Origin of the sequence: Kitasatospora albolonga (genome assembly GCF_039535905.1) — a bacterium.
Classification (GTDB): Bacteria; Actinomycetota; Actinomycetes; order Streptomycetales; family Streptomycetaceae; genus Kitasatospora; species Kitasatospora albolonga.
In genome coordinates, this window is the sequence record NZ_BAAAYB010000119.1 from 1 (window position 1) to 47,448 (window position 47,448).

The 47,448-nt window shown below is 73.9% G+C and carries 45 protein-coding genes and 14 pseudogenes; 43 read left to right on the plus strand and 16 right to left on the minus strand.

Annotated elements, in window-relative coordinates; genetic code table 11:
- The first annotated feature begins 309 nt into the window (after positions 1 to 309).
- Positions 310 to 450, plus strand: a complete 141-nt coding sequence (locus tag ABD946_RS28845) for a hypothetical protein (protein WP_345288433.1) — start codon at positions 310 to 312, stop codon at positions 448 to 450.
- A 444-nt stretch (positions 451 to 894) separates the two neighbouring features.
- On the opposite strand, the pseudogene ABD946_RS28850 reads toward ABD946_RS28845, so the two are convergent.
- The 4 genes and pseudogenes from ABD946_RS28850 to ABD946_RS28865 form a co-directional block, all read right to left on the minus strand.
- A pseudogene (locus tag ABD946_RS28850) lies at positions 895 to 1,279 on the minus strand (BlaI/MecI/CopY family transcriptional regulator).
- 25 nt (positions 1,280 to 1,304) lie between these two features.
- The gene (locus ABD946_RS28855; protein WP_345288496.1) at positions 1,305 to 1,967 is read right to left on the minus strand and encodes a phosphatase PAP2 family protein; all 663 of its coding nucleotides are present in this window, start codon (positions 1,965 to 1,967) and stop codon (positions 1,305 to 1,307) included.
- Positions 1,968 to 2,042: 75 nt separating this feature from the next.
- The gene (locus ABD946_RS28860; RefSeq protein WP_345288435.1) at positions 2,043 to 2,426 is read right to left on the minus strand and encodes a phosphatase PAP2 family protein; all 384 of its coding nucleotides are present in this window, start codon (positions 2,424 to 2,426) and stop codon (positions 2,043 to 2,045) included.
- Positions 2,427 to 2,651: 225 nt separating this feature from the next.
- Positions 2,652 to 2,903 (minus strand): hypothetical protein, encoded by a 252-nt coding sequence (locus ABD946_RS28865; protein ID WP_345279674.1) that lies wholly within the window; start codon positions 2,901 to 2,903, stop codon positions 2,652 to 2,654.
- Between the two features lie 214 nt (positions 2,904 to 3,117).
- Between ABD946_RS28865 and ABD946_RS28870 the strand changes: the two genes are divergently transcribed.
- The 3 genes and pseudogenes from ABD946_RS28870 (at position 3,118) to ABD946_RS28880 (ending at position 4,446) form a co-directional block, all read left to right on the plus strand.
- Positions 3,118 to 3,510, plus strand: a complete 393-nt coding sequence (locus ABD946_RS28870) for a BlaI/MecI/CopY family transcriptional regulator (RefSeq protein ID WP_345279676.1) — start codon at positions 3,118 to 3,120, stop codon at positions 3,508 to 3,510.
- A 266-nt stretch (positions 3,511 to 3,776) separates the two neighbouring features.
- Positions 3,777 to 3,980 (plus strand): annotated as a pseudogene (locus tag ABD946_RS28875) (M56 family metallopeptidase); the annotation flags it as partial.
- Between the two features lie 127 nt (positions 3,981 to 4,107).
- Positions 4,108 to 4,446, plus strand: a complete 339-nt coding sequence (locus ABD946_RS28880; RefSeq protein ID WP_345288436.1) for a hypothetical protein — start codon at positions 4,108 to 4,110, stop codon at positions 4,444 to 4,446.
- A 95-nt stretch (positions 4,447 to 4,541) separates the two neighbouring features.
- On the opposite strand, the gene ABD946_RS28885 is transcribed toward ABD946_RS28880, so the two are convergent.
- Entirely contained in the window at positions 4,542 to 5,480 is a 939-nt protein-coding gene (locus tag ABD946_RS28885) for a MerR family transcriptional regulator (RefSeq protein ID WP_345279680.1), read from the minus strand.
- A gap of 221 nt (positions 5,481 to 5,701) precedes the next feature.
- Between ABD946_RS28885 and efeO the strand changes: the two are divergent.
- The 5 genes and pseudogenes from efeO (at position 5,702) to ABD946_RS28910 (ending at position 9,159) form a co-directional block, all read left to right on the plus strand.
- Positions 5,702 to 6,885, plus strand: a pseudogene (gene efeO, locus ABD946_RS28890) (iron uptake system protein EfeO).
- A gap of 32 nt (positions 6,886 to 6,917) precedes the next feature.
- Complete coding sequence (efeU, locus tag ABD946_RS28895) at positions 6,918 to 7,712, plus strand: iron uptake transporter permease EfeU (protein ID WP_345288438.1); 795 nt, start codon at positions 6,918 to 6,920, stop codon at positions 7,710 to 7,712.
- A 139-nt stretch (positions 7,713 to 7,851) separates the two neighbouring features.
- Positions 7,852 to 8,262 (plus strand): hypothetical protein, encoded by a 411-nt coding sequence (locus tag ABD946_RS28900; protein WP_345288440.1) that lies wholly within the window; start codon positions 7,852 to 7,854, stop codon positions 8,260 to 8,262.
- A gap of 2 nt (positions 8,263 to 8,264) precedes the next feature.
- A complete protein-coding gene (locus tag ABD946_RS28905) occupies positions 8,265 to 8,684 on the plus strand; it encodes a CopD family protein (RefSeq protein WP_345288442.1) in 420 nt (139 codons plus the stop codon).
- 121 nt (positions 8,685 to 8,805) lie between these two features.
- Positions 8,806 to 9,159 carry a hypothetical protein gene (locus ABD946_RS28910; protein ID WP_345288444.1) on the plus strand — a complete coding sequence of 118 codons (354 nt, stop codon included), beginning with the start codon at positions 8,806 to 8,808 and terminating at the stop codon, positions 9,157 to 9,159.
- 831 nt (positions 9,160 to 9,990) lie between these two features.
- Here the strand turns inward: ABD946_RS28910 and ABD946_RS28915 are convergent.
- A complete protein-coding gene (locus tag ABD946_RS28915; RefSeq protein ID WP_345288445.1) occupies positions 9,991 to 10,296 on the minus strand; it encodes a carboxymuconolactone decarboxylase family protein in 306 nt (101 codons plus the stop codon).
- A 44-nt stretch (positions 10,297 to 10,340) separates the two neighbouring features.
- On the opposite strand from ABD946_RS28915, the gene ABD946_RS28920 reads away from it, so the two are divergent.
- The 7 genes and pseudogenes from ABD946_RS28920 (at position 10,341) to ABD946_RS28955 (ending at position 14,052) form a co-directional block, all read left to right on the plus strand.
- Complete coding sequence (locus ABD946_RS28920; protein ID WP_345288447.1) at positions 10,341 to 10,946, plus strand: winged helix-turn-helix transcriptional regulator; 606 nt, start codon at positions 10,341 to 10,343, stop codon at positions 10,944 to 10,946.
- A 347-nt stretch (positions 10,947 to 11,293) separates the two neighbouring features.
- Positions 11,294 to 11,419: pseudogene (locus tag ABD946_RS43020) on the plus strand (hypothetical protein); the annotation flags it as partial.
- Between the two features lie 109 nt (positions 11,420 to 11,528).
- Entirely contained in the window at positions 11,529 to 11,669 is a 141-nt protein-coding gene (locus tag ABD946_RS28930; RefSeq protein WP_345288450.1) for an AMIN-like domain-containing (lipo)protein, read from the plus strand.
- Positions 11,670 to 11,998: 329 nt separating this feature from the next.
- Positions 11,999 to 12,304: pseudogene (locus tag ABD946_RS28935) on the plus strand (SMI1/KNR4 family protein); the annotation flags it as partial.
- Positions 12,305 to 12,401: 97 nt separating this feature from the next.
- Complete coding sequence (locus ABD946_RS28940; protein ID WP_345288501.1) at positions 12,402 to 13,037, plus strand: hypothetical protein; 636 nt, start codon at positions 12,402 to 12,404, stop codon at positions 13,035 to 13,037.
- 189 nt (positions 13,038 to 13,226) lie between these two features.
- Positions 13,227 to 13,403, plus strand: a pseudogene (locus ABD946_RS43025) (alcohol dehydrogenase catalytic domain-containing protein); the annotation flags it as partial.
- A gap of 256 nt (positions 13,404 to 13,659) precedes the next feature.
- Complete coding sequence (locus tag ABD946_RS28955) at positions 13,660 to 14,052, plus strand: zinc-binding dehydrogenase (protein WP_345288454.1); 393 nt, start codon at positions 13,660 to 13,662, stop codon at positions 14,050 to 14,052.
- Here the strand turns inward: ABD946_RS28955 and ABD946_RS28960 are convergent.
- The 4 genes and pseudogenes from ABD946_RS28960 to ABD946_RS43035 all read right to left on the minus strand — a co-directional run bounded on the left by ABD946_RS28960 (position 13,961) and on the right by ABD946_RS43035 (position 17,218).
- Positions 13,961 to 15,004 carry a LysR family transcriptional regulator gene (locus ABD946_RS28960; protein ID WP_345288456.1) on the minus strand — a complete coding sequence of 348 codons (1,044 nt, stop codon included), beginning with the start codon at positions 15,002 to 15,004 and terminating at the stop codon, positions 13,961 to 13,963. The genes ABD946_RS28955 and ABD946_RS28960 overlap by 92 nt on opposite strands.
- Positions 15,005 to 15,058: 54 nt before the next feature.
- Positions 15,059 to 15,731, minus strand: a pseudogene (locus ABD946_RS43030) (DUF998 domain-containing protein).
- Between the two features lie 113 nt (positions 15,732 to 15,844).
- Entirely contained in the window at positions 15,845 to 16,648 is an 804-nt protein-coding gene (locus ABD946_RS28970; protein WP_345288457.1) for an alpha/beta fold hydrolase, read from the minus strand.
- Positions 16,649 to 16,927: 279 nt separating this feature from the next.
- The gene (locus tag ABD946_RS43035; RefSeq protein ID WP_425558727.1) at positions 16,928 to 17,218 is read right to left on the minus strand and encodes an alpha/beta hydrolase-fold protein; all 291 of its coding nucleotides are present in this window, start codon (positions 17,216 to 17,218) and stop codon (positions 16,928 to 16,930) included.
- 80 nt (positions 17,219 to 17,298) lie between these two features.
- Here ABD946_RS43035 and ABD946_RS28975 point away from each other — a divergent pair, with 80 nt between their 5' ends.
- Positions 17,299 to 17,562, plus strand: coding sequence for a hypothetical protein (locus ABD946_RS28975; RefSeq protein WP_345288459.1), 264 nt, complete (start codon positions 17,299 to 17,301; stop codon positions 17,560 to 17,562).
- Here ABD946_RS28975 and ABD946_RS28980 read toward each other — a convergent pair.
- The gene (locus ABD946_RS28980) at positions 17,523 to 17,753 is read right to left on the minus strand and encodes a dihydrofolate reductase family protein (RefSeq protein ID WP_345288497.1); all 231 of its coding nucleotides are present in this window, start codon (positions 17,751 to 17,753) and stop codon (positions 17,523 to 17,525) included. The two genes, ABD946_RS28975 and ABD946_RS28980, sit on opposite strands and share 40 nt — an antisense overlap.
- A 106-nt stretch (positions 17,754 to 17,859) precedes the next feature.
- Positions 17,860 to 18,099: pseudogene (locus tag ABD946_RS28985) on the minus strand (dihydrofolate reductase family protein); the annotation flags it as partial.
- 799 nt (positions 18,100 to 18,898) lie between these two features.
- Between ABD946_RS28985 and ABD946_RS28990 the strand changes: the two are divergent.
- The 3 genes from ABD946_RS28990 to ABD946_RS29000 all read left to right on the plus strand — a co-directional run bounded on the left by ABD946_RS28990 (position 18,899) and on the right by ABD946_RS29000 (position 22,252).
- Positions 18,899 to 19,105, plus strand: coding sequence for a hypothetical protein (locus ABD946_RS28990; RefSeq protein WP_345288461.1), 207 nt, complete (start codon positions 18,899 to 18,901; stop codon positions 19,103 to 19,105).
- A gap of 1,710 nt (positions 19,106 to 20,815) precedes the next feature.
- A complete protein-coding gene (locus ABD946_RS28995; RefSeq protein WP_345288463.1) occupies positions 20,816 to 21,592 on the plus strand; it encodes a hypothetical protein in 777 nt (258 codons plus the stop codon).
- 54 nt (positions 21,593 to 21,646) lie between these two features.
- Complete coding sequence (locus ABD946_RS29000) at positions 21,647 to 22,252, plus strand: hypothetical protein (RefSeq protein ID WP_345288465.1); 606 nt, start codon at positions 21,647 to 21,649, stop codon at positions 22,250 to 22,252.
- Between the two features lie 2,441 nt (positions 22,253 to 24,693).
- Here the strand turns inward: ABD946_RS29000 and ABD946_RS29005 are convergent.
- Positions 24,694 to 25,827 (minus strand): annotated as a pseudogene (locus tag ABD946_RS29005) (PucR-like N-terminal domain-containing protein); the annotation flags it as partial.
- 88 nt (positions 25,828 to 25,915) lie between these two features.
- Here ABD946_RS29005 and ABD946_RS29010 point away from each other — a divergent pair.
- The 5 genes and pseudogenes from ABD946_RS29010 to ABD946_RS29030 all read left to right on the plus strand — a co-directional run bounded on the left by ABD946_RS29010 (position 25,916) and on the right by ABD946_RS29030 (position 29,724).
- Positions 25,916 to 26,977: pseudogene (locus ABD946_RS29010) on the plus strand (ferredoxin reductase).
- 71 nt (positions 26,978 to 27,048) lie between these two features.
- Entirely contained in the window at positions 27,049 to 27,387 is a 339-nt protein-coding gene (locus tag ABD946_RS29015; protein WP_345288503.1) for a hypothetical protein, read from the plus strand.
- Positions 27,278 to 28,105 carry a fatty acid desaturase family protein gene (locus tag ABD946_RS29020; protein ID WP_345288499.1) on the plus strand — a complete coding sequence of 276 codons (828 nt, stop codon included), beginning with the start codon at positions 27,278 to 27,280 and terminating at the stop codon, positions 28,103 to 28,105. The genes ABD946_RS29015 and ABD946_RS29020 overlap by 110 nt, the downstream gene beginning before the upstream one ends.
- Before the next feature lie 160 nt (positions 28,106 to 28,265).
- Complete coding sequence (locus tag ABD946_RS29025; protein WP_345288467.1) at positions 28,266 to 28,829, plus strand: papain-like cysteine protease family protein; 564 nt, start codon at positions 28,266 to 28,268, stop codon at positions 28,827 to 28,829.
- Positions 28,830 to 28,839: 10 nt separating this feature from the next.
- Positions 28,840 to 29,724, plus strand: a complete 885-nt coding sequence (locus ABD946_RS29030; RefSeq protein ID WP_345288469.1) for a hypothetical protein — start codon at positions 28,840 to 28,842, stop codon at positions 29,722 to 29,724.
- Between the two features lie 279 nt (positions 29,725 to 30,003).
- Here the strand turns inward: ABD946_RS29030 and ABD946_RS43040 are convergent.
- Positions 30,004 to 30,396 (minus strand): annotated as a pseudogene (locus ABD946_RS43040) (pyridoxamine 5'-phosphate oxidase family protein); the annotation flags it as partial.
- Positions 30,397 to 30,516: 120 nt separating this feature from the next.
- On the opposite strand from ABD946_RS43040, the pseudogene ABD946_RS29035 reads away from it, so the two are divergent.
- From ABD946_RS29035 to ABD946_RS29055, 5 genes and pseudogenes are all read left to right on the plus strand, one after another.
- Positions 30,517 to 31,795 (plus strand): annotated as a pseudogene (locus tag ABD946_RS29035) (amidohydrolase).
- 199 nt (positions 31,796 to 31,994) lie between these two features.
- Positions 31,995 to 32,666 (plus strand): GAP family protein, encoded by a 672-nt coding sequence (locus ABD946_RS29040; protein ID WP_345288470.1) that lies wholly within the window; start codon positions 31,995 to 31,997, stop codon positions 32,664 to 32,666.
- Positions 32,667 to 32,796: 130 nt separating this feature from the next.
- Positions 32,797 to 33,528 (plus strand): (Fe-S)-binding protein, encoded by a 732-nt coding sequence (locus tag ABD946_RS29045; RefSeq protein WP_345288472.1) that lies wholly within the window; start codon positions 32,797 to 32,799, stop codon positions 33,526 to 33,528.
- Positions 33,525 to 34,976, plus strand: a complete 1,452-nt coding sequence (locus tag ABD946_RS29050; RefSeq protein WP_345288474.1) for a LutB/LldF family L-lactate oxidation iron-sulfur protein — start codon at positions 33,525 to 33,527, stop codon at positions 34,974 to 34,976. Before ABD946_RS29045 ends, ABD946_RS29050 begins: the two co-directional genes overlap by 4 nt.
- Positions 34,973 to 35,641, plus strand: coding sequence for a LutC/YkgG family protein (locus tag ABD946_RS29055; RefSeq protein ID WP_345288476.1), 669 nt, complete (start codon positions 34,973 to 34,975; stop codon positions 35,639 to 35,641). The genes ABD946_RS29050 and ABD946_RS29055 overlap by 4 nt, the downstream gene beginning before the upstream one ends.
- 95 nt (positions 35,642 to 35,736) lie before the next feature.
- Here the strand turns inward: ABD946_RS29055 and ABD946_RS29060 are convergent, their stop codons facing one another.
- Entirely contained in the window at positions 35,737 to 35,940 is a 204-nt protein-coding gene (locus ABD946_RS29060; RefSeq protein WP_045694210.1) for a cold-shock protein, read from the minus strand.
- Positions 35,941 to 36,369: 429 nt separating this feature from the next.
- On the opposite strand from ABD946_RS29060, the gene ABD946_RS29065 reads away from it, so the two are divergent.
- The 7 genes from ABD946_RS29065 (at position 36,370) to ABD946_RS29095 (ending at position 42,440) form a co-directional block, all read left to right on the plus strand.
- Positions 36,370 to 37,014, plus strand: a complete 645-nt coding sequence (locus ABD946_RS29065; RefSeq protein ID WP_345288478.1) for a class I SAM-dependent methyltransferase — start codon at positions 36,370 to 36,372, stop codon at positions 37,012 to 37,014.
- A 191-nt stretch (positions 37,015 to 37,205) separates the two neighbouring features.
- A complete protein-coding gene (locus tag ABD946_RS29070) occupies positions 37,206 to 37,412 on the plus strand; it encodes a hypothetical protein (RefSeq protein ID WP_345288480.1) in 207 nt (68 codons plus the stop codon).
- 89 nt (positions 37,413 to 37,501) lie between these two features.
- Positions 37,502 to 38,236: a hypothetical protein gene (locus ABD946_RS29075; RefSeq protein WP_345288482.1), complete on the plus strand. Its 735-nt coding sequence runs from the start codon at positions 37,502 to 37,504 to the stop codon at positions 38,234 to 38,236.
- Positions 38,233 to 39,192, plus strand: coding sequence for a DUF6895 family protein (locus tag ABD946_RS29080; protein WP_345288483.1), 960 nt, complete (start codon positions 38,233 to 38,235; stop codon positions 39,190 to 39,192). Before ABD946_RS29075 ends, ABD946_RS29080 begins: the two co-directional genes overlap by 4 nt.
- The gene (locus ABD946_RS29085; protein ID WP_345288486.1) at positions 39,189 to 40,289 is read left to right on the plus strand and encodes a serine hydrolase domain-containing protein; all 1,101 of its coding nucleotides are present in this window, start codon (positions 39,189 to 39,191) and stop codon (positions 40,287 to 40,289) included. The genes ABD946_RS29080 and ABD946_RS29085 overlap by 4 nt, the downstream gene beginning before the upstream one ends.
- A 126-nt stretch (positions 40,290 to 40,415) precedes the next feature.
- Positions 40,416 to 41,354 (plus strand): hypothetical protein, encoded by a 939-nt coding sequence (locus ABD946_RS29090; RefSeq protein ID WP_345288488.1) that lies wholly within the window; start codon positions 40,416 to 40,418, stop codon positions 41,352 to 41,354.
- Between the two features lie 162 nt (positions 41,355 to 41,516).
- Positions 41,517 to 42,440 carry a cation diffusion facilitator family transporter gene (locus ABD946_RS29095; RefSeq protein WP_345288490.1) on the plus strand — a complete coding sequence of 308 codons (924 nt, stop codon included), beginning with the start codon at positions 41,517 to 41,519 and terminating at the stop codon, positions 42,438 to 42,440.
- 284 nt (positions 42,441 to 42,724) lie between these two features.
- Here ABD946_RS29095 and ABD946_RS29100 read toward each other — a convergent pair whose 3' ends face one another.
- Positions 42,725 to 43,105: a peptidase inhibitor family I36 protein gene (locus ABD946_RS29100; protein ID WP_345288491.1), complete on the minus strand. Its 381-nt coding sequence runs from the start codon at positions 43,103 to 43,105 to the stop codon at positions 42,725 to 42,727.
- Between the two features lie 352 nt (positions 43,106 to 43,457).
- On the opposite strand from ABD946_RS29100, the gene ABD946_RS29105 reads away from it, so the two are divergent.
- The 6 genes and pseudogenes from ABD946_RS29105 to ABD946_RS29130 form a co-directional block, all read left to right on the plus strand.
- A complete protein-coding gene (locus tag ABD946_RS29105) occupies positions 43,458 to 44,042 on the plus strand; it encodes a DM13 domain-containing protein (protein ID WP_345288493.1) in 585 nt (194 codons plus the stop codon).
- A 53-nt stretch (positions 44,043 to 44,095) separates the two neighbouring features.
- Positions 44,096 to 44,407: a hypothetical protein gene (locus tag ABD946_RS29110; protein WP_345288495.1), complete on the plus strand. Its 312-nt coding sequence runs from the start codon at positions 44,096 to 44,098 to the stop codon at positions 44,405 to 44,407.
- Positions 44,408 to 44,556: 149 nt separating this feature from the next.
- Entirely contained in the window at positions 44,557 to 44,868 is a 312-nt protein-coding gene (locus ABD946_RS29115; RefSeq protein ID WP_345288500.1) for a WhiB family transcriptional regulator, read from the plus strand.
- A gap of 212 nt (positions 44,869 to 45,080) precedes the next feature.
- Positions 45,081 to 45,534, plus strand: a pseudogene (locus ABD946_RS29120) (TrmH family RNA methyltransferase); the annotation flags it as partial.
- A gap of 58 nt (positions 45,535 to 45,592) precedes the next feature.
- Positions 45,593 to 46,678, plus strand: a complete 1,086-nt coding sequence (locus ABD946_RS29125) for a sensor histidine kinase (protein ID WP_345279496.1) — start codon at positions 45,593 to 45,595, stop codon at positions 46,676 to 46,678.
- 226 nt (positions 46,679 to 46,904) lie between these two features.
- Positions 46,905 to 47,448: pseudogene (locus tag ABD946_RS29130) on the plus strand (tRNA ligase subunit PheS family protein); the annotation flags it as partial.

Consider the following 47,448-nt stretch of genomic DNA (forward strand, 5'->3'; position numbering starts at 1 on the left):
ACGGGGGCCGAGGTGCTCTGGGCGGTCTCGATGTCCTCGTGGAGGTCGTGGGTGGCCTCGGCGGTGGACGTGGCGGTGGCCAGCAGGCAGAGCAGCAGTGCGGCCCCGGCGCGGCGGGCCAGGCCCGGGGACGGGGCGGGGGGCTGGAGGAGGGCCTGCATGCGGAGGGGGACGGGCCGGCGGTGGCGGCGAAGGCGGGGCGGGGCGGACGGCGGACGGGACGGGGCGAGGCGGCTGTCCCGATGCCCGGGCGGGTGAGGCGGCGGTCTCCCACGGTGGCGGCGGCGACCTCGTCGGCCAGCGTTCGGCGTGGAGGGCCAGCGGTGCGCGCAGCCCTCGTACGGCCGGGTGGAGCAGAACGGCGAGGTCGGTGACCAGGGTCAGCAGGTGGTGCCGGCCGGCGAGGTGGGCGCGTTCGTGGGCGAGCAGGACGGCTGCTCGTCGTGGTGAGGGCACGGAGCATGCCGGAGGTGACGACCACGAGGCCGGGGCGGCCGGGGAGGGCGAAGGCGTCCGCACTCGTCGCAGCAGGACGACCAGGTCGCCGGCCCGGCGGGCCGCGCGGAGTTCGGCGGGATCGGGCGGGCGCGCGACGGCGGACGGCTCGCACGGTGGCGCCCGGCCGCGGGCAGGCGGGAAGGGCGGCCAGCCGAGGGCGAGGGTGACGGGCCCGTCAGGGAGCAGGGGCGGGAGAGGTGGCCGAGGGCGGCGAGGAGGGGGAGTGCAGCAGCGCGCTGAGGGCGAGCAGGCGAGCGCGGCGGTGGACAGGGCGCCGGCGAGTGCGCCGTGACGGTCAGCAGGAGTGCGGCGGTGCGCGGTGCGAGGAGCGCGGCCAGGCGCCGCGCGAGCGGGGTGATGAGCCACGGGGCGAGCAGCGGAGCCCAGACCGCCAGGTCATCGCGGTCCTGCGGGTCGGAGGAGGCGGTGAGGAGGGCGCGGGACGAGGTCCTCGTCGTCGGGGCTGAGCTGGGAGATGAAGCGGGCCAGGGTGCCGGTGCGGTCCGTCCCCTTGTCGAGTTCGGAGTGCATGCGCCGGGCGGAGAGGGCGGCCGGATCCTCGACGGCAGGGGCGGTAGGTGAACGCGCGGCCCTGGCGGGTGCGGTGGACGGTGCCCTTGTCGTGCAGGCGGGCGAGGATCGTGGCGACGGTGGTGCGGGCGAGTCCGGCGGGGAGGGCGTGTTGGAGCTCGGTCGGGGTGAGCGGGCGCTCGGCGGCCCACAGGGCGGCCAGGACGGCGGCTTCCAGCTCGCCGGCCGGGCGTCGCGTCGCGTCGTTCACCGGGCTCCTCGCTTCCTCCGTATGACTACATCACCGTAGACCGCTGTCGGAGTCTAGTGCCGGGCGGCGGTGCGGCCTCCGGGGCTACGGCCGGGGCCGGGGGTGCGATGGAGGCGCCCGGGCGGAGGGAGGGCAGGAGCAGCGCCAGCCAGAACGCGGCGAGCAGCCAGCCGCCGAGGACGTCGGCGGGCCAGTGGACGCCGAGGTGGATGCGGGTGAGCCCCACCCCGGCGGCGGTGCCGATCACGGCTGCGGCCAGGGGGACACCGCGCCCGGCGCGCACGGTGGTCAGCAGGGCCCAGGCGAGCAGCCCGGCGGCGACGGCGGAGGTGAAGGCGTGCCCGGAGGGGTAGGCGTAGCCGCTCGGGTGGGCCGCGACCCAGTCCGCCACCGGCGGCCGGGGCCGCGCGAAGAGCCACATCAGGCCGTGGCGGACCAGCTGCCCGCCGGCCAGCACGAGCACCGGCGCGAGCGCGGTGACCAGTCGGGCCCGGGTGTCGGCCGTGTCAGGCCGGTGGCGGGAGAGGAGCAGGCCGGCCGCCGCGGCGGCCAGGTAGGGCGGGACGCCGGTGCCGAGGAAGGTGACGGCCACCGCCAGGTGCACCGACCACCCGGGACGGTGACCGACCGCCCACCGGTGCAGCTCGGCCTCCCCGGGCAGCGGGGCGAACCCCCGTGCGGCGAGCACGGTGGTCAAGGCTGCGAACAGCGTCCAGCGCGAGCAGCGCGGGAGCCCACCGGCGCAGCCGCGCCGCCCGGGCGGTCATGCGCTGACCAGGGTGCGCAGTCGGCCGGAGCGCAGCGTGGTGACGAGCGGTGCGCCGAGGCGGGCGGCACCGGCCAGCAGCAGGCCGAGGGCGGTGCCGATCAGGGCTCCGGCCAGGACGTCGTGCGGGTAGTGCACGCCGACGAAGACCCGGGAGACCCCCATCGCCACGGCGGCCAGGCCCGCGAGGGCGCCGAGCCGGCGGTCGCAGCGCCACAGCACCGCGGCGGCGGCGAAGGCGATCACCGTGTGGTTGCTGGGCAGGGACCAGTCCCCGGCCGCCGGGCACGCTTCGAGGGTCGCCCTGGCGGGGAGCACATGGCAGGGCCTGGGCTCGCGCAGCACCGACTTCAGCGCGGTGTCCAGCGCGAAGGCCGCCACCCACGATCACCGGCGCGGCGAGCGCGACGGCCATCACCGGCGCGGCGGCCCGGCGGGCCCGCCACCAGCCGATGAGCATCAGCACGGCGAAGACCACGAGTCCGTACGCCGACCAGGCGGCCACCGTCTCGCCGACCGCGTACGGCGCGCGGTGCGCGAGCGCGGTGACGTCCAGGTACAGCGACCCGTCGACCCGCGAGCCGTCCAGCGCGAGCAGGGTGCCGGTCACCGGGCACCGGCCTTCGAGGCCTGAGCGGCCTGCGCGGTCTTGCGCGAGCGCAGCAGTTCCAGGGCCAGCGGTGCCAGGGAGACGACGACGACGGCGGCGACGATCGGCAGGAGGTGGCGGTCGACATTGGGAACGGAGGAGCCGGCGAACAGCACCACGGCGATGCCCAGGGCGCCGAACGCGGCCAGCGGTGAGCTCGCGTCCAGGACGTTCACGGCCAGGAAGTGGGCAGGGTCGGGCATGGGCATGCGCCTCTCCTCGGGGGCGGCGCTGCCGTCCACGGTTGTCTACATCAATGTAGACACAAACCTCGTGCGCAGGCCAACTCCCTCCCGCGGTCGGCGAGCCGCCCGACGGGGACTGTTGGGCGGCCACCCCCGGTGCCCGTAAGGTTTGGAAAGGCACACCTAAGTGATCGGCCCGGGACCACCCGGGCGGCCGGGGGAGCAGGATGGGAGCGACATGGAGCACGACAGTCCGGAGGCCAGGCGCCCGCACGGCGAGCTCGTCGCCGACGTGATGGCCGTCCTGTGGGCCGCCGACGCCCCGATGACGCCCCAGCAGGTCAACGCCGCACTCGACCGCGACCTGGCCCGCACCACCGTGGGCACCATCCTCATCCGCCTCCACGAGAAGGGCACCCTGACCCGGGTGCGCTCCGGCCGCGGCTACGCCTACGCGGCGGCCGATGACGCCGCCGGCCTCGTCGCCGGCCGGATGCGCCGCGAGCTCGACGCCGGAGCCGACCGCGACCTCGTCCTGCAGCGCTTCGTCTCCTCCCTCTCCGGCGACGACGAGGACGTGCTGCGCCGCCTGCTCCGGCAGGCCGAGAACCCCGTGCGGGAGGGCTCGTGACGCTGGTCCTGCTCCTGGTCGTCGCGGCACTGGCATTCCCCTGGATCGTCGTCGCCGCGGCGCGCCGCCTCGCCGCCGCCCTGCCCCCGAAGGAGGCCTGCGCGGCGATCGTCTCGGCGGCCGTGCTGGCCGCCGGCGGCACCGGCGCGGCCCTGTTCGGCCTCGCCCACGTCCCCTTCCTCGCCGGTCTGGAACGGCTCACCCTCGCCCAGGTCACCACCGAGTGGCCCGCCGCCCTGCCGGTCGCCGTGCTCGCCGCGGCCGTCATGGCCGCCCAGCTCGTCCTGGTCGTCCGCCGCTGGTTCGAGCACCGCTCCCTGCTGGCCCGCGCCTGGGCCGACGCCGCGGACGCCGAAGCGGACGGCGGGCTGCTCGTGGTGCCGGGGGAGGGCCCCGACGCCTTCGCCCTGCCCGGCCGGCGCCGCCGCCCCGGGGCGATCGTCGTCACCCGCGCCATGCTCCGGGCGCTCGGCGAGGAGGAGCGCGAGGTCCTCGTCGCCCACGAGCGGGCCCACCTCGCCGGCCGCCACCCACCTGCTCTCCGTCACCGTCTACCTGGCCGCCGCCGTCCACCCCGCCCTGCGCTCACTGCGCCCGGTGCTGGACTTCCACCTGGAGCGGTGGGCGGACGAGGCGGCGGCCCGCGAGGTCGGCGACCGCCGCCTGGCCGCCGCCGTGATCGCCCGCGCGGCCCTGGCCGGAAGTGCGGCCAAGTCCCGGCGCGGCCCGCTGCTCGCGGTGAGCAGCGGGCCGGTGCCGCAGCGGGTCGAGGCCCTTCTCGGTCCGGTGCCGGTGCGGCCCGAGGCCGCCTCCGCCCGGGCCTCCGCCCTCGGCCTCGTCCTGGCGGTGGTCACGTGTGCCGTCGCGGCCGTCGCCGTCGCCTACGGCCTCCACGAGTACGTCGAACTCGCCGCCGAGGTGATCCGGGCTCGCTGACCGCCGATGGGGACGCAGGTGTGGTGAGCCTGGGCTCACTTCGCGCACCGGCCGTCGAGGGAACCGCCGGCACACGGCCCCGGGCAGCCGAACCGTCACTGCCGTGTCCGGGCGCGCAGGGCCTGGACGGACCAGTCGAGCACCGGTGCCAGACTCTCCGGGGCCGACCAGCCGTTGACCACCGCGAGGAGCCGGAGGTACCGCTCCCGGCGGGGGTCGTTCACGCTCTCCAGCCGAGTCACCAGCCGCCGGCGGAGCTCGACGTCGTCCGGGCGGCCGAGGAGGTGCGCGTAGTGCGCCGTGAACGCCGCCACGATCGGATCGGCCCGGGGCGAGGCCGGGTCGATGCCGGCCGTCAGGGCCGGGCCGACCTGGTCGCGGACGGCTGCGGCGATGTCGCGGCGCGGGATCGTCGTGCCGCCGAGGGCCTGCTCGGCTGCCTGCTCCTCGGCCATCAATCGCACGGCGGCGCGGAAGTCCGGGTCCAGGGACAGTTCGGCCAACTCCACCCAGGCCTGGACCTGTTCCTCCTCCGGGTTGTCGGGCAGTTCGGGGGTCATCGAGCGCATGGCTCCCGCGAACGCGGGGGCGGCGTCGAGACCGCCGAAGACGGCGTCGAGGAAGTCGCCGATCAGACGTCGGCGTCCGTCCTCGGAGAGCTGGGCCAGTCGGTGCATGTGTTCCGTCTCCTCGGGTGTGGACCCGCGCTCGGCCACCGCCGTCAGCACCGCGCGTCGCAGGCTGAGGACGCGGATCTGCACGGCCAGTGCTTCGGCGTGCGCCGCGGCGACTGCGGGGAGCGCGAGCTCGCGGTCCACGACCTTGCGGATCGTGGGGAGGTCCAGTCCCAGCTCGCGCAGGGTCCGTACGAGGTCCAGGCGTGCGACGGCGTCGATGGTGTAGCGGCGGTAGCCGGCCGGGCTGCGGTCGGTCGGCGCCACGATTCCGCGATCGGAGTAGAACCGGATGGTCTTGACCGTGAGACCGGTCCGCCGAGCGAGCTCGCCGATCGAGTAGAGCGTGTCGCCGTCCATGCCCCCACCTTCGTGTCTCCCCCTGATGGAGACTCAAGCCCCTTCGCCTGCCGGTAGCCAACCACTCCTCGTCCGTGGGTACGCCCGGGTGGATCGTGTGGTGACTACGTCGATGTAGACGGATGGCCGATTCCTGAACTAAGGTACGCCTAACCTAATGTCGCCCTCGCGGGCGGCGACCTGCTCGTTTCTCGATGCCCATCCACCCGTGGAGTCTCTTGATGTCCGTCCGCCGTTCGCACCTCGCCGCGCTGCTCACCGTCGCCGTGGCCGGAGTCGCGCTGACCGCGTGCACCGAGCAGAAGAAGGACGTCTCCTCGGACGGCGCGGTGCAGGTGAACGCCACCGACTCCGCCTGCGAGCTGTCGAAGACCACCTTCCCGGCCGGTCCGGTCAACTTCTCGGTCACCAACAAGGGTTCGAAGACCACCGAGGTCTACGTCTACGCGGCGGGGCGACAAGATCGTCACCGAGCGGGAGAACATCGGCCCGGGCACCAGGCCACCATCACCGCCGAGATCAAGGCCGGCGAGTACGAGGTGGCCTGCAAGCCGGGCATGGTCGGTGACGGCATCCGCCAGAAGATCACCGTCACCGGTGACGCGGCCCAGGCCAAGAGCGACCCGCGCCTGACCGCGGCGGTCACCGCCTACCGCACGTACGTGCAGGAGCAGGCCGACGCCACCATGCCGCTGGTGCGGAAGTTCGCCGACGCCGTGAAGGCGGGCGACCTGGAGGCCGCCAAGGCCGCCTACGCCCCCTCCCGGGTGGGCTGGGAGCGCACCGAGCCGGTGGCCGAGAGCTTCGGCGACATCGACCCGAAGACGGACGTCCGCGAGGACGGCCTGGAGCCGGGCCAGGAGTGGACGGGCTGGCACAAGCTGGAGAAGTCGCTCTGGGCCGACGGCAGATCACCGACGAGGACAAGAAGCTGGCCGACCAGCTGGTGGCGGACTTGACGGAGTGGCAGAAGGTGGTCGGCACCGCCGAGATCACCGCCACCTCGATGGCCAACGGCGCCAAGGAGCTGCTGGACGAGGTCGCCACCGGCAAGGTCACCGGTGAGGAGGAGGCGTTCAGCCACACCGACCTGGTGGACTTCAACGCCAACGTCGAGGGTGCGCTGAAGGCGTACGAGCTGCTCAAGCCGGTCGTCGCGGAGAAGGACGCGGAGCTGGCCAAGACCCTGGACCAGGAGTTCGCCGCGCTTGAACACCCTGCTCGCCAAGTACAACCAGGGCGGTACCTGGACCTCCTACGACAAGGTCGGCCGACACCGAGCGCAGGCCTTCTCGGACGCCGTCAACGCCCTGGCCGAGCCGCTCTCCAAGCTCGCCGCCGCGACCGTCGTCAACTGAGCCCCCGTCAACTCCTCAAGGAGAACGCCGTGTTCGCAACTACCTGATAGGACTGCGCGAGGGCCTGGAAGCCGGCCTCGTGGTCTGCATCCTGATCGCCTACCTGGTCAAGACCGGGCGCCGGGACCGCCTCGCGCCGGTGTGGGCGGGGATCGCCGCCGCCGTGCTGATCAGCATGGCCTTCGGCGCGGCGCTCCAGTTCGGCTCCAGCCAGCTGACCTTCGAGGCTCAGGAGACGGTCGGCGGCACGCTGTCGATCGTCGCCGTCGGCCTGGTCACCTGGATGGTGTTCTGGATGCGCCGCACCGCCCGGCACCTCAAGGCGGAGCTGCACGGCAAGCTGGACGCGGCCATCGCGATGGGCACCTTCGCCCTGGTCACCACCGCCTTCCTGGCGGTGGGCCGCGAGGGCCTGGAGACGGCCCTGTTCATCTGGTCCGCCGTCGCCGCCACCGATGACGGCGTGCGCCCGCTCGTCGGCGCCACGCTCGGCCTGCTCACCTCGGTCCTGCTCGGCTGGCTGTTCTACCGCGGCGCGCTGAGGATCAACCTGGCCAAGTTCTTCACCTGGACCGGCGCCATGCTGGTGGTCGTCGCGGCCGGCGTGCTCGCGTACGGCGTCCACGACCTCCAGGAGGCCGGGCTGCTTCCCGGGCTGCACAGCGTGGCGTTCGACATCAGCTCCACCGTCCCCAAGGACAGCTGGTACGGGACCTTGCTCAAGGGCGTGTTCAACTTCCAGCCCGACCCGACGGTGCTCCAACTGGTCGTCTGGGCCGGCTACCTGCTGCCCACGCTCGCCTGGTTCGTCCGTCCGGCGAGCTCCCCCGCGCCCCGTCCCGCTGCGGCGCCGACGCAGGACCAACCCGCGTAACCCCGGCTCGGAGAGCCCCACTCACCCACTCTCCGAGCCCGTCACCAGCAGGCCGCACCGCCCCGGCATCTCCCCGCTCCTCACCCGGCCGGTGCGGCCTGTCGCGTTCCTCCACACCTCACCACCCAAGGAGGGCCCCGTGGCCCCGTTGTCGCTTCCGCATGCCCACGCGCCGCTGGCCGGCGCCGTACCGTCCACCCCCCTCGGCCCCTTCGCCGACAGCGCGGTGAACTGGGCGGTGTGGGTGACCCTGATGGCGGCGGTCGGCCTGCTGGCCCTCGCGCTGCTCGCCGCCGTCCCCGCCGCCGTCCGCAACGCCGCCGACTCCGCGCCCGCCGTCACCGGACGCCTGGCCCTGGCTGCGGTGGTCGTCGGGGTGCTGGCCGTGCCCGCCGTGCTGACCGAGCTGGCGCACGCCCGCCTCGCCGAGCCACGGCTACGACTACGCGAAGGCGTTGGAGCTCGCTCTTCGACGGCAGCAACAAGGGCCGCCTGTCCGGCATCGAGGTCACCTCCTCCCTGCTCGGCGCCCTGCTGGCCGCCCCGCTGACGGTGCGTTCGATCGCGGCCGGCCGGGCGCGCGGCCCGCTGCTGTCCGCGGCCCTGCTCTGCGCCGCGGTCGCGCTCGGCGCCACCAAGTTCCCCTCGCAGGCACCGGCAGACCGGGGCGGGGGCACCTTCGACGCCGTGGTCTGGCAGCTGCACCTCCAGGGCGGCGGCGTCTGGATCGGGGGCCTGCTCGGGCTGCTGCTGCTCGCACTCCCCGCGGTCGTCAACGGCGCCGGGCGCCGTGCCTTCTGGTCGGCCGTCATCCGGCGCTTCTCGGTCGCCGCGATGGCCTGCGTCGCCGCCATCACCCTGTCCGGGCTGTTCCTCTACTGGGCGCACGTGGACGGGCTCTCCCAGCTGCTGAGCACCATGTACGGCCGGGTGCTCGGCGTCAAGATCCTCATCTTCGGCGGATGCTGCTGATCGGCGCCTTCAACCAGTTCTGGCTGCACCCCCGCATCGAAGCCTGCGCGAGGAGGGCGACCAGCGGGCCGCCTGATCACCGTGCTGCTGCGCCGCTTCCCGGCCGTGATCGCCGTCGAGGTTGCTGCTCGGCCTGGCCCTGCTGTTCGTCGCGCCGTTCCTCCACGGCTCCGCCCGGAACCAGGCCCACCAGGCCGACGTGGCCAGGCCGGTCCGCGACCGACATCCCGGCGAAAGAAGCTGCCCGAAGCTCCCGGCCAAGAAGGTCAGCACCTCGACCTGGGTCTGGGGCACGGCCGAGACGGCCGCCGTGGTCGTGGTGATGATCGGCGGGTACCGCTCTTTCTCCGGCCGGCTGGCCGCGCGCCCGTCGCGAGAACGGCGCCGTGCCCGCCACGAGTTGACGGGCGAGGACGATCGCCGTCAGGGCCCGGGGCCGCGCACGTCGAGGCCGTTTTCGGTGAGGCACCCTTGACAGTCGGGTGGTCCAGACCAGCAGGATGTGACCCGGCCGGAGTGCCTCAGGCCGCCGAAGTCCCCACCTCCGAAGGGAGCGCGCGGCCCGATGGCCGGACCCGTTCGCGCACCGCTCCGAGCCCTGCTCGCCGGAAGCCGTCACCGCCGCCGCCCTCGCCGGCGCGGCGCTCACCGGCTCCGGCACCGTCCATGCGGCAGGCTCCCACTGCCCGCCCCCACCTCCTCCCGTCGCCCCTCCGCGTCGGGTGTCCCAGGTGCCCGCCGTCCAGGTGCGGCTCAGCCCGGGCCTCGGGCACGGTGACCGCCGGTTCGTCGACCACACCGCGACCGTGAGCACGGCCATCATCAACAACGGCTCGAACACCTCCCGTCGCGATGGCGGTCACCGGCGTTCCCGCAGGGGTCACCGCCTCGTGTCAACCCCGTCCTCGGTCAGCGGGAGCGCCGGCGCCACCCTGTCGGTGTCGACCGCGTCCACGGCCGTCCCCCGGCACCTACCCGCTGACGGTCAAGGGCACGCTGACCGGCACCTCGGCCACGTCCTCCGCGACGTACACGCTCACCGTGACCGGCACCGCCCCGGCGTGCTCCACCGCCCCCTGGGGCCGGCACGCAGGTCTACACCGGTGGCGACACCGTCTCCTGGAAGGGCCACCGGTGGAGCGCCAAGTGGTGGACGCTGGGCGAGGAGCCCGGCACCACCGGTCCAGTGGGGCGTCTGGCAGGACCTCGGTACCTGCTGATCCGCACGGATCGCCGGGCCGCGCCCCGCGACCGGGGCCCGGCTCCGCGACGCGTGCGGACTCCCTCCGCTCAGGCCGGCACCGGATCACTTCGCGGCGATCGGCCTGGTGCCGGGCTCCAGGGGCAGCCGGAGCGCCCGGACGGCGAAGGAGACGGCGTGGTACCAACCGCAGACCAGGACCAGCTCGAGCGCGGCGTCCTCGTCGGCGACGGCGACCAGCCTCGCCCACGCCTCGTCGGAGAGGTCGAAGGTCGTGTGGAGCTCGTCGACGGCTTCGAGCACCGCACGGTCCGCCGCGTCCAGCAGTCGTCCGCCGGCGTTCCGGGTGGCGAGGGAGGCGAGCTGCGCGGCGTCGAGCCCCGCCTTCTCGGCGAAGCCCGCGACGTGCACGGCCCACTCGTAGTCGGCTCCCGCAGAGCGCGGTCGTCCGGTCGATGACCAGCTCGCGCCGGCGGAGCGTCCAGGGCGGAGCGCCGGGAGAAGTAGTAGCTTCCCCAGCCCGCGATGGAGCGGGCGAGCTCGGGCCGGCGCGCCCACACCCGGAACAGCTGGATGGGGGAGGGCCCGAGGAGGCCGAGGGCTGCGGCGGCCTCCTCGTCGTACGGCGGCGAGAGCGGTTCGATGCGCGGGCGCTTCGATTTCAGAGGCATGGCGGCACGCTAACATTGGCGCTTCGGAAAGAGAAGCGAACGAGGGAAGCAGATGGCACCGACACCCCTCCCGGGCCGACCGGTCCGCGGCTCGCAGACGGGCCCGCCCGATCATGGCGCTGCTCGACCTCCTGGGTCGGCGCTGGGTGCTGCGGGTCCTGTGGGAGCTGCGGGACGACTCGACGCCGACGTTTCCGGCAGCTCCAGCAGCGCTGCGACGGCATCTCCTCGAGCGTCCTGGCGGTCCGGCTCCGTGAGCTCGGACAGGCCGACCTCGTCGAGCACGCCGGTGAGGGCTACCTGCTCACCGGTCAGGGGCGGTCCCTGCTCGAACGCCTCGCCCGGCTCGACGCCTGGGCCGCCGACTGGCGGCCCAGGGCCGAGGGCTGACGGCCCGTCAATCCTCCTGTAAGCCCGAGTCGGTGGCCCCGCGAACAAATCGTCGTACGTGTGCAACCTCAAGGCCGGACGGAGCGTATGTACAGGCGAACGAACGATCGACGTACCTGACGGGGAGACAGATGATGCGACGTTGGACGGCTGTACCGATGGCACTCGTGCTGGCCGGGATCGGAGCGGCGGTGATCCCGGTGACGGCCTCCGCGGCGGCACCGGCCGCAGCCGTCGCCGCGTGCGAGACCGGCTGGGGCAGCCTCGCCAAGGCGGGCGGGGCCGATGCCGAGGACTACCGGTACATGACCGGCGTCAGGACCGGTACGCACCCCTGCTTCGACCGCATGGTCGTCGACGTGCCCGGATCGTCGCCCGCCAAGCCGGTCAAGTACCGGATCGAGTACCAGGATTCACCGATCCGCACGAGCACCGGCGACGAGCCGATCCCCGTCGCGGGCGGCAAGGTGCTGAACATCGTCGTCTGGGCGAACACCTACGACGCCGACTGGAACCGGACCTACCCCATGCGCACCGGGGAGAAGCTGCCCGGGCTCGACTTTCACGGGCTACCCCACGTTCGTGGAGGCGCGGGGCGGAGGGTCGCACGCGGGCGAGACGCAGTTCGGCCTCGGGGTCCGGGACCGGCTGCCGTACCGGGTCTTCCAGCTCGACAACCGCCTGGTGATCGACGTGGCCCACACCTGGGGCACCACGAGCTGACCCGCCGGGCGCGGACCCACGCCCCCGTACCGACGGCGGACCGGTACGGGGAGCGTCCTGCGCCCCTCCCCGGCAGCCCGCGTCCGCGTACGGCGGGTAGGCCGTGTGGGGAGCCCGGAATCCGCCGTCCGGGGCGGGTGCCGATCAAGCTGTCGGCGCCCCTGTCTAGAGTGCGTTCCATGACAGCAGATCTGGTCCGGGAGTCGTGGAGCCGAATCGACGCGTGGCTGCGCGAGCACGCGCCTCGCACCTTCGCGTCCCTCCGGCCTCCCGCGGGGGACGAGGAACTCGCGGCGGCGCAGGAGGAGTTGGGCCTCACCTTCCCTCCGGACCTGGTCGCCTCACTGCTCCGGCACGACGGTGCGCAGGAGGGGCCGGAGGCCTTCCGCTTCCCCACGGACGACCGCCTGCTGGGAGTGAGCGGGATCCTCGAGAAGACCCGCTTCCTCCGGGACATCGCCGCCGACCTCACCGAGGACCTCACCGAGGACCTCGACGAGGACCTCGAAGAGGACGAGGCCGGAGGCTACTGGCACCGTGGCTACGTCCAGTTCGGCACCTACGAGGCCACGGCGGACGGCCTCACCGTCGACTGCCGCACCGGGCAGGACACCTTCGGTGCGATCGGGCGGTTCTTCGACGAGACCGGTACCGCTTTCGGCAGGGCCGGTTCGCTCGGCGAGTACCTGGCGGAGCTGGCCGACCGGCTGGAGCGCGGCCGGGACGCCGGTTGTGGTCACGTTCAACGGCCGGCTGCTCTGGGAGTCGGCGATGCCGGCCCACCCCGAGTGGGGCAGTGCCGACGATCCGCTGCCCGCAGCGGACGAGCGGCTTCCGGAGCTGGACCTCTCCTGCAGCCCCGCCGACCTCCTGCACGCCGTCCACCTGGACGGCCTGGAGGAACTCGGCTCGCTGCTCGCGGTCGTGCCGGCGGAGCGGGTGGCGGAGGCCGCCCGCAAGCAGCTGCGCCGACTGGCGGTCGAGACGGGCCTGGCCAAGTACCCGGAGGTCGGTGCGGCCCTGGACGCGTGGGACCGGGGTGAAGTCCCGCCCCGGCCGGAGCAGTTCGACCCGCTGGTCCTGCGCCTGCGCGCGGTGGTCGCGCAGGCGGGCGCGCACCGGGACGACACCCGCCGGTGGGCCGCCGAGAAGATGGTGCACGGGATCTGGGGCTCGCCCTACCGGTCGGTGTACGAGAGCGCGACCACCCGGAGCCGACTCACGGTCGACTGGCGTGCGGACCTCCACGCCGACCTGGGCGGACAGCCGCTGCCGCCGATGCCCGACGACCGGTTCTGGGGAACTCTGAGCAACCCCGCCGTCGACTCCAGCTGGTACGCCGCCCGCCACGCCGAGGCCCGGGACTGACCCCGGGACCGACCCACGCCCAGGCGGGGTGGAGGGCACGGCCGGTGACGGCTCCTCAGGTGGTCCTGCGGTAGGTGCCGGGCGGGGTGCCGTGGACGCGCACGCATCCACGCGTTCGGCGACGCCTCGGTGATCCGCCTCGACCACGTCGCGCGACCGCGCCCCGGCTTCGGCGAGGTGCTGCTGCGGGTGGCGGCCGGATCCTTCAACCCCACCGAGGCGGCGCTGCGCGCCGGACTGCTGCAGGCGTTCCTACCGGTGGAGCTCCCGTACGCGCTCGGCTGGGACGTCGCCGGCACCGTGGTCGAGACCGGCCCGGGCACGGAGGGGATCGCCGTGGGCGACCGGGTCGTCGGACGGCTGGACGGCGGCGGTGCGGCGGCCGAGTACGTCCGGGCACCCGCCGCCCTGCTGACCGCAGCGCCGAGGTCCGTCCCGCTCGCCGACGCCGCCGCGCTCCCCGTCGCGGGCCTGACGGCGTGGCAGGCGGTGTTCGAGCACGGGAAGGTGACCACCGGTCAGCGGGTACTGGTCAACGGTGCGGGCGGCGGGGTCGGCGGATTCGTCACCCAGCTCGCCAAGTACGCCGGCGCCGAGGTCACCGCCACGGCCGGTCCTCGCAGTGCCGCGGCGGTCCGGCGGCAGGGGGGCCGACCGCCTCGTCGACCACACCGCCGGACCGCTGGGCGACGCGCTCGACGGCCCGGTGGACGTCCTGTTCAACCTGGTGCCGCTGAGCCCGCCGGACGCCGCGGCCTTGGTGCCGCTGGTGCGGCGGGGCGGGCGGATCGTGTCGGTCGCGACCCCGGTCGAGCCGTCGCACGACGCCGGTGTGAGCGCGGTCCACCTGGTGGCCCGCAACGACGTCGCGGACCTGGCGGCGCTCGTGGGTCTCGTCGACGCGGGCGCGGTCCGCCTCGACATCAGCTCCGCCCGCCCGCTGTCCGAGCTCGCAGAGGTCCACCGGCTCGGCGAGGCGGGCCTGATCCGCGGCAAGGTCCTGATCGTCCCGTGAGCGTGCCCGGCGGCCTCACGGGGACTGCCAGGGTGTCGGCGCTGCCCGCCCCCTCCGGGTGGAGCGAGTGGGCGGCCTGCTGGGCGGAGCGGGCGAAGGAGCGCAGCAGCGGGGTGTTGTTGGTGGTGAGCCAGGCCGGTGCCCACTCGATCGGCGGCGCGTCGGCGAAGGGGACGCAGACGACGTCGGGCCGGCTGTAGAACCGGGTGACCTGCGCCCCGACGATGGCGGCGCCGAGGCCGGCGCCGATGAGTTGGAGGGCCTCCTGGAAGGTCTCGATCCGGGGGCCGTCGGCTATCGCCTCGCCGCCCGGGGTGCGGGACGGGCGGCGGTCGGCGAGCCAGGACCCGGGCCGGGAGCCCGCGATCCGCAGCAGCGGGATCCGGGCCAGGTCCTCCATGGTGACGTGGGTCTGACGGGCGATCGGATGGTCGGCGGGCACGGCGAGCATCCGTGGTTCGGAGAGCAGCACGGGGCCGACGACCAGGTCCGGGTCGGTGAGCGGGAGGCTGAGCAGGAGCACGTCCAGGTCTCCCGCGCGCAGCCGGCCGAGGGCTTCGGCGATCTGCGCCTCGCGGACCTCGACCCGGCAGCCGGGGCGGTGCCGGGGGAACAGGTCCGCGGCCCGGTGCGCCACCTGCCCGGCCGCCGCCCCGACGTAACCGACCGTCAGCTGCTCCCCGGTCCGGCGGACGGTCGCGGTGGCGCGGTCGAGGCCGGCCTGGATCTGTTCGTAGCCGGGCCGCAGGTCCTGCTCCAGGGTGTGGCCGAGCTCGGTCAGGCGCACCACGCGGTTGGTCCGTTCGAACAGTGGAGCGCCGATCCGCCGCTCTAGTGCCTTGACGGTCTGGCTGATCCGGCCCGTCGTCACGTTGAGGCGGGCCGCGGTGCGGCCGAAGTGCAGTTCCTCGGCGAGGGTGAGGAACGCCTCGAGTTCCAGACGTTCGATCATGTCGTGTGGTCCACCCTGCCCGTGACGCTCCGTCGGCCGCTGTCGAAGTGATCATTATGACCTCCGGGTGGTGGCCCGCAGTCGGCAGCCGACGGCGGTGAGCCAGAGCAGGCCCAGCGCGGCCCCGGCGGTGAACGCCGCCACGGTGGCGGCCGAGGCGGCGAACCCGGCGATCACCGCCACCGGGACGAGGCGGGTGGTGACCGCCCAGGCCCGCTCGCCCCGGGCCGCGAACGCGCGGGCCAGCACCGGGAACGCGGCGCAGAGCGCGAGGTAGCCGACCGTGCCCGCGACCATGTGGACGGCGCCGTGACCACTGAGCGTGCCGGTGCCGGTCTCCGTGGTGCCGGGCGGGAAGCCGGCGCCGGGGTCGGCGGTGAAGACCCCCGGCGATCAGGAAGGAGAGACCGAACACGGCGATCAGCCGGGGTGCCCAGACGCCACCGGGGCCGCCGCGCAGGGCGTGCCGCAGCCCGGCGGCGCCCGCAAGGACGAGCAGGCCGGTGAGCAGGAAGAAGCCCACCTGGATCCAGCCGAGCGCGCCGAGGCTGAGCTGGCTGAGGGCGTTGCGGGTGAAGTCGAAGCCCTCCCGGGTCAGGCCCTGGGCCAGGCTGGCGGCGAGGAAGACCGGCCCGGCGGCGATGGTGCCCACCAGGAGGAGCGGGGCCGGTGGGCGGGGCGGCACGGTGGGGGTGGTCGACGTCGGAGGGGTCAGTGTCTGGGGCACGGTGGTGGTTCCCGTTCTGTCGGTGCGTGAGCTGGTGGTCGGTCAGGGAGGCGCCGCACGGGCACCCGTCACGGTGCCCGTGCGAGGGGAGGAGCAGGTGGGAGGGGCAGGCGTCAGGCGAAGAACGCGAGCAGTGCGGGGGCCAGGACCTCGGCGGCGACCTCGTGGGTCTGGCCTTCCAGGGTGGTGCGCCGGGCGCCGGGGACGGCCGCCTCGACGGCGCGGGCCGCGGCGCGCAGCAACTCCGGACTGGCGCCGCCGTCGACGACCAGGACCGGTGCGGTGATCCGCGCGAGGGCCTCGGCCGGTACCCGGGCGCCCGTGCCCAGGGCTTCGGCGTCGTGGGCCAGGGTCGGCGCCACGGCTTCGAACAGCGGCCACACCGGGGCGTTGCGCATGCCGTCGGCCACCTCCGGCGGCATCCCCGCGAAGGTCATGAACCGCACCGCGGCGTCCCCCCGCCGGCCGTCGGCCAGGGCGGCCGTCAGATCGCCCCGGTACGCGTCGAACCGCTCGCTCTGCAGGTCGTCGGTGCTGAACGGCGGCTCGTAGACGGCGAGTCGGGCGATGCCGACGCCCTGGGTGGCCGCCCGCAGGGCCAGCGCGGCACCGGAGGACAGGGCGACGACGTGGGCCGAGCCACCGGCGGCGGCGATCACCGCGGCGAGGTCCTCGATCTCCCGCTCGACGGCGAACGGCTGGGTGTCGCCGCTCCCCGCGCGGCCGCGGCGGTCGTAGGTGTGGACGGTGTGGTGGGCGGCGAGCTGGTCCGCGATGGCGGAGCCCGGCCCGAAGGCGCGGTGACACAGGGCTCCGTCGACGATGACGACCGCCGGTCCGGTGCCGGTGGTGGAGCAGGCGATGAGGGTGCCGTCGGAGGAGATGACGGAGGTGGAGGTGGAGGTGGTGGTCGTCAAGGGGATCTCCTCGGGAGATGGAGGGAGGATGTCGGCCGGCTTGTGCGGAGGCGAAATCAGCCAGCAACCGGGCCAGCAGGTCCGGGTGTTCGAGGTGGAGGTCGTGGCCGGCGCCGGGGACGCTGACGGCGGTGGTGGCGGGGCGGCGGCGGAGCATGCCGGTGATCTCGGCCGGCGGGAGGATGCCGTGCTGGCCGAGCACCAGCAGGGCGGGGCGGTCGATCGCGGTCCACTCGTCCCAGTACGAGCGGTGGGCGAGCTCGGAGAGCGAGGCGACCATCACGTCCCGGTCGAAGCGTGGCCACCAGCTGCCGTCCCGCGGTTCCAGGCCGTCCGCCCACACGGCGCCCACCGCCCCGCCGCCGAAGAACCGGGCGGCCGCCTCGGGGGAGGGGAACGGCACCGGCCAGGAGTCCAGCACGGCCGCGATCTCCTGCTGCGCCACCGGGCGCGGCCCCCGGGCCCGGCCTCGACCAGGACCAGGCCGCCGAACAGCCCCGGGTGTGCGGCGGCGGCGAGCAGCGCGGTGTGGCCACCGAGCGACTGTCCGACCAGCAGGGGCTGCCGCAGCCGAGTTGGCCGACCGCCGCCACCACGTCGGCGACGTACGCGGCCCGCGACACCTCGGCCGGTCGGCGGGTGGAGCGGCCGTGCCGCGTTGGTCGAACGCGACCACCCGCCCCGCGCGGCTCAGGGTGGCGGCCACCCGGTCCCACTCGCCCGCGTGGGCCGGCCAGGCCGTGCAGCAGCAGGACGTCACGGCCGGGCGGCCCGGTCCAGTCCCGGCAGGCCAGACGGACGTCCGCCGCCGCACGACGGTGCGCGGCGTCCACGCGGTGGCCCGGGACGCCGCCGGCACCCCCGCCGCGGCCCGTCAACGGCCGGCCGCCGCGGCGCCGCGGGCGGGCCGGTGACGCAGCAGGACCACCTGCCCGTCGAGGGTACGCGGGACTCGACGAGCTCCAGCCCGAAGCGCTTGCGCGGCCCCGGGGAAGACCGGCTTGCCGCCGCCGAGCACGACGGGGTGGACGAAGACCTGGTACTCGTCGATCAGCCCGTGCTCGGTGAGGTGGGCGGCCAGTGCCGAGCCGCCGAAGAGCAGCAGGGTGCGCGCCGTCGCCCTTGAGCGCGCTGAGCTCCTCGAGGACGTCGGTGCCGATCACCCGGGCGTTCCAGTCGGCCCGCTCCAGCGTGGTGGAGACGACCACCTTCCGGGCCGCGCGCCAGATCGGGGCGAAGGCGAGGTCGTGCTCGTCGGTCGAGTACTCCTCGGCCTTCGGCCAGTAGCCGGCCATCAGCTCCCAGACGGCCCGGCCGTACAGGAACACGGTCTGGCGGAGGCGGTGAGGCCGGGAGTGGGCCGACATCTCCGGCCCCATGACCGGCCAGTCGAACTCCCCGCCGGGGCCCTCGATGTAACCGTCCCGCGACTGGTGGACGAAGTACGTGATGGGCGGGGTGTGCCGGTGTTCGTCTGCTCATGAGCCTCTCCAGAAGTATCGGTGGGTGTGGGTGTCCGGCCCGTCCCCACGATCCCGTCGCGACCGGAAGATGATCAACGGCCGATTCGTCGGGAAGCAGTGTTTAGCGGGACTCAACCACGAAGGCGGGACTCGCTGCACAAACGCTCCAGGTGCGGTGCGCGGCGGCGAATCGATGCACGGTGAGAGCGTGACCCGCGGTGCGGTAGGTAGGACCGAGACATGGACGCGTATACCCGAGCGGCCCCCTGCGCTGTCTGGTCAGCGGAGCCACCGCATACAGTCGGGGCCGGCTGGCGCCCGAGCTCCTCGCCCGCGGGCACAACCGTCCGCTGTCTGGTCCGCGACCCGGGCCGCCTGCGCGACCAGCCCTGGCGCCGGTGGAGACGCCACCGGCGACGTCACCGGGCCCGAGAGCCTCGACGGGGCCTTCGACGGCGTCGACGTCGCCTACTACCTGATCCACTCGCTCGGCACCGGGCCCACCTTCGAGGCACCGACCGGGAGGCCGCCCGCGCGTTCGGGGCCGCCGCCGCGGCGGCCGGGGTGCGCCGCATCGTCTACCTCGGCGGCCTCGTCCCCGCACACTGCCCCCGACGGCCTCTCTCGCCACACCTGCGCTCGCGCGCCGAGTCGGCCGCATCCTGCGCGAACAGCGGCGTCCCACCGCCGAGCTGCGCGCCGCCGTGATCATCGGCTCGGGGAGGCGCCTCCTTCGAGATGCTGCGCCACCTCATCCGACGCCTGCCCGCGATGGTGACCCCGCGCTGTGTCTCCACACCGGATCCAGCCCATCGCCGTCCGCGACGTCCTGCACTACCTGTCGGCGCTCGCCCACCTGCCGGCCGGGCTCGACCCGCAGCTCGACATCGCGGCGCTCGACGTCCATCACGCCATACGTAGAGATGATGCGGTCAGTTACGCCCGCATCACCGACTGTGTCACCGCCGCTCTCATCGTCCCGTCCCCGTCCTGACGCCCGCCGTCTGTCCATGCCACTGGGTCGGCTCACTGTGACCGCCGGTGCCGAACTCATACGCCCGTGACACGCCTGGTCGGAATCGCTGCGCACGAGGTGTCTGCGGTGCGACGCACGACATCGCCCGCTGGGTGCGGCTGGCAGGGCGCTGACCGGCTTCGACCTGGGCGTCCGTCGAGCTGGCCCCTTAAGTGGTGGAACAAGCGCCCGTGGTACGCGTCCGAGTCAAGGATCGCCGACGTCGTGTCCACCACGCTGGTCGTCCGTCCTCGCTGCCGCGGTCGCAGCGTGACCCGTTGTGCCGAGCGTCGAAGCCCCGACTGGCCGGAGGCAGCTGTACCAGACCGTCCGTGTGAGCTCACCGTGTCGCGTGCACCGCCCGCGCGCCGTCTGGCATGGTGATGCGAGTGGGGCGATCGGCGGTGACAGACGCTGTGGTACTGCGCTCCTTCCCGCTCGCCGCTGGGCCCCTGCGCGGCTGCTCGACCGTGCCTTGTGCGCGTGGCCGAGTGGCGTCCGGCCTGCGCTGCGCGGACGCCGCGCGACCGGCTGAGGCTGCGTATGTCGGGGACTCCCTCGACTTCTGGTGCGCGTGGAGGAGATCGATGACCTCGGGCCAACGCTGACTGCGCCGCTGCGCGTGCGGACGATGCGGGCTGCCAGTGCCTGGCCTGGCTGGATTGCTCTCCGTGACGCCGCGGCGACCACGGGCGCACTATATACCGCCAGCGGGCCCTGTCCACCCGCACGGGGACCGTGGTCGCCGGGCACGTCGCCTACTGGTGGTCGGGTCGCGCCGTGTCCACACCTTCTGTGTTCGCCGGCATGCCCGCAAGCGATCACCGTGAACGCGCGGCCAAGGGACGGTTACCGCCGCCTCCCGATGCGCCCGTCTGACCGCCGCTCAGGACCCCGCGACGCCGACGGCGGCAACGGCTCCGACGCGCGGCGCCACCGTCGACAGAAACTCGCGCGGACAGCCCGCCCGGCCCGGCGGGAGGCCTGCGCCACCGGCGCGTATCGGCCGTGAGCGTACGGCCGTGCGCCGAGGTCCTCCCCGACCGGGCCTCGGTCGCGCTCCGACGTCAGCTGTGCCGTGTCCCTGTCACTTCGGAGCTCGTCCGGTACGGTCGTGCCGCGCGCGCGCGGTCGTGAGTGGCGCCGGGACGCAGGTGCGAGGGGTGGGGTCGATGGCAGCCCGGGGCAGTGGCGGCCCGCGGCATCGGACGGTGTCTCGCCGCCTCGCGCCGACCTGCTGGCGGCGCTCGACCGCTGCGTTATCCGCGCCGCCCGCGCCACCGCAAGGCCGGGTCAGTCCTGCGCGATGCTGGAGCAAGCCACGCGGCATCTGCCCGCAGACAGCCTCTCGGCTACCTCTTGCGCTGTGGTGCGACAGCGCGATGCGGTCGTACGTCCTCGCCGCGGTGGTGCTCGCCCTCGCGTGGCACCCGGGACAGCGCCCGCTGGGGGCCGCGGCCTGGGAGCGGTGTCAACTCCCGACCCGCGCCCGCGCCACCGCCGCGCCACCGCCCGCCGTGCCTCCCGCGCCGCGCGAACTGCCGCGCAGCACACCGTCGTTCGTCGGGCGCGAGGCCGAACTCGCGCGCATCGCCCGCCGTCTGACCCCGGCTCCCGGCCGACCCCGCCGACCCCGCCGACCCGCCGACCCCGCCGGGACCGGCGGACTCGCCGACGGCCCGGCCGTTGGTGGGTGGTGCACGGGCCGGGCGGGGCCGGGAAGTCCGCCCTGGTCGTCAAGGCCGCGCACGCCGCGGCGGCCGCTTCCCGGACGGCCAGCTGTACGCGGACCTGCGCGGCGCCAGCCCCGGCATCGATCCGCTGACGGTCGCCGAGGTGCTCGGCCGCTTCCTGCGTTCGCTGGGCGTCGTCCCGCCGCCGACCTGCCCGGCGGCACCGCCGAGGCCGCCGCCCGCTGCGCACCCTGCTGGCCGGGCGACGGGTCCTGCTGTGCTGGACAACGTCGGCACGGCGGACCAGGTCGAGGCCCTGCTGCCCGCCGACGGCGGCTGCGCCGCCTGGTCACAGCCGGGCCCGGCTCGGTCTTGGGACGCCGTCCGGATCCCGCTCGGCGGCTGCCCGCCGGACGAGGCGCTGGAACTGCTCCGCCCGCACCGTCGGGCCCGGCCCGGTCACGCCGACCCGGGCGCCGCCGCCCGGGTGGTCGAGCACTGCGGGCTGTGCCCCTGGCATCCGGATCGCCGGAGCCCGCCTCGCCGCCCGCCCCCGACTGGACGCCCGCGCTGCTCGCCGACCGCCTTCGCCGACCAGCGCCGCCGACTGGACGAGCTCCGCTACGGCGACCTCGCCGTCCGGCAGCAGCCTCCAGGTCGGACTGGACGCGCTCGCCGAGAAGCAGGACCGCACCGCCCTGCTGCTCGCCGCCGAGGCGGACTGCCCCGGCTGACGGTCCCGGCGGTGCCGCCCTGCTCGGGGTCGCCGAACCGGAGGGGACGCGGGCGGTGACCGGCTGGTGGAGGCGGCCCTGCTGGGAGGTCGCCGACGCGGGCGGCCCCCCGAATGCACGACCTGGTCCGGCTGCACGCCGCCGAACAGGCCGCCGCCCTGCCGGCCGCGCTGGTCGAAGGGGCCCTGCTGCGGCTGGCCCGGGCACTACCTCGGCGGCGCCGACGCGGCCGCCCAACTGCTGCGCGCCGACCCGGCGACCCGGCTCGCCGGGACTGGCTCGACCCGGGTGGACCGGCCGCGCCGCCTTCGCGGACGTCCCGGCGCGGCCCCGCCTGCTGGCGCGAACGCCCCACCCTGCTCGCCCTCGCCGGCGCCTGGCAGCCGCGCCGGGGCCCGTCGCGCGCTACCCCCTGTCCTGCTGCGCACCCTTCAGGCGTACCTGCCGCGCGGGGCCACTGGTCCGACTACGGCGCGCTCGCCGAACTCGCCGGACATCGCCACCCGGATCGCCGACCCGCGGGCGAGGCGCTGGCGCTGATCGCCCTCAACGGGATCGACCAGCGGGCCGGCGGCTTCGCCGACGCCGCCGCCAAGCTCGACCGCGCGCTTCCGCGGCCCGCACCGCGGCCGGAGCGGGTCGGTGAGGCCTCCGTGCTCTCCCACTACGGCCACCTGCACCAGCAGGCCGGAGAGCACCGGCGCGCCCTGGAGCGCTAGCCATCAAGTGCTCGACCGCTACCAGGAGTTGGGCATGCCGATTCAGCAGGCCTGACCCTGCACAACTCGGCGAGATCCACCTCGACAACGGCGACCCGGCGCGGGCGGTGGCCCGGCTGGGAGGAGTGCCTGGTCCTCCAGCGCGAGGCCGAGGACCTGCTCGGCGAGGCCCGACGCTGACCCTGCTCGGCCTCGCCCACGGCGAACTCGGCTCTCTCCCCGTGGCGTTGGGCCACCTGGAACCGGGCTGGCCCTGGCCGAGCGCACCGGCCACCGCGACGCCCGGTGGCTCGCCCTGACCGTCCGGGCCGAACTGCGCAACCCGTACCGGTCACCCACGCCAGGGCGCGGACGACGCTCGCGCCGCCCCGCGACCTGCACGCCCCGTCGGGTGCCGGTACCGGCACGCCCTCGCCCTCACCGCCACTGGCCCGCGCGAACACCGGGGCGGTGAGGGCTCCCCCGAGGAGTCCGAGCGGGCCCGGGCGCTGCTCGCGGGCTGCGCCCGCCGCCGCTCCGGGGCCTGGAGCGGCTGCTCACGGCAGCGGTACTGGGAGCCGTTGTTGACCTTCAGGGTAGACCGAAGCGATCCACCCCTGCTCCTGGGTGCCCGAACGCCGCCCGTACCACCAGATGTTCGAGCCGACCTGGGAGGTGGAGACGTAGCTGCCGAGCCCAGCACCACAGGTTAGAGCGAGGTGCTCAGGGCCCAACTGCCCTTGACGGTACAGGTGTTGTGGTCCGGCCCGGTGCGGTAGTGACCCCGCTGGCGATCACCGTGCCGTGGCGTCGCTACACACACACACATTGTTGTAGGTGCGCCCACTCACCGGTAGTGCTGTCGATACGACGTGGGATTGGCCGCCGACGGCGTGTTGCGGTGAGTTATGTCGCGCGAGAGCTGGCGACGCGTACCGTGTGGCGCTGCCGAAGGTGCGACGTGATGGCGCGTAAGGAAGGGCGGTCAGCGCTGGCGTGTCGTGACAGTCTTCAAGGAGGTCCGTGAAAACGCCGTCCGTGAAGTGATACACATACACAGTGCGCAGCAATATCGCGGGACGCTGGCTACCACGCTCACCCGTCGGAGAGACAGGATCGCTGGTGTAGGATAACACATACACGCAGAAGTACGAGTACGTGTCGAGAGGCTGCGAGGTGCGCACAGGGTTAGCATACACTGAAGAGTGCAATCACGCGTGCATCAGGGTAATGACACCTTCAGCAAGGTACCGCGCGGTGAGCGCTGATGAAGGATAGGGGACATATGCCGAGCGGATCAGGCCCCTCCCTGGTGCGGCGCACGTGGGCAGTGGGACAATGCTTAGAGGAGTGCAGGGAGTTTGGCGTGACGTGATGTTCCAGAGAGACTCGATCGTGCGCGTGACTCTGGTGTCTGCGTGTCGTGTTGGTGAATACGGCACTGGTCGATGAGCACTTGCCGATCGAGTCGACCGGTAGGGCCCGCCGTCGGCGGAGTCCGCGATGCGCGACCGGAGTTCGGCAGCAGCCGTGACCAACGTGCCTCACCACCTCGACGTGTCCACGTCGATCCGTCGGAGACGCCTCGGCGCGGACCCGATCATCATCCCCGACGGGAACGGCCACGACTGGGATCCCTGATAGGTGATCGTCCCCACCCTGTCGACACCGGCCCTCTCTCGGCGACCTCGCGGCGCACCGCGTCCTCGAGTTCTCCCCGATCTCGACGAACCGGCCAGCGTGCTGCTAAGCGGTCCGGCCCGGAGCCCGCGTGCCGGCCGAGCAGGCAGCGCCGAGGCGTGCCGGCAGTTTCCCCAGCACGATCACGGCCGTTCGCTGCGCGGGAAGAGCAGCTTTCCCAGTCCTGACGAGGTCCGCAGGTGGCCACTGTTGCCGCGGGACGCCGGACGCGCGCACGCACGCTGCCGCAGACACCGCTGGTTCCGGTTCCAGTGCAGATCCCACGGCATACGCGAGCAGGCCCGCCTCCTCCGGCGTGATGGTGGGAACCAGGCCCGCACATCCGGTCCAGCACCGTGTCCGCGGTGGCCATTTCGACGGCGGCGACGCGGTCTCGACGTGGGACAGTCGGCCGCGAACACCGCGGCCTCCCCGCACGGCCGAGGAACACCGGTCGTCGGCGGCGTCGGGATGCCCCGGCCTCGGCCAACGGCAGCCGGACGGGCCTGTCGTCGCGGACCAGACAGTGGTCCGCGCCAGAAGGGATCACCTGGGTACCTGGGGCTCGTCCACTAGCCGGCGAACCCCTGCCGATTCGTACGCCGGCCGCCAACCCGGTCAAGCTCCAAGCCGCTGTAGTACAAGGTTCCCCTCTAGCCCGTCCTGTCCTGCGCGGATTCCACGATAGTGGCGCTCCACCACCGCTGGTCGGAGGCTGAGCCTGTGTTGCGCCGCCTCCCGTGCCGGCCTGCCCGTCTCCGCACCGCAGGGCCCCCGTCAGTGGCCGGGAGGCCGACCGCCAGGGTCAGTTCGAGACGCGGTGGGGGAGGCGAGGTCCGGAAACAGCTCCCGCGCTCTGGCGCCAGCCGGTACCGTCCGCACCGTCTAGTGGACGAAGAGCGCCGCCGCACCTCCTCCGCCGGCCCTGGTCGCAGCAGCCGGCCCGCAGCGTCTCCCTCCAGCCGCCGCGCGGTGGCGCCGCAGTGCCCGCAGCGGGGCGAGTGTGCCCGGGCCCGCAGGTCCGCGAAGGCGTCGGCGTCGCGGTCAGGACGAGCTCGGGCAGTGGTCCTCGGTGTCGCGGATGCCGGGGAGAGGGCTCGCGCGCGCTAGGGTCCCGGGCGATAGGAGGCGGAGCCCGGACCCACGGCCGGCCGGGGCCGACCACGGCGGTGCGGTCGGTGAGCTGGCGCAGGAGGTGGGGCCGGTCGGCGTCGGGGACGAGCAGCACGCCGGTCTCGTCGGGCAGGTCGTCGAGGACCAGGGTGTTCGGGTCGAGCGTGCGGTAGGCGGGCCGCGCCTGGGCGGCGGGCAGCAGGACGGCGGTCAGCGAGACCGGCGGCTGCCAGCGGGCCCGCAGGACGGAGGCGGGCAGGACGTCCGGGCCGGCCTCGGCGAGCAGGTCGCGGGCCAGCTGTTCGAGGTGGCGCTCGTGGGCCCGGCCGCGGCGGCGAGTTCGTCGGCGTGGCCCGCGGGCGCTCGCGGCGGAGAGCTCGTCGATGTAGGCGAAGGTCAGCTCGGCGAACTTGGCGACCTCGGCGGCGGGCAGGCCCGCAGGCACCGCGCCCGCGGCCAGGCACCGCCAGGCCACCCGGGCGCCGACGCGGTAGGCGCTGAGCAGGGCGTCCATCGAGCGGCCGTCGCGCACCTCGCCGCGCCCCAGCTCGTAGGCCGCGTCGCCGGCGTCGCCCCCGGTGGTGTGCCCGCTCGCGAGGTCGAGGTAGTGCCCGAGCGCGGTGCGGACGGCGCGGCGGATGGTCCCGCCCATGCGGCCGGAGAGGGCGTTGGCGTAGGAGGGGACTTCGTCGATGATCGCCCGGACGACCTCCTCGGCGGTGGTGGTCAGCTCGGCCCGGAGGGCGGCGACCGTCGTCTCGTCCAGCACCGGTTTCGGCGGCCCTGCGGACTGCGTTGCTCATGGTTCTTGTTCCCTACGAACAATTCGGCCGATCAGATTCACGTCCTACGGTCAGGACTCTACGTCTTCGGACGAAGCAAGCTGGGGCCATGACGAGTACAGCCCTCCGCAGCAGGGCGTGGAAGCTGCTGGAGATGGTCCACGACGCCGCTGCTGCCGTCGGACTACCTCGATCTGGTCAGCCCGCTGCGGGCCGGCGCCGAGCTGCGCGGGCGGATCGAGGCGGTGCACCCCCGAGACCGAGGACGCCGCGACCGTCGTGATCCGGCCGGGCCGCGACTGGCGCGGCCACACCGCCGGCCAGTACGTGCGGATCGGGGTCGACGTCGACGGGGTGCGCCTGTGGCGCGCCTACTCCCTCACCTCGCCGACGGACCGTCAGGACGGCCGGATCACCGTCACCGTGAAGGCGGTGGCGGACGGCCGGGTCAGCGGGCACCTGGTCCACCGGACGGCGCCGGGCACCCTGGTCCGGCTGGAGCAGCCGGCCGGTGACTTCGTGCTGCCGCCGGCCAGGCCCGCCAAGGTGCTCTTCCTGACGGCCGGCAGCGGCATCACGCCCGTGATGGGCATGCTGCGCGAGCACGCCGCCCTGGACGACGTCGTCATGGTCCACAGCGCGCCGCGGCCGCAGGACGTGATCTTCCGCGCCGAACTGCACGAGCTCGCCGGGGCGGGCCGGCTGCGCCTCACCGAGGTGCACACCGGCACCGACGGCAGGCTCGACCTCGCCCGCCTGGGCGACCTGGTGCCCGACTGGGCCGAGCGCGAGACCTGGGCCTGCGGGCCGATGGGCCTGCTCGACGCGGTGGAGCGGCACTGGTCCGAGCACGGCGTCCGGGAGCGGCTGCGCACCGAGCGCTTCCGCCCGGGCACCGTGGTGGCCGGGGACGGCGGCTCGGTCACCTTCGGCGCCACCGGGCGGACCGTCGAGGCGGACGCGCGCGACGCCGCTGCTGGAGGTCGGCGAGGAGGCCGGAGTGCTGATGCCCTCCGGCTGCCGGATGGGCATCTGCTTCGGCTGCGTCACGCCGCTGAAGGCGGGCGCCGTCCGCGACCTGCGCACCGGCGAGATCACCGAGGCCGAGCCGGGCGTCCTCATCCAGACCTGCGTGTCCGCCGCGGCGGGCCCGTGCGAGATCGAACGGTAGGAGCACCGTGACCGCCATCGACCCCACCGCCCCACCTGACCGCCGCTCAGATCGAGGAGCTCGGCCGGGAGTTGGACGCGATCCGCGACGAGGTGATCGCCGGCCGTGGTGAGAAGGACGCCGCCTACATCCGCAAGGTGATCTCGGCGCAGCGCAAGCTCGAACTCGCCAGCCGGGGCGTCCTGCTCTTCTCGCTCTTCCCGCCCGCGTGGCTGATCGGCACCGCCGGCCTGTCGGTGGCGAAGATCATGGGAGAACATGGAGATCGGCCACAACGTCCTGCACGGCCAGTGGGACTGGATGCGGGACCCGAAGATCCACTCCACGACCTGGGAGTGGGACCACGTCCTCGCCGGCCGACCAGTGGAAGCACTCGCACAACGAGCTGCACCACACCTACACCAACGTGATCGGCAAGGACAACGACCTCGGCTACGGCATCATGCGCGTCGACGAGGACCAGCGGTGGCACCCGTTCCACCTCGGCCAGCCGCTGTGGAACCTCGTCAACGCCTGCTTCTTCGAGTACGGCATCGCGGCCTACGACCTGGAGCTCGGCAAGAACCTGCAGCGGCGCCGCCGCAAGGACCCGGAGTTCCGCGCACGGGCCAGGCGGTGGGCCGCAAGATCCGCCGGCAGGTGCTCAAGGACTACGTGATCCACCCGCTGCTCTCGGGCCCCTCCTTCCTCACCACGCTGGCCGCCACCTTCACCGCGAACCTGGTCCGCAACCTCTGGACCCACTCGGTCATCATGTGCGGGCACTTCCCCGAGGGCGTCCGGGTCTTCGAGCGCCGCTCGATCGAGGGCGAGACGCGCGGGCAGTGGTACCTGCGCCAGATGATGGGCTCGGCGAACATCAGCGGCGGCCGTGCCATGCACTTCATGACCGGCAACCTCTCGCACCAGATCGAGCACCACCTCTTCCCGGACCTGCCGAGCAACCGGTACGCCGAGGTCGCCGTGAAGGTGCGCGCGCTGTTCGAGAAGTACGAGCTGGAGTACGTCACCGGGCCGCTGCCCAAGCAGGTGTTCTCCGCCTGGCGCAAGGTCGTCCGGCTCTCGCTGCCGAACCGGAGGTCCGCGGCCGGACCGCGCGACCGCGAGCGGGAGCTCGTCGCGGCCTGACGGCTCCGGTCGCCTTTCGGCCGCCGCTGATCTCCGGTACGACGATTCACCAATACGGGGTCAGTTTCCGTACGCACCATGGGCGTTCCGGAAAGTTCGTGCTCTGATTGGTCTGTCAGATTTCCCGGCATCCCTCGCAAGTCCGCGGGAAGGCAGGACGATGGGCAGATCCCCTTTCACGGCCGCCACGGTGGCCGTCGCGCTGACGGTTTCGGGCCTGCTCGCGGCCGCCTGCGGCCCGGCCCACGCCGAGGCGGGGCAGGACAACATCGGCATGTACAAGCAGGAGAAGACCCAGTGGTGCTGGGTCGCCTCCGGGCTGACGATCGCCAAGTTCCAGGGCTACGGCAGCACGCAGACCGACTTCTGCACCCGGGCTAACCCGTACTACGGCTGCGACAACCAGCCCGCCACCCTCGACGACATGGCCCGGGGATGGAACAGCCTCGGCCTGGGCCACCTCGGCACCGGGCTGAGCAGCGCGGCCACGTTCAACCAGGTCTACACGGACGTCAAGGCGGCCCGGCCGGTCGCCGCCCGGATCGGCTGGACGTCCGGCGGGGGCCACATGAACGTGGTCTACGGCTTCGACACCTCGAACAGCACCATCGGCGTCGCCGACCCGTGGCCCGACACCACCACCTACACGTGGTGGAACTACGCCGACTACGTCAGCAACAGCTCGTTCAAGTGGACCCACTCCCGGATCGGCATCTCCCGTTAAGGCAGGCGGTATGCACGGAACACGAACCTCCGGCGGGCGGGCGGCCTCCTCCCTCTCCCGACTGGCCGGCGCCCTGGTGCTCGGCACGGCCGCGCTGCTGTCCGCCGCCGGCCCCGCCCACGCGCTCGCGCCGACGGACCCGCTGCCGGCCGACATCCCGGACTACCGGGCAGCCCTCGACCTGGTGAAGTCGGCCGAGGTCCGCACCACCGTCTGCCGCTTCCTCACCGTGCCGCTCCCGCAGGGCGACGGGGGCGGGGCGCCGCAGCCGATCCCCGACCAGGCCGACCCGTGCGAGGGCCTGCCCGCGTTCACCGTCCAGGACCCGCTGGCGCTGAACGAGGTCGCGCCCGGCTTCGTCGCGGGCCGGACCCTGCCGGTCGCCACCGAGGCGGTCAGGCTCAGCCACCTGGTCTCCACCCTGAACGCCCCGGTCAACGGGCGGACCGCCACCGTCATGCTCGCCCCCACCGAGGGCGGCGGCTGGCACCTGGCCGCCGTGCGCGACGGCGACCGCGACGCCGCGTACGCGGCCAAGGCGGCCGTGGGCACCCTGGTCTTCACCGAGCCGCAGCTGCGCGCCTGGTACCAACTGAGGCTCACCACCGTCGAACCGCTCAACGACCAGGCCCGGCAGGGTCTGGACGGCCGGTCCTCGGTCTCGCTGAGCGAGTACCAGAAGCTGGTCAAGGCCCGCTACGCCGACAAGCTGCCCGGCTCGGTCTACGACACCGCGGGCATGTCCAGCGGCTACAGCGAGGCGGGCAGGACGCAGGGCACCTCCTCGACCCCCCTGCTGCTCGGCGGCTCGGGCGCCGCCCTGGCACTCGCGGGCGGTGCCGTCGCCCTCCTCCGCCGCCGTGGCGCCACCGTCCCCGCCCGGCAGGGTGGGTGAGCGCCCGTCAGTTCTGGCGGAAGCGGTGGACGGGCCGGGTCGTAGGCGGGGGCGGAGAAGCGGGTCCCGGTGATGGCGTCGGGGACGGGGGTGCCGGGGGCGGTGGTCAGGGGGATCCAGCCGGCCCAGGCCTCGACGTGGTCGTCCTTGGGTTCGTCGCGGGCGAAGCCGGCCCGGACCTTCATCGAGAACTCCTCGATGGGCATCGTCAGACAGGCGGTGTAGTGGGCCTCCTCGACGCTGGGGGCGCCGCGCCGCGTTCGGGCCGGAGAGCCGGCCGGGGATGACGCTCTCGACCACCTCGGCGAGGGCGTCGGCCCGCTCCTGCGCGTCCTCGATCGGAGTCGCCCGGCCGAAGACCATGACGGAGCGGTAGGCGGCCGAGTGGTGCGAGGAGGCCCGCCCCAGGATCACGCCGTCGATCAGGGTGGCGGTCACGCAGAGCGGGGCCCCGGCGGCCGCGGTGGTGATGAAGCGGCCGAACGCCGAGCCGTGCAGCAGCAGTTGGTCCCCGACCCGCATGTGCAGGGTGGGGATGACCACCGGTCCGAGGTCGGTGGCGAAGCCGACGTGGACGGCGAGGGCCTCGTCCAGCACGGCGTAGGCCGCCTCCCGGTCGTAGGTGACCCGCTCGGGGTAGCGGTCGGCCGTGGTGCGCGCGGTAGGTCCCATGCCCGTCACGGTAGGGCGCCCCCGTCCCCGGCCGCCGGACGCGCGGCGGCCCCTGACCCTCGCTCACCCGAACGCGCGTACCGGTGGCCGCCGCAGCGGGCGCGGCCGAGGGTGGCGCGCATGAGCGACGACCGCCGGCACGAGGCCGCCACCCCCGTCCTGCGCAGGCTCGCCGAGATCCGCCCGCGCCTGGAGGAGCTCTACGAGGACCTGCACGCCCACCCGGAGCTGTCCTTCGCCGAGACCCGCACGGCGGGCCTGGTCGCGCAGGACCTGAAGCGGCTCGGCTTCGAGGTCACCGAAGGCGTCGGCGGCACCGGGGTGGTGGGCGTGCTGGCCAACGGTGAGGGGCCGAGGGTCCTCCTGCGCGCCGACATGGACGCGCTGCCGGTGCTGGAGCGGACCGGGCTCGCGTACGCCAGCGAGGCGACGGGCACCGACTAGGACGGGCAGCCGGTGCCGGTGATGCACGCCTGTGGGCACGACGTGCACGTCACCTGCCTGCTCGGCGCACTCGACCTGCTCGCCGGAGCGCGCCAGTGCTGGTCCGGCACCCTCGTGGCGGTGTTCCAGCCCGCCGAGGAGATCGGTTCGGGTGCGCGGGCCATGGTCGACGACGGGCTGTTCGACCGGGCCGGCACCCCCGACGTCGTCCTGGGCCAGCACGTCGCACCCATCCCGGCCGGGACCATCGGCTGCCACCCCGGGCCGGCGATGGCGGCCACCGACGCGCTGCACGTGCGGATGTTCGGCCGCGGCGCGCACGGCTCCCGCCCCGAGATGGCGATCGATCCGGTGGTGATGGCCGCCGCCACGGTCATGCGCCTGCAGACCGTGGTCTCGCGCGAGGTCGCGGGCGGTGACACCGCGGTCGTCACGGTCGGCGCCCTCACCGCGGGCACCAGGGACAACGTGATCCCCGACGAGGCCGAACTCAAGGTCAACGTCCGCACCTTCGCCCCCGAGGTCCGCGACGCCGTCCTCAAGGGCATCACCCGCATCGTCCAGGCCGAGGCCGCCGCCTCCGGGGCGGACCGCCCCCCGGAGATCACCGTGATCGACTCCTTCCCCGTCCTCGTCAACGACCGCCCCGCGTACGAGCGCACCACCGCGGCGCTGCGTGCCCACTTCGGCGAGGACGCCGTCCTGGACCACGGGCCCGCCACCGGCAGCGAGGACTGCGGCGTCCTGGCCACCGCCTCCGGAGCCCCGCTCTGCTACTGGTACTTCGGCGGCACCGACCCCGCCGTCTTCGAAGCCGCGGTGCGCGACGGGACCCTGGGACGCGACGTCCCCTCCAAACCACTCACCCCGCTTCGCCCCCGTCGTCGAACCCACCATCGGGACCGGAGTCCGGGCCATGACCGTCGCGGCCCTCGGCTGGCTCGACCCCCGCTGACCGCCCCGGTGGCACGCCCCCTCGTCTCACCCGTCCGGCTCCCGTCGGTCGCGGAGCACGCGTGCGCTGGGGAGGGTGGCCAGCAGGGTCCGTGGCCGCGACCGGGCGCGGGTCACCCGCCCTGCCCGCGCGCCGGACGCCGCGTCAGGCGGGCGGGCACGGCCGCACCTCCACGAGCGTGAGGCCGGAAGGGGAATCGATGGGTGAGGCGATCGGGGCGATGCTGGCCTCGGCGGTGGGCATCACGATCAGCCCGCTGCCGCTGATCGCGGTGATCCTGATGCTCGCCACTCCCCGGGGCAGGGTGAACGGCGTCGCGTTCACCGCCGGGTGGGTGATCGCGCTGGCGGTGGTGACCTCGGTGGTCGTCCTCGCCGGGTCGGGCATCGACACCGACGGCGGGAAGCCGGCCTGGTCGTCCTGGCTGGAGCTCGCGCTCGGGGTGCTGTTGCTGCTGCTGGGCGCGCGGCGATGGTGGGAGCGTCCGCGGCAGGGGCACGTCACGGAGCCGCCGAAGTGGATGCGCACCGTCGACACCTTCACCCCGGCCAAGTCCGCCGGCCTGGCCGCGGCGCTGGTCGTGGCCAACCCGAAGAACCTCGTGCTGGCCGTCGGCGGTGCCGTCTCGATCGCCACCAGCGGCGCGGACGGCGGCGGCAAGGCCGTCGCGGTGGCGCTGATGGTGGCGATCGGCTCGCTGTGCACGCTGCTGCCGCTCGGCGTCCACCTGCTGGGCGGGCAGCGGTCCGCCACGGTCCTGGGGGAGTGGAAGGCGTGGACGTCCGTCCACAACACCGCGATCATGACCGTCCTGCCGGTCGTCCTGGGCGCCGAGTACGTCGGCGGCGCGATCTCCTCGCTCGCCGCATGACGGCCCGTCACCGCTGCCCGTGCGGAAGCGGTACCGTCGAGCCCCGGCACCCGGTGCCGGTCGTCCGAGTGCGGGGCGACGGACTGCCGACCGAGCACGTACCGGTCCCCACCGAGGAGGGGTTGTCGCGATGCGGATCGCCCTGTTCATCACCTGCCACACCGACACGCTCCACCCGGCCACCGGCCGGGCGGTGGTGACCGTGCTGGAACGGCTCGGCCACACGGTCGAGTTCCCGTTCGAGCAGAGCTGCTGCGGGCAGCTGCACTTCAACACCGGCTACCGCGCCGAGGCACTTCCCCTGGTGGAGCGCTTCGCCCGGGTCTTCGGCGAGTACGACGCGGTGGTCACCCCCTCCGCATCCTGCGCGGGCATGGTCCGGGAGAACCACCCGCTGCTCGCCACCGAGCCCGCGCTCCACCGGCGGGTGACCGAACTCGTGCCCAGGGTCCACGAGTTCACGGAATTCCTGACCGAGGTGCTGAAGGTCGAGGACGTCGGCGCCTCCTTCCCGCACCGGGTCGCCTACCACCCGACCTGCCACTCGCTGCGCGGGCTGCGGCTGGGGGAGCGCCCCGAGCGGCTGCTGCGGGCGGTGCGGGGTCTGGAGCTGGTCGAGCTCCCGAGGGCCGACTCCTGCTGCGGCTTCGGCGGCACCTTCGCGGTGAAGAACGCCGACACCTCCGCCGCGATGCTGGCCGACAAGACCGGCGAGGTGACGGCCTCCGGCGCCGAGGTGCTCTGCGCGGTCGACAACTCCTGCCTGCTGCACATCGGCGGCGGACTGTCCCGGCAGGGCAGCGCCGTGCGGACGGCGCACCTCGCGGAGATCCTGGCCGCGACCGAGGGAGACCTGCGATGAGCGACCGTGGCGTGGTGTGGCTCGGCGCGCCCTCCTTCCCGGAGGCGGCGCGCGAGGCCCTGAAGGACGGTCAGCTGCGCGCCAACCTCAGACGCGCCACCGGCACCATCCGCGACAAGCGGCTCGCGGTCGCCGGCGAACTGGACGACTGGGAGCAGCTCAGGGAGGCCGGCGAGGCGATCAAGCGGCGGACGGCGCGTCATCTCGACCGCTACCTGCTGCAGTTGGAGGCCGCCGTCACGGCGGCGGGCGGCACGGTGCACTGGGCGGCGGACGCCTCCGAGGCGAACCGGATCGTGGCGGGGCTGGTGAAGGCCACCGGCGAGACCGAGGTGGTCAAGGTCAAGTCGATGGCCACCCAGGAGATCGGTCTCAACGAGCACCTGGCGGAGGTCGGCATCACCGCCTACGAGACCGATCTCGCCGAGCTGATCGTGCAGTTGGGCGACGACCGGCCCTCGCACATCCTGGTGCCCGCGATCCACCGCAACCGCACCGAGATCCGCGACGTCTTCGCCGCCCGGATGGCTTCGTGGGGCCGCCCCGCCCCGGAGGGCCTCACCGACGAGCCCGCCGCGCTGGCGGAGGCCGCGCGGCAGCACCTGCGGGAGAAGTTCCTCAGGGCCAAGGTCGCGGTCTCGGGCGCCAACTTCGCCTGCGCGGACACGGGCACGGTCGTGGTGGTGGAGTCCGAGGGCAACGGCCGGATGTGCCTCACCCTGCCGCAGACGCTGATCACCGTCATGGGCATCGAGAAGGTGGTGCCCTCCTTCGCCGACCTGGAGGTCTTCCTCCAGCTGCTGCCCCGCTCCTCCACCGGTGAGCGGATGAACCCCTACACCTCGATGTGGACCGGCACCTCGGAGGGTGACGGACCGTCGGCCTTCCACCTGGTGCTGCTCGACAACGGCCGCACCGACACCCTCGCCGACCAGGTCGGCCGCCAGGCCCTGGCCTGCATCCGCTGCTCCGCCTGCCTGAACGTCTGTCCCGTCTTCGAGCGCACCGGCGGCCACGCCTACGGCTCCGTCTACCCCGGGCCGATCGGCGCCGTCCTCACCCCTCAGCTGGTGGGCGTGGAGCACGCGGCCTCCCTGCCGTTCGCCTCCACGCTGTGCGGGGCCTGCTACGACGCCTGCCCCGTGAAGATCAACATCCCCGAGGTGCTCACCCACCTGCGGGCCAAGGCCGTCGAGGCCGGGGGCTCCGGGCTGGAGGCGGTGGCGATGAGGGCGGCCGGCTACGTGCTGGACTCGCCGCGGCTGCTCGGCGCCGCCCAGAAGGCCGCCGCCCTCGGTGGCCGGGTGCTGTCCCGTGACGGGAAGATCGGGCGGGTGCCCGGCCCGATGCACGGGTGGTCCGACAGCCGCGACACCCCCGTGCCGCCGGCCGAGTCCTTCCGCGCCTGGTGGCGCAAGAACCGCGAGAACAGGGAGAGCCAAGGATGAGCAGCCGCGAGGGCGTCCTCGCCCGGATCCGCGCCGCACTCGCCGACGTCCCCGCCGACGAGCGGCCCGAGGACGTCCCCGTCCCCCGCGACCACCTCCGCAGCCACCTCGAACCCGGCCGGGACCGCGTCGACCTCTTCGCCGAACGCGTCGCCGACTACCGCGCCACCGTCACCCGCACCGACCCGGCGGGCCTGCGCGACGCCGTCGCCACCGCCCTCACCCGGCAGGGGGCCACCCGCCTCGCCGTCCCCACGGGCTTCCCCGGCGAGCTCCTGCCCGCCGGCGGGTGGGACTGGCACCCCGAGCCGCTGGACGTCCCCGCCCTGGACGCCCTCGACGGCGCGGTCACCCTCGCCGCCGCGGGCATCGCCGTCACCGGCACCATCGTGCTCGACACCGGCCCCGGCCAGGGCCGCCGCGCCCTCACCCTGGTCCCCGACTACCACCTCTGCGTCATCGGAGCCGACCAGATCGCCGACGACCTCCCCGACGCCCTCGCCCGCCTCGACCCGCGCAAGCCGTTGACGTTCATCTCCGGCCCCTCCGCCACCAGCGACATCGAGCTCAACCGGGTGGAGGGCGTCCACGGCCCCCGCACCCTGGACGTCCTCATCGTCACCCCCGCCGTCCCGGCCGTCCCCGCCGTCGCGGCCGGACCCTGACGGGGCCCGAGGCTGGAGGAACGCCGAGGGGCCCGCCCCGCGCGGTGTGCGCGGTGCGGGCCCCTCGTTGCCAGGTGGGTCACCCGGCACAGGAACTACAGCGGGCGGATGTTCTCGGCCTGCGGGCCCTTCTGGCCCTGGGTGACGTCGAACTCGACCTTCTGGCCCTCGAGCAGCTCACGGAAGCCGTTGGCGTTGATGTTCGAGTAGTGGGCGAAGACGTCCGGGCCGCCACCCTCCTGCTCGATGAAGCCGAAGCCCTTTTCCGAGTTGAACCACTTCACGGTGCCATTAGCCATTAAAAATCTCCTTCAAAGGGCCGTCCGGAGCGCGCACGTCGCACGCTCCGAGTCGCCGCGATGAGCGCCCATCCGAAAAAATCGGAAAACAAAAAATGCGCCCGCGAAACATCAGCAGGCGCACACAAAGTTCATGGGAACCACTACTGCAACTACAACGACTGTAGCAGGCCCGGGTCCGGAACGTGCCCACATTGTGCTCCGTGTTTTTCCGGGCATATTTTTCGAGCCCTCGCAGGCGCTCGCCGCAGTGCACCGCACCGTGGCGGACCCCGCACCGCCGACCGGATCCGACGGGCCGTCAACTCCGCTGCCCCGCACGGCTGCTCCGTGGATTCGGCCGTTGCCCCGCCGGTGCCGGTGCACGGGCGGTACGCTCGCCCCGGTCCGTCCGCGGGGGGCGCCGGACCGTGGCGAGGGGGAGGCGCGGTGGAACGCCAGTTCTGGATCGACTCGTGGGACGAGGGCGGCTCGAAGACGAGCTTCCACCTGCCGGAGGTGCACCCGCACGCGCGGTACCTGGTGGACGGCGGGCTCCTGGACGGGGCCCGGGTCCTGGTGCCGCTGTGCGGGAAGTCCCTGGACATGCCCGCCTTCGCCCGGCGGGCCCGCGAGGTGGTCGGCGTCGAGCTCGTCGAGTCGGCGGTGGCCCAGTTCCTCGCGGACAACGCGATCGACCCCGTCCGGACGGAGCCCGGGGTCTTCCGGGCGGGCAACCTGACCGTGCTGGTGCGGGACTTCTTCGACCTCACCGCCGCCGACCTCGGCTCCGTCGACGTGGTGTACGACCGTGCCTGCCTGGTCGCGTTCCCGGAACCGATGCGCGAGCGGTACGCCGCGCACCTGACCGGCCTCCTGCCGGCCGGGGCCCGGTACTTCCTCAACACCCTGGAGTACGCGCCGGTGATGGACACCCCGCCCTTCTCGGTGGGGCCGGACGCGGTCCGGGGGTACTTCGGCGACGCGTTCGACATCGAGCACGTCTTCGACGACGACCGCCCCGACCACCGCATGGTCGCCAAGTTCGGCCTGGAGTCCCTGCGGGAGCACGGCTTCCTGCTGCACCGCCGCTGACCACCCGCCCGGTGCGGGGCCGCCTGGTCCCCCAACTCCCGTGCGGGGGAGCCCGCTTGATCCGCTGCGGAACCGATGCGTCCGGCCGCTGCCCGCCCCGCTGCGGGTGCGACCATCGGTTCGTGCTCGTACTGTCGAACGGGGGGCGCCGTTCGACCGAACGGCGAAAACCAGACGAGGAGGCACATCTGATGCTTGCTCAGTTCCAGACCGAAACCGCTCCGGCGTCACGCAGCGCGACGCTCGCCGAGGCCGGGACGCTCGCGAGCCTGATGGTGGAGGACGAGGCCGTCGTGTCCGACGCGCCCACGTACCTGCCCGAGGCCGCCGGCGCAGTGCTGCTGGCCGGGCTGCTGCTGGCTTCCCCGAAGCCGCCGAAGGAGAGGCCGACCCGGTAGTCGGCCCCGTCGGTCCCGGCGCGCGGCAGCCCTGCGGCACGGCGCCGTACCGGACCCGTGCCCCATCCCGTGAAGGAGGCGGTTCCACCATGCCGTCCGCCGAGACCACCCTCCGCGACGAGTACGCCGCCGCGGTGGAACACCTGTCAGGCCGTACCCTCGACGCCGTTAGGGACGGCGGGGGTACGGCCGCACCCGCGGACCCCGCCCTTCCCGACGGCGACGCGGAGAGCACCGCACACCGCCCCCTGCTGGCCGCCGCCCGGGTGCTCGGCGTGAACCTGTTCGCCCCGCAGCTGCTGGCCGGCGCCCCTCCCGACGAGGCGGCCGCCGCCCTGCTCGCCGAGGCACGACGGACCCTCCCCGAGCCGGCCGCCGCCACCGACGGCGGTGCCCTGGCGATCGCCTGGCAGGACTGGGCCGCCCTGCGCCTCCTCGCCGCCACGCCCCACGCGAGCGGCGGGACCCCGGCCCCGACGCCACCGACGCCGCCCGGCCCGGCGGACGTCGGCTGGCAGTCCTGGTCCGTCCGGATGGCCCAGCTCTCCGGCCTCGCGCTGCCCGGGCTGGACGGCGCCGTGCACGACTCGGCCCGCACCCACACCCTGGACCTCGCCCGCGGCACCGTCCGCGCGATGCTGCGGCGCGACCCCACCACCGCCGTCCGCCTCGCCCGCTGGCTCGCCTGGGTACACGCCGACGGCCGCCCGGACCGGCTGGAGATCGGGCCGGTCCTCGACCGGATCGGCTTCGTCGGCGACGGGACCAACCGCTCCGGGCTCGAACTCGCCATCGCCCGGCGCCTGTTGACCGATGAACGATGACCGTTGAACGGGGCACGGAGATGACCGACACCCAGGCGCTCGCCCTCGCCCAGCAGCTCGGCTCCCGGGCCCTGGCCTGGCTGCACGCCGGCCAACTCGGCGGGTTCGACCGGATCGAGGACAACACGATCATCGACCTCGCCGATCCCAACGACGTCTACAAGCCGCTCTGCGAAGCAGCGCTCGCCTCCTCCCTGGTGCTGCGCGACGGCGTCACCGGCGCCCACGACGCCCGGCTCGCGCGCGAGCTGCTGGAGGCCTCCTGGTCCCAGCTCAGGCACGGCGACCTCCTCTATGAGCGGCAGCTGCGCCACGTCACGGTGATCGACCCGCTGGAGACCTACGCGCACTTCGCCCGGGCCGGCTACCGGCACCCCGCCATGGACGAACTGCTCACCTCCCTCGGCCGGCTCCGCTCCGTGCACGCCGTCGAGATCCCCGGCAACCGGCAGCTCGCCCTCGCCAACGCCCGGCGGATCGCCGGGCTCGAACCCGCGCCGGACTGGCCGGCACTGGCCCGGTCGACCTGGCTCGGCGCCCTCTCCGAGCCGTGGACCATCGCCTGGGTGATCGGCTACCACGTCACCCACACCGTCTTCCACCTCACCGACTGGGGCGCGCGCCCCGAGTGCCTGCCCGAGCCGATGCACGCCTACCTGCGCGACTGGCTGCCGGTCTGGCTCGACGTCTGGCTGGAGACCGAGCAGTGGGACCTCGCCGGCGAACTGCTCATCGTCGACTCCTGCATGGGGGAGCCGGTCACCGGGCGGTCCGGCTGGGAGGCGCTGGCCGCCGTCCAGCAGCCGGACGGACTGATCCCGCGCGACGGGGCGACCCCGCTGTACGAGGACTCCGAGGACACCTTCCGCGAACACGAACACACCGCCGTGGTGGGCGTGGTGGCCGCGACGGTCGCGCTGTCCCGCGCCCTCGGCGGCACGCCGGTCGCCGCGTGAACGCGGTCGACCGCGAGTGCGACCAGGCTGTCGACGAGGCGGTCGCGGTGGCGGTGCGCGCCGCCGGGCCGTACGCGAGCGCGGTCACCGTGGCCGTCGGCCGGGGGGACCGGGAGGAGGTCCGCTGCCACGGGCGCGCCGCGCGGGCGCCGGACGCGCCGCCGTGCACGCCGGACACCGTCTTCGAACTCGGCTCGGTCTCCAAGACGTTCACCGCCCTGCTGCTCGCCGAGATGGCCGCCCGCGGCGAACTCGCCCTGGACGACCCGGTGGAGCGACGGCTGCCGCCGCACTGGAGGACGGCCCGAGGCCGCTCCGCCCGGCCGATCCGCCTGCTGCACCTGGCCACCCACACCTCGGGGCTGCCCCGTCTGCCACCGGGGCTGCTCGCCGGCGCCGTGCCGGACTGGTTCGGCAACCCCTACGCCGCCTTCGGCGACGAGCAGTTGGGGGAGTCGCTGGCCCGGACCGCCGTCCGGTGCGCGCCCGGCAGCCGGTACCGCTACTCCAACTACGGGGTCGGGCTGCTCGGCCGGCTGCTCGCCGAGACGGGCGGGCTGACGTACGGGGAGCTGTTGGCCGAACGGGTCAGCGGGCCGCTGGGGCTCACCGCCACCTCCTGCCGGCCGGACGCGGCGGGACTGGCGGTCGGCTACCGCCACGGGCGGGCGCGGCCGCCGTGGCTGATGCCCGGGCTGCCGGGCGCGGGGGCCGTGCGGTCCTCGGGGGCCGACCTCCTGCGCTACCTGCGCACCCACGCCGAGAGCCGGAGCCGGCCGCCGGGCTCCGCCGCGGGTGTCTCCGTCGGCGCCGAACTGGGCGCGGCACTGGCCGATGTCCAGCGGCTGCGACTGCGGCTGCCGGGCTCGACGGACCGGCTCGGTCTGGTCTGGATGCACCGTCACTCCGGTGGCCGGGACCTCTACTTCCACTCGGGCGGCACCCGCGGGTTCACCACCTTCGTCGGCTTCTCCCCGCAGGGCCCCACCACGGTCGCGGCCCTGGCCAACACCGCACCCGCGCTGGACGGGCGCTTCGTACAGGCGGGTTACGAGGTGCTGCGGACGGCGGCCGCAGGGGCCGTCCCGCAGGGATGAGCCGCGGGCCCCGGGCGGGGTGAGGGGCGCGGCCCCGGTCTTATGACAAGGGTGTTGACCGTAGCGGGGCGCCGCGTGTTGGATCGGTGAACCCCTCCGCCGACTCGACCCCCGGGACCGCCCGCCATGCCCATCTTCGGCCGCCGCCCCGCCGGGCCACGCCTCATGCCCGCCCTCGACGACGCCGAACTCGCGCTGGTGCACCGGCAGTTGACGGTGCCGCAGACCCACGGCCAACTGGAGCTGTCCGCCGTCCTGGTGGAGCGGGCACTGCGCGACGCCGGCTCCGCCTGGGACCGTCGCACCCTGCGCCTGGCGGTCCTGGCCGAGGCGGCCACCCCGCGACTGGCCCAGGTCTGGCGACGACAGCGCCCGGACGACGCCGATCCGCTGGTCTTCCGGGCATGGGTGCACGTCGCCGCCGCCCGCCGCACCGGGAGCACCGAGGAACTGCACGGCGTGGAGCGGTGGTGCCGCGACGCGGCCGGTGCCCGCCCGCAGGACCCGGCCCCCTGGATCGCCCTGCTCGGAGCCCAGCGGCTGCTGGGCCGACCGCTCGACGAGGTGCTGCCGACCTGCCGGGAGATCGGAGCCCGCGACCGGTGGAACCGCACCGCGCACCTGGAACTGCTCGGCTACCTCTCCCCGGCCGAGTCCGGCTCGCGGGCGGAGGAGCTCGCCTTCGTCGACGACGTCCGCGCCACCGCGCCGCCCGGCTCACCGGTGGCGGGGCTCGAACTCGCCCTCTACCTCGGCCGCTACCGCGCCGCGCTGGCGGCCGGCGGGTCGAGCGCCCTGGCGGCCCGTCAGCGCTGGGAGCAGCCGGACGCCGCAGCGGCCCTCGACCGCGCCCTGCGGTGGACCGCACCCGGCGGCCTCCGGCACGCCCACGCCAAGGCCGACCTCAACCTGCTCGCCCACGCCCTCGTCAAGGCCAACCGCCCCAAGGACGCGGCCAGGGCCTTCGAGGCCGTCGGCCACGTGGTGACCGCACACCCGTGGGACCTCGACGGCGACCCACTCCTGGAGTTCCGCCACTGGCGCGACCAGTCGGCCGCGGCCTGACCGCCGCGGGCGGGCGGGGCCGGGAGAACGGGAGGATCGACGGGGACCGCGTTCGGGCCAGTGCCGGTGGCCGGGGTGCGGGCCGCGTGGTCGACTGGCGTACGGATCCGGCACGCGCGACCTCGGGGAGTGCCGGACGTCAGCGAGAGGTGCGGTGCGTGCATGGGCCATGACCACGGTGCGCCGTCCGCCGCCTCCGGCACCCTGAGCGGCGGCTTCCGCAAGCGGTTGCTGTGGACCATCGGCATCAGTGCGTCGATCACCCTCATCCAGGTGGTCGGCTCGGTGGTCTCCGGTTCGCTGGCGCTGCTCGCCGACGCCGCGCACAGCCTCACCGACGCGGTCGGGGTCTCGCTCGCCCTCGGCGCGATCACCCTCGCCCAGCGCGCCCCCACCCCGAAGCGGACCTTCGGCTTCTACCGGGTCGAGATCTTCTCGGCGGTGCTCAACGCCCTGCTCCTGGTCGGCATCTTCGTGTGGGTGCTCTGGTCGGCGATCGGCCGCTTCAGTGAACCCGTCGAGGTCAAGGGCGGGCTGATGTTCGTGGTCGCGGTCGGCGGGCTGGCCGCCAACCTGGTCGGCCTGTGGCTGCTGCGGGACGCCAAGGACCAGAGCCTCAACCTGCGCGGCGCCTACCTGGAGGTGCTCGGCGACGCGCTCGGCTCGGTCGCGGTCATCGTGGGAGGCCTGGTGATCCTGCTGACCGGGTGGCAGGCGGCGGACCCGATCGCCTCCATCGTGATCGGACTGCTGATCGTGCCGAGGGCGTACGGACTGCTGCGGGACGCCGTGCACGTGCTCCTGGAGGCGACCCCGCAGGGCCTCGAACTCGCCGAGGTGCGCCGCCACATGACGGCCGAGCCGGGCGTCGTCGCCGTGCACGACCTGCACGGGTGGACGGTCACCTCCGGAATGCCGGTCCTCACCGCGCACGTGGTGGTGGAGCGGGCGGCGCTCGCGCGCGACGAGGGCGATCTGCTCGCCCGTCTCCAGCGCTGCGTCGGTGACCACTTCGACGTGGCCCACTCGACGATCCAGCTCGAACCCGAGGGGCACACCGAGCACGAGGCCTCCCTCCACCCCTGACGCCCCGCCACGGGCGGGGGAGGGCAGCAGACGGCCGGGTCCGGGAGCGACGGGGGACCGCTCCGGGCGGACCCGGCCGGTGGGAGGCAAGCAGTGCCCGTGGCGGGGCACGGCTGCTCTGCCCGACGGCCCGGTCGAGGCTGTGGTGGGGCCGCCGTGGCCGGAACACTAGACCCCGTGATCCGGCTGCCGCTAGGGCCGTGAACAGGGATTTTTCGGCCGGGAACATGCCAGCCGTTCACGCCTCCCCGGCTGACGGCGCATCAGCCCCGTGGGCCGGGGCCTCAGCAGCGGACGTCCACGGCGTCGATCCGCTTGCCGAAGTTGGTGTCGTAGGCCTTGGCGTAGTCACCGCTGTTGACCGCGCGGCGCTCCGCGGGGCTCCAGTCGATGAAGCAGGCGCGGGCGTTGGCGTAGAAGGAGTACACGTGGTCGTGCAGGTTGGACGGCAGGTCCCGGTAGCCGTTCGAGGGCGACCAGCGCCACGGGGTCCCCGAGAAGTTCCGGTCGCGCCAGAAGCAGACCTCGCCCGAGCCGCACTGCTCGGCCGCGCGCTGCAGTGCCGCGGCCGCCGTCTCCGCGGTCGGGGCGGTGACGGCCCGGGAAGGGCTCGCCGCGCCGGTCGAGGCGAGGCAGGCGGCGGCGACGGCGACGGCCAGGCTCATGCGAACACGCATACGCACAGGGGGAGTTCCTTCCAGGAGGTCAGCGGCCGGACGCGAAGCCGGCCCCGGCCACTCCACCACGCCCGGCACGGGCCGGCCCCGCCGCGGGCACGGAATCACCCGTACAGACGGTAGAACTCGGTGTGCATGCGAACCGCGTGAGCCACCGCGCTCCGTCCGGGGCGGAAGGGCGCCGGCTGCGGGCACGGGTCGGCTGATCCGGTCCGGTCCGGCGGGTGCCCGGCAGGGCTCGTCGGCGTCAGGGTTCCGTAATGCCCTCGGAGCTGGCACGGCGCACACCCGTGGTGCTTCGATCGTGGTCGTCAGCCCGTTCCCCGCCCCGGAGTTCCTGATGCGACGACGCGTGTCCAAGCCCACCCTGACGGTCCTGTCGCTCGCGCTGGCGGCGGTGGTCGCGGCGGGCCTGCTCGCCTTCGAGCCGTGGAAGGCCTTCACGACCACGACCGTCGAGGAGGCCCTCCCGATCGTGGTCGCCGCTCCCGCTGCCGCCCCCACCGCCGCGCCCGCGACCGGCAGTTCGACGGCCGCGAGCCCCGCCCCGTCCGGTGCCGCCCCGTCCGCTGCCGCGCCGACGGACCTCGGCCGGGGGAGCTTCGTGTCCGGCGAGCACACCACCACCGGTCAGGCCCGCCTCGTCCGGCTGGCCGACGGGAGCACCGTCCTGCGCCTGGAGAACCTCGCCACCTCCGAGGGTCCCGACGTCCGCGTCTACCTCTCCACCCGCCCCGCCGCCGAGTCCAGGCTCGACGACCTCGGCCCCGGCGCCGTCGAACTCGGCCGCCTCAAGGGCAACATGGGCAACCAGAACTACGCCGTCCCGGCCGGCACCGACCTCAGCGGCCTCCACAGCGCCGTCATCTGGTGCAAGCGCTTCTCCGTCGGCTTCGGCGCCGCCGACCTCGCCGCCGCGGCCTGATCCGGCGGGTGGTCCGGCAGGCGGTTCGGGTGCGGGCGGGGCACGATGACGCCATGCCCCGACGAATCCGGTCCGCCGTTGCCGCACGTCCGTTCCCGCACGCCGTCCCGGATCCGCCGGCCGCCGCGCTGCTGGTCGGCATCACCGGATCCGCCCGGCGTCCGCGGTCAGGTCTGCTGGTGCTCCCCGACGGCCGCCGACTGGTCACCGGTCCGTTCACCGCGCGGCAGGCCCGTGCCGTCGCCGAGCTGGTCGCGGGCCGCCTGCGCCGCGCCAGCCTCGGGGGGCAGGCCCTCGTGCACTGGCTGACCGTGCCCCACCCGGTGCCGGACCTGGACGGTCTGATCCCCGGCTCACGCCGCTGACCGTGCGCGGTGGGGCATTGTCCGATCTTCACTCGATCGGATGATGGTCGGCTGTCGGGCGGGCGGACGGGCACCTAGTGTCATGGACCCGTCCGACGGCTCTGTCGGGCCGTCAGGAACGCCATCGGGAGGGGAAGATCGTGGGGGACATCGACGGGACCTGGGCGGAGCGCGGGGCGTGCCGGAGGGTCGACCCGGACGCGCTGTTCGTCGAGGGAGCGGCGCAGCACCGGGCGAAGGCGGTCTGCGACGGATGCCCGGTCCGCACCGAGTGCCTGGCCCATGCGCTCGACCGGCGCATCGAGCACGGCGTCTGGGGCGGGATGACCGAACGCGACCGCCGGGCGCTGCTGCGCCGCCGCCCCACGGTGGAGTCCTGGGCCGAACTCCTGGACCAGGCGCGCGCGGCGCACGCCCGGCGGAGCCCGACGAGCCGCCAGGCCCTCGGACGGACCGGTTGACCGCGAGCCCTCCAAGGCCGGCCCTGCGGAGTGACTGCGCGTCAGACCGTCAACCGCAGCGGGTGGATCTCGTCGGCGCGGTGCCTGGCGCGCTCGTGGATCCGTTGGACGCCCTCCTCGGCCCGGATCACGAGGTCGGCCGTGTGGGCGGCCCGGAGGTCCTCCTCCGTGATGCCGAACCGGTTCGTCCTTCGACGTCTCCTCCGGGGTGAGGCGGAGGAGCGACGGTGCTGCGCACCGCCGACGCGGCCGGGGCGGGACGCGGTGGTCCTCACCGACGCCTCGGTGGACCCGTACAACCCGAAGGCCGTCCGGGCCTCGGTGGGCAGCCTGTTCCACCTGCCGTTCGCGGTCGGGGTGCCGGTGGAGGAGGCGGTGGCGCGGCTGCGCGAGGCCGGGGTGCGGGTGCTGGCCGCGGACGGGGCCGGCGACCGGGACCTGGACCAGGAGCTGGACGAGGGCACCCTGGGCGCCCCCGGCGCGTGGGTCTTCGGCAACGAGGCCTGGGGCCTGCCGGAGGAGACCCGCGCACTCGCCGACGAGGTGGTGCGGGTGCCCATCCACGGCCACGCCGAGAGCCTCAACCTCGCCACGGCCGCCGCCGTGTGCCTGTACGCCTCCGCGCGCGCCCAGCGGTCCCCGGGAGGGTGTCGCGCGAAGGGGTAGGGGCGCTAGGGTTCGGACGGTGGGGGAACGGACACGGTGGGTGATCGGGGAGGGACCCATGGCCGGTGACGGCGCCGAGCTGGACTTGGACGAGCTGCCGGACGGGGTGGTGGTCGCCGACGCGTCCGGTGTCGTGGTGCGCTTCAACCGGGCGGCCGCCCGGCTGACCGGCATCCGGCCGGAGGCGGCGCTCGGGCTGCCGCTGGAGCAGGCGCTCCCGCTGGAGGACCTGGACGGGCGCCGCTGGTGGCAACTGACCGACCCGTACGGCGGCCTGACGATCCGTACGGGGCAGCCGGAGCGGTACCTGCTGCTGCCCGGCAGCCGCGAGCTGCTGGTCTCCGCCCGCTACGTGCGGGAGCACCGCGGCGGGCCGGTCCGGCGGGTGGTGGTGGCGCTGCGCGGCACCGAGGCGCGCCGCCGCACCGAGCGCAGCCACGCCGAGCTGATCGCCACCGTCGCGCACGAGCTGCGCTCGCCGCTGACCAGCGTCAAGGGCTTCACCCGGACCCTGCTGGCCAAGTGGGAGCGGTTCACCGACGGCCAGAAGCGGGTGATGCTGGAGACCGTCGACGCCGACGCGGACCGGGTCACCCGGCTGATCGCCGAGCTGCTGGACATCTCCCGGATCGACGCCGGCCGGCTGGAGCTCTGCAAGCAGGTGGTCGACCTGCCCGCGGCCGTGCGCCGGCACGTGGAGGGCAAGGTGGCGGCCGGGATCCCCGAGGACCGCTTCGACATCCGGATCGAGCAGCCGCTCACCCAGCTCTGGGCCGACCCGGACAAGCTGGACCAGGTGCTGGCCAACCTGCTGGAAAATGCGGTGCGCCACGGCGAGGGGACTGTCACGATCGAGGTGGCGCCCGCCAAGGAACTGGTGGAGAGCGCCGGGCGCGAATGGGTCCTGGAGGGGACGGCGGTGACGGTCAGCGACGAGGGCAGCGGGATCCCCGAGGAGTCCATGCCGCGCGTCTTCACCCGCTTCTGGCGCGGCTCCAAGCGCGGCGGCACCGGCCTCGGCCTCTACATCGTCAAGGGCATCGTCGAGGCCCACGGCGGCACCATCCGGGTGAGCCGCGCGCCGTCCGGCGGCGCCCGCTTCCGATTTATCCTGCCCGCCGGGGTGCCCGACTTCATGCTCTGAAAGAGCATGACCGACAACACAGCATGCTGTAGGAGTCGAGAGCCCGGCGGGCGGTTCGCAGGCTGCGACTACACTCGACCATTGCGTTGTGTGACGCCCTGCGCGGCTGTGCCGCGGACACCCTTCTCGACTCGTACGGGAGCGGCTGCCCGTGCCCCGGCCACGCAGTGCGTAATGCAATGGGCGAGGCACCCCCCTTCACGAGCAGGAGCACGGGAAGATAGCGATGTCGGCACCCAACAAGGACTACGACCCGGTCGAGGTCGAGGCACTCAAGCCCGAAGCGGTCGAGCAGGCCGGGACGAGGCCGTCGCGGCCTTCGCCGCGGCCGGCTCGCTCGAGGAGCTCAAGCAGGCGAAGGTGGCCCACACCGGCGACCGCTCGCCGCTCTCCCTCGCCAACCGCGAGATCGGCGCACTGCCCCCGCAGGCCAAGGCCGCGGCAGGAAAGCTGATCGGCCAGGCCCGCGGCGCGGTGAACCAGGCGCTGGCGAAGCGTCAGGTCGAGCTGGAGGCGGAGCGGGACGCCCGCGTGCTGGTCGAGGAGGCGGTGGGACGTCACGCTGCCGTTCGACCGCACCCCCGCGCGGCGCCCGGCACCCGCTGACCACGCTGGCCGAGCGGATCGAGGACACCTTCGTGGCCATGGGCTACGAGGTCGCCTCCGGCCCCGAGGTCGAGGCGGAGTGGCTCAACTTCGACGCCCTCAACCTGCACGAGGACCACCCGGCCCGCTCGATGCAGGACACCTTCTTCGTGCAGGCCCCGGAC

Bases quoted from the DNA above. Each gene is read 5' to 3' on its own strand.
- ABD946_RS29110 (WP_345288495.1), top strand. From the start codon at position 44,096: ATGCCCCGACGAATCCGGTCCGCCGTTGCCGCACGTCCGTTCCCGCAC.
- ABD946_RS29045 (WP_345288472.1), top strand. From the start codon at position 32,797: ATGCGGATCGCCCTGTTCATCACCTGCCACACCGACACGCTCCACCCG.
- ABD946_RS28870 (WP_345279676.1), top strand. From the start codon at position 3,118: ATGGAGCACGACAGTCCGGAGGCCAGGCGCCCGCACGGCGAGCTCGTC.
- ABD946_RS29080 (WP_345288483.1), top strand. From the start codon at position 38,233: ATGACCGTTGAACGGGGCACGGAGATGACCGACACCCAGGCGCTCGCC.
- ABD946_RS29000 (WP_345288465.1), top strand. From the start codon at position 21,647: ATGCACGACCTGGTCCGGCTGCACGCCGCCGAACAGGCCGCCGCCCTG.
- ABD946_RS28885 (WP_345279680.1), bottom strand. From the start codon at position 5,480: ATGGACGGCGACACGCTCTACTCGATCGGCGAGCTCGCTCGGCGGACC.
- ABD946_RS29090 (WP_345288488.1), top strand. From the start codon at position 40,416: ATGCCCATCTTCGGCCGCCGCCCCGCCGGGCCACGCCTCATGCCCGCC.
- ABD946_RS29030 (WP_345288469.1), top strand. From the start codon at position 28,840: ATGCACGGAACACGAACCTCCGGCGGGCGGGCGGCCTCCTCCCTCTCC.
- ABD946_RS29020 (WP_345288499.1), top strand. From the start codon at position 27,278: ATGCGGGACCCGAAGATCCACTCCACGACCTGGGAGTGGGACCACGTC.
- ABD946_RS28960 (WP_345288456.1), bottom strand. From the start codon at position 15,004: ATGATCGAACGTCTGGAACTCGAGGCGTTCCTCACCCTCGCCGAGGAA.
- ABD946_RS29055 (WP_345288476.1), top strand. From the start codon at position 34,973: ATGAGCAGCCGCGAGGGCGTCCTCGCCCGGATCCGCGCCGCACTCGCC.
- ABD946_RS28920 (WP_345288447.1), top strand. From the start codon at position 10,341: ATGACCAGCTCGCGCCGGCGGAGCGTCCAGGGCGGAGCGCCGGGAGAA.
- ABD946_RS29105 (WP_345288493.1), top strand. From the start codon at position 43,458: ATGCGACGACGCGTGTCCAAGCCCACCCTGACGGTCCTGTCGCTCGCG.
- ABD946_RS29125 (WP_345279496.1), top strand. From the start codon at position 45,593: ATGGCCGGTGACGGCGCCGAGCTGGACTTGGACGAGCTGCCGGACGGG.
- ABD946_RS29050 (WP_345288474.1), top strand. From the start codon at position 33,525: ATGAGCGACCGTGGCGTGGTGTGGCTCGGCGCGCCCTCCTTCCCGGAG.
- ABD946_RS29025 (WP_345288467.1), top strand. From the start codon at position 28,266: ATGGGCAGATCCCCTTTCACGGCCGCCACGGTGGCCGTCGCGCTGACG.
- ABD946_RS29095 (WP_345288490.1), top strand. From the start codon at position 41,517: ATGGGCCATGACCACGGTGCGCCGTCCGCCGCCTCCGGCACCCTGAGC.
- ABD946_RS29040 (WP_345288470.1), top strand. From the start codon at position 31,995: ATGGGTGAGGCGATCGGGGCGATGCTGGCCTCGGCGGTGGGCATCACG.
- ABD946_RS29075 (WP_345288482.1), top strand. From the start codon at position 37,502: ATGCCGTCCGCCGAGACCACCCTCCGCGACGAGTACGCCGCCGCGGTG.
- ABD946_RS29060 (WP_045694210.1), bottom strand. From the start codon at position 35,940: ATGGCTAATGGCACCGTGAAGTGGTTCAACTCGGAAAAGGGCTTCGGC.
- ABD946_RS28865 (WP_345279674.1), bottom strand. From the start codon at position 2,903: ATGCCCATGCCCGACCCTGCCCACTTCCTGGCCGTGAACGTCCTGGAC.
- ABD946_RS29100 (WP_345288491.1), bottom strand. From the start codon at position 43,105: ATGAGCCTGGCCGTCGCCGTCGCCGCCGCCTGCCTCGCCTCGACCGGC.
- ABD946_RS29070 (WP_345288480.1), top strand. From the start codon at position 37,206: ATGCTTGCTCAGTTCCAGACCGAAACCGCTCCGGCGTCACGCAGCGCG.